The organism is Campylobacter sp. BCW_4332, from assembly GCF_001763175.1.
Taxonomy (GTDB): Bacteria; Campylobacterota; Campylobacteria; order Campylobacterales; family Campylobacteraceae; genus Campylobacter_D; species Campylobacter_D jejuni.
The window spans coordinates 57,672-115,342 of record NZ_MJYF01000036.1 but is presented as its reverse complement, the minus strand read 5'-3'; the positions used below and the strand labels follow the sequence as shown (position 1 = coordinate 115,342).

Sequence of the window (57,671 nt, the reverse complement as noted above, 5' to 3'; positions counted from 1 at the left end):
AAAGTTCTTCTTTTTGACAATAAAATTCAGGAAAAAGCAAAATAGGATATAAATGTCTCGAGCTTTTTTTATAATCTTTGATTTTTATCGTGGAGAAATACGGATTTTTTTCAAATTCTTTATCGTAAAATTTTGCGATTTCTTCTCTTTTTTCAAGATTGTGATCGAGTTTTTTAAGCTGATTTATCCCTAAAGCACAAGCAACATCACTTAAGCGGTAATTATAGCCAAGTTCTACCATATCGCTATCCCAAAGCCTTTTTTTAATTATGCCATGGCTTCTTAAAAGCTTGATTTTAGCGACAAGCTCTTCATTATCACTCACCACAGCCCCACCTTCAAAGGTGGTAATAGGCTTAACAGGGTGAAAAGAAAAGATAGAAAGATCAGCTTTTTTTCCTACTTTTTCACTTTTATACAAAGCGCCTAAAGCATGACTTGCATCATCGATTAAAGGGATATTGTATTTTTTAGCAAGGTTTGAAATTTCATCCATTTCAACGCTATTACCCGCAAAATCCACTACGCTAATAGCTCCTATATTTTCGCTATCTTTTAAAAGTCTTGCTTCTAGTTTTTTTTCATCGATATTGCCATCGTTTTTAATGTCGATAAACTCTACCTTAGCCCCAGCCATTAAGGCTGCATTAGCCGTAGCAGCGAAGGTTAAAGGAGTGGTTAAAACGATTTTTTCTTTGACGTCTAGTGCTGTGTAGGCAAGATGAAGAGCTGAAGTAGCTGAGTTTAATACACAAGCGTGTTTTACGCCCACATATTCGCAAAGGGCTTCTTCAAATTCATCTACCTTTTTACCTCCCGTTAAAATTTCATCTTTTAAAGCTTCTGTAAGCGTATCTATATCGCTTTGATCGATGTTTTGATGAGAATAAGTAAGCATTTTAAAAACCCTCGGTGTGATTGATGATTTCTAAAAGTTCTTTTTCGCTTGCCCATAAAGGATTATTATCCGAGCTATAAGAAAAACCATCTTTTACCTTTTGCCCTTTTTCGCCTAGGGCATTGATACTAAAGTCATTATCTTTATCTACAAATTTAATACTCGGGCTTATAGCATAGTAGTTTTCAAATTCATAGGTTAAATGGCTATCATCGCTTGAAATCATGATTTCATGTAGTTTTTCTCCTGCTCTTATGCCTATGATTTTATGGCTTAAATTAGGAGCTAGAGCATGGGCTAGATCGGTGATTTTCATCGAAGGAATTTTAGGGATAAAGATTTCTCCTCCATGCATTCTTTCAAAATTACTCAGCACAAATTTTACTCCATCTTCAAGGCTGATCCAAAAACGAGTCATTCTCGTATCGGTGATAGGAAGTTCTTTAGCTCCTTCACTGATGAGTTTTTTAAAGAAAGGCACCACTGAACCTCTTGAACCTACAACATTGCCATATCTTGTAACACCAAAGCGTGTTTGCTTGTTACCTGCTATGTTGTTTGCAGCGACAAAAAGCTTATCGCTTGCAAGTTTGGTTGCACCGTATAAATTTACAGGATTGCAAGCCTTATCCGTACTAAGAGCAATACATTTTTTAACCCCATTTTCAAAACAAGCATCTATGACATTTTGCGCGCCGTGGATGTTTGTTTTTATACATTCCATAGGGTTATATTCAGCAATAGGCACATGCTTCATCGCAGCAGCATGTATAACAAAATCCACATCACGCATAGCAGTGCTTAAACGCTCTTTGTCTCTTACATCTCCTATGAAATAACGCATGCAAGGAGCGTTAAAAACGCTTGCCATTTCAAATTGTTTAAGCTCATCACGAGAATAAATGATGATTTTATTAGGTTTATAATTTTCTAGCAAAACCTTAGTATAGGTTTTTCCAAAAGAGCCTGTTCCGCCTGTGATTAAGATATTTTTTCCGTTAAACATTTTGCCTTCCTTTGCTTAAGTTTTTTAAAATTAAAGCAACAAGTGTTCCTATTTTAAAATTCTTGGCAAGGTTATGCCCGTTTGAGCTTGATACTTGCCTTTTTTATCTTTGTAAGTGGTGTCGCATTTTTCATCGCCTTGTAAAAACAACACTTGTGCTATGCCTTCATTAGCATAAATTTTTGCAGGTAAAGGTGTAGTGTTTGAAATTTCTATAGTGATATGTCCTTCAAAACCTGGTTCAAAAGGAGTAACATTGACGATGATGCCACATCTTGCATAAGTGCTTTTGCCAAGGCAAATAGCTAAAACATCATCAGGCATTTTAAAATACTCTATAGTTCTAGCTAGGGCAAAAGAATTTGCAGGAACTATACATACATCGCCTTCAAAATCTACTACATTTTCTTCTACGAAATTTTTTGGATCCACTACAGTTGAATTAACATTGGTAAAAATTTTAAACTCACGCCCTACGCGTATATCATAACCATAGCTTGAAAGTCCATAGCTTACCACACCTTTTCCTATATTTGCTTCGCAAAATGGTTCGATCATCTTGTGTTCTAATGCCATTTTTCTTATCCAATTATCCGCTTTTAAGCCCATTTTTAACCTTTTAATATTTGTAATTTTTTATAAGATTATAACCTAAAAAATCTATATTTTTTATGATTTTTTTCTTTTTTAAAGTTAAATTTTAAGTTTTTTTATATAATACAAGATTAAGTTCTTAAATTTTAGGAGAATTTTATGACAAAAGAAGAAATTAAAGAGTTAGTAAACCTTTTTGCTGAAGCAAATATTAGTAAAATTAAGATCAAAGAACAAGATGGTTTTGAAATAGAACTTGAAAGAGATATGTGTTGCGACGTTCCAGCTCCTGTTTGTCCTCCAGTTCCAGCTCCACAACCTATCAATGTAAGTGTTGTAAATGAAGCTCAACCTAGCCAAAATGCAAAATCAAACAAGCCAAGTATAAACAGCCCTATGGTAGGAACTTTCTATCAAGCTCCAAGCCCAGGTGCAGCACCTTTTGTAAAAGTAGGTAGCACGGTTAAAAAAGGCGATACTATAGCTATTATCGAAGCGATGAAAATCATGAATGAAATTGAAGCGGAATTTGATTGCAGGATCGCTGAAATTTTAGTTGCTGATGGTCAGCCTGTAGAATTTGGAATGCCTTTATTTGCGGTGGAGAAATTATAAAATGGAAATTAAAAGCATATTAATTGCTAATCGTGGAGAAATAGCATTACGCGCTTTAAGAACGATTAAAGAAATGGGTAAGAAAGCAATTTGTGTGTATTCTGAAGCAGATAAAGATGCTTTATATTTAAAATACGCTGATGCAAGTATTTGCATAGGCAAAGCAAGAAGTTCTGAAAGTTATTTAAATATCCCAGCTATTATTACAGCAGCTGAAATTGCTGAAGCAGATGCGATTTTTCCAGGATATGGATTTTTAAGTGAAAATCAAAATTTTGTTGAAATTTGTGCTAAACATAACATCAAATTCATAGGTCCTTCTGTGGAAGCTATGAATTTAATGAGTGATAAATCAAAAGCAAAACAAGTTATGCAAAGAGCAGGTGTACCCGTAATCCCAGGAAGTGATGGAGCTTTAGCAGGAGCTGAAGCAGCTAAAAAACTTGCCAAAGAAATAGGCTACCCTGTGATTTTAAAAGCAGCTGCAGGTGGTGGTGGCCGTGGTATGCGTGTGGTTGAACAAGAAAAAGATCTTGAAAAAGCGTATTGGTCGGCTGAAAGCGAGGCTATGACAGCATTTGGCGATGGAACTATGTATATGGAAAAATACATACAAAATCCACGCCATATAGAAGTGCAGGTTATAGGAGATAGTTTTGGTAATGTGATTCATGTGGGCGAAAGAGATTGTTCTATGCAAAGACGCCATCAAAAACTCATCGAAGAATCTCCTGCGATTTTGCTTGATGAAAAAACACGCACTAGGCTTCATGAAACTGCTATTAAGGCGGCCAAAGCTATAGGATATGAAGGTGCGGGAACTTTTGAGTTTTTGGTAGATAAAAATTTAGACTTTTATTTTATAGAAATGAATACGCGTTTGCAAGTTGAACACTGTGTAAGTGAAATGGTAAGTGGGATTGATATCATAGAACAAATGATTAAGGTAGCAGAAGGTTATGCCTTACCATCTCAAGAAAGTATTAAGCTAAATGGACATTCTATAGAGTGTAGAATCACGGCAGAAGATTCTAAAACTTTTTTACCAAGTCCAGGTAAGATTACTAAATACATTCCACCAGCAGGACGCAATGTAAGAATGGAAAGTCATTGTTATCAAGATTACAGTGTGCCTCCTTATTATGATTCTATGATAGGCAAACTTGTGGTTTGGGCAGAAGATCGCAATAAAGCTATTGCAAAAATGAAAGTAGCTTTAGATGAGTTGCTTATAAGTGGGATAAAAACAACCAAAGATTTTCATCTTTCTGTGATGGAAAATCCTGATTTTATTAACAATAACTATGATACAAATTATCTTGCAAGACATTAAAATTTCCCTATTAAAGGGAAATTTTAATTGTAATTTTTATCTTAAATATTCTATATTGATTTTAGAGCGGAGTTTATCAAAATAATCTTGTATAAAATTTTGTCTTTGTTCACTTACGTAAGCGTTTAAAACTTCATTTTTAACTTGTTCGTATTCAGGAGTTTGCGCCCCATCTTTGCTTTTAACTTCATAGAGTTCATAGCCATTTTTTCCATTTAAAACAGGGGAAAAGCCTCCAACAGGAATTTGCGATAAAAGCCCTAAAAGTCTTGGATCGGCATTGCTTGTGTTTAAAGATGCATTTTGTGGTTTAAGGATTGTTTTTTTTGTATTTTTGATATTTTCTAAAGTTTGAGGATTGTTTGATAAATAAATATTTGCATTAATTTGTGTATAAAAAGTGAATTTATCTTTATTTTGTTCGAAAAATTTTTTTGCTCCATCATCACTAAAATCAGTTTTTGCCATACTTGCGATTTTTTCATAAAGCTTTCTTTTTTCTAAATCTTTTTTTAAATTTGCACGAAATTGTTCATAGCTTTGATTTTTGGATTTTAAATTTGCTTTGAAAGCATTTAAAGTAGTTTTGTTTTGAGCAAGCATTTTATTTATAGCATCATCAAGCTCTAGATCATTGACTACAATACCCAGTTGTTTCATTTGTGAAATTTCCATTTTTTCATTGATGAGTACGCCTAAAGCTTGATTTCTATCAATTTTAAGTACTTTCATAGTTTGATCTATATCATAAGTCGTGATAGGCTCTTTGTCTACAACTACAGCTATAGCATTAATGGTATTTGCACTAGCTAAACTTGCAAAAAATGCAAAACTTAATAAAATTTTTTTCATTTCAAACCTTTATTTAAGTATAAATATCGCATTATATCAATAAAAATTTAAGAAAAGGCAAAAAATGCACGAAAAACTTACAACGCGTTTTGCTCCAAGCCCAACAGGATATTTGCACATAGGTGGACTTAGAACAGCTCTTTATAATTATTTATACGCTAGAAAAAATGGTGGAAATTTTTTACTTCGTATTGAAGATACGGATTTAAAAAGAAATTCCAAAGAAGCTACTAAAGCAATTATCGAAGCTTTTAAATGGTGCGGTTTAGAACATGATGGAGAAGTAACTTACCAATCAGAGCGTTTTGATCTTTATAAAGAATATGTCAAAAAGCTTTTAGATGAAGGCAAAGCATATTATTGTTATATGAGTAAAGAAGACTTAGAAGAATTGCGCGCCAAGCAAGAAGCTGCCAAAGAGCGCCCAAGATATGATGGAAGATATAGAGAATTTAAAGGCACGCCACCTCAGGGTATAGAACCTGTTGTGCGTATTAAAGCACCTCAAAGCGGTGAGATTGTTTTTGAAGATGGGGTTAAAGGCGAGGTGAAATTTAAAGCAGAGGATATAATGGATGATTTTATCATTGCAAGAAGTGATGGAACTCCAACTTATAATTTTACTGTTGTTATTGATGATGCTTTAATGGGAGTAAGTGATGTGATTCGTGGGGATGATCATCTTTCAAATACTCCTAAACAAATTGTACTTTATGAAGCATTGGGTTTTAAAATTCCTAAATTTTTTCATGTGGCTATGATACATGGAGAAGATGGTAAAAAGCTTTCAAAAAGACATGGGGCAACTGATGTTATGGAATACAAAGAAATGGGAATTTTACCTCAAGCTTTGCTTAATTTTCTTGTGCGTTTAGGTTGGAGTCATGGTGATGATGAGGTTTTTTCACTAGAAGATTTGAAAAAACTTTTTGATCCTTATCATATCAATAAAAGCGCATCTTGTTATAATGCTAAAAAGCTTGAATGGTTGAATGCTCATTATATTAAAACTTTGCCTTTTGAAGAGATTAACCGTCAGCTTAAAGATCTTGGCTTTGATTTATCTGTTTATGAAAAGGCAGGATTTTTACTTGATTTATTAAGAGAGCGTGCAAAAACCTTGCATGATATTATCAATAGTGCAAAAAGCATAGTTAATGCACCGCAAAATTATGATGAAAATGCAGTGCAAAAATTTATTAACGAAAATAATTTAGAATTGCTCCAAGCATTTGCTAATACACTTAAAGATCAAAAAACAGGTAAAGATTTTGAAGATTTTACAAATGATTTTTTAGAAAAAAAAGAAGCAAAGTTAAAAGATTTGGCTCAGCCTATACGCATAGCTTTAACAGGGAGTGCGGTAAGTCCTAGTATTTTTGAAGTATTAGAATTTTTAGGGCTTGATGAGTGTAAAAAAAGAATAGAAAATTTTTTAAAAGTTAGAGGAAAATAAAATGAATTTAAAAGAAGAAGCTTTAAAATACCATTTAGGTGGGAAAATTGATATTGTCCCAAGTAAGCCGATGGCTACAAGTTATGATCTATCTTTGGCGTATAGCCCAGGAGTTGCAGAACCTTGCCTTGAAATCGCTAAAGATAATGAGCTTGCTTATACTTATACAAATAAGGCTAATTTGGTAGCTATAGTTAGCGATGGTTCTGCTGTTTTAGGACTTGGAAACATAGGAGCACAGGCTTCAAAACCTGTTATGGAAGGTAAGGCTTGTTTGTTTAAAAAATTTGCAAATGTAAATGCTTATGATATAGAAATTAATGTTCATAGTATAGAAGAGATTGTAAATTTTTGCAAGGCTTTGGCTCCGACTGTGGGTGGGATAAATTTAGAAGATATAGCTGCTCCAAAATGTTTTGAAATTGAAGCGGCTTTGCAAGATTTAGGAATTCCTGTAATGCATGATGATCAGCATGGAACGGCTATTATTTCAACTGCGGGACTTATGAATGCTATGGAGATAAGCGGTAAAAAATTTAAAGACATTAAGGTGGTTGTAAGTGGCGCAGGTGCCGCAGGTATAGCAAGTGCTAAGATGTATAGAAATTTAGGGGTCGAAAATATTATTTTAGTAGATAGCAAAGGTGTTGTTTCTAAGGATAGAAATGATTTAACTCCTCAAAAGCTTGAATTTGCTGTTGATTCTAAGGAAAAGACTTTAAAAGAAGTTTTAAAAGGAGCTGATGTTTTCCTAGGACTTAGTGCGCCAAAAATTCTTGATGATGAAATGGTTTTAAGTATGGCAAAAGATCCTGTAATTTTTGCTTTGGCAAATCCTATCCCTGAAGTGATGCCTGAAGATGTGGCTAGACTTAGAAAAGATGCCATTGTAGGAACAGGAAGAAGTGATTATCCAAATCAAATCAATAATGTTTTAGGTTTTCCTTTTATTTTCCGTGGGGCTTTAGATGTGCGTGCAAGTAAAATCACTGAAAATATGAAAGTAGCTGCTGCTAAAGCATTAGCAGATCTTGCAAAACTTCCTGTAAGTGATGCGGTTAAAAAGGCTTACAATCTAAGTACTTTAGAATTTGGAAGAGATTATATTATACCAAAACCTTTTGATGAAAGAGTAAAAGCTGCAGTAAGTACAGCTGTAGCAGCAGCTGCGGTAAAAGATGGTGTGGCTAAGGTGAAAAATTTTGATGAGAAAGCTTATTTTGAAAGCTTAAAATGAAAAATATTCATTGTATCAATCATCCATTGATCGAACATAAATTAGGAATTTTAAGGGCTAAAGAGACAAAGCCCTTTCAATTTCGCATGTTAATCGATGAAATTTCATCTTTTTTACTTTTTGAAGCGAGTAAAGATTTTTCTTTAAAAGAAATTGAAATTTCAACACCTATACAAAAAACTACAGTAAAAAAACTTGATGAAAAAATTATGATTTGCCCTATTTTAAGAGCTGCATTAGGAATGCTTGAAAGTGTTTTTAAGATGATTCCTGATGCAAGTGTTGGATTTTTGGGATTTGTAAGAAATGAAGAAACTTTAAAGGCGGATTTTTATTTTCAAAAACTTCCCAAAGATGCAAAAAAACGCACCGTTATTGTCATAGATCCTATGTTTGCTACAGGTGGAACTGCTATAGAGGCTTGTAATTTTTTAAAAAGCCAAGGAGTTAAAAAAATAAAATTTATATCCATACTTGCTACTCCACAAGGTTTACAAAAATTTAGCCAAATGCATGATGATGTGGAAGTTTTTGTGGCTTGTATTGATGAAGGTTTAAATGAAAAAGGTTATATTATCCCAGGGCTTGGAGATGCAGGAGATAGAGTGTTTAACACTCTTTAAAAGAGATGATTTTTGGAAAAATTGATTATATTAATCTTTTGCCTTTACATATATATCTTAAGAAATATCCCTTACCTAATGGTTATAAAGCAAGCATGGAGTATAAAAAAGGAGTTCCAAGTAAGCTAAATAAAGATTTATTTTATAGAAGAATTGATGCAGCTATCATTTCAAGCATAGAAAGTGCTAGAAAAAAATATAAAAATTTAGATTTGGGTATTTGTGCTAATAAAAGAGTTTTAAGTGTTTTAGTAGAAAAAAATACATCAAATGCTAAAGATCCAAGCTCAGCAACTTCAAATGCTTTAGCTAAAGTATTAAAACAAGATGGAAAAGTAATTATAGGTGATAAGGCTTTAAAGCTTTATCTAAAAGATTCTTCTAAATATATCGATTTATGTGCAAAATGGCACGAAAAAACAGGATTGCCTTTTGTTTTTGCTAGATTTTCTTGTGTGCAAAAAAAAGCTTTATATAAACAAATTTTGAAAAAATTTTCAAAAACAAAGATTAAAATTCCTTATTATATACTGCAAAATTATGCCAAAACAAGGGATTTGGATGTAAAAGATGTTAGATATTATTTAGATGAAGTTATATATCATAAAATTTCTACTAAAGAAAAAACAGCCTTAAAGCGTTTTGTAAAGGCTTGCAAGGCTTTAAATCTTGATTAGTATTCAAATTCTCTAAGTTCTTTAACTGTTCCAAGAAGTATTACAACATCTCCACTATAAACTGTTGTGGTTTCTAAATCAGGTAGTATTTCCCAGTCGCTATTTAATTTTTTATAAGAAATCACTTTCATATTTTGTGCTACATGTTTTAAAGAATTTCCTGCTAATTTTTCATCTATATTGATCTTAATAGCTCGTATAGTATTTGCTGAAAGATCAAAAACTTCATAATCGGCATCTTTGGTTAAAAATTCTTTTACTAGTCTTTTAGCGCTTTCTTTTTCAGGATAAATAACCTTTGTTGCACCTAACTTAGAAAGAATTTGACCATGGATATTAGAGGTTGCTTTAGCAATGATGTTTTTAACACCTATATCTTTAAGCGCCATAAGGGTAAGGATTGATTTTTCAACATTTTCTCCTATGCTAACAATAACAACTTCAACATCATGAAAGCCTGCTTCTTTTAGAGCTGAAATATTTGTAGAATCTAAAATATAAGCATAGCTTGGAGGATTTTGTATACTTTTTAAAGTTTCCTCATCTTTATCCGCAACGATAACAGTATGACCTCCAGCAATGAGTTCATCTGCTACAACTGAGCCAAATTTTCCAAGTCCTATAATTCCATAATTAAGATTTTTCACGATTTTACCTTTATAAATTAACCTTTCCTTCAGGGAATTTTAAATGAATAGCTTTGTCTTGTTTGAATACCGAGAGTAAAAAAGCAAAAACACCTATCCTGCCACTTAGCATCATAATGATGATAATCACCTTGCTGGGATCGCTAAACAAAGCGCATAAAGATAAAGTTCCACCATTTCCTACCGAAATTCCTACGGTTGCAAAAGCTGAAGAAGTTTCAAAAAGTAAGGCTATAAAATCAAAATTTGACTCTAGCAAGGAAAGCAAAATAACAGCTATTACTATATAAACAGCTGAACCTACAGCTATAATAAAAGCTTTAGATATGGTTTCTCTTGGAATTTCATGTCCAAAAATTCTAACTCTTCCATCTCGGATACTCCAATAAGCATAGAGTAATAAAACCATTACAGTTGTTACTTTCATACCCCCAGCTGTCCCTCCTGGTGCACCACCAATAACCATAAACAATGATCCAAAAAATAAGCTCGCATCATGCAAATGTCCCATATCTAAGGTGTTAAATCCTGCTGTGCGGTAATTAATAGCGATAAAATATGAGCTTAAAATTTTATCAAAAAATGAAAAATGTCCTATAGTCTGAGGATTTGAGTATTCAAAAGCAAAAATAATAAGCGTTGAAGAGAAAATAAGAAAAATACTTGCAACAACAACCATTTTTGTATGTAGGCTTAAATTTTGCAATTTTTTTCTTTGAAAAAAGTATAATTCAACCAAAACAAAATATCCAAGCCCTCCAATAATAATCAAAGAAGTGATAATAAGATTAATTGCTATATCATGTTTGTAAGCTATAAGTCCATGTTCAAATATGGTAAACCCAGAATTATTAAAAGCGCTAATAGAATGAAAAATTCCAAACCATAAAGCTTTCTTGAAATTCATTTCAAGGGCAAAACGCATGGTAAGAAGTATAGCACCTACCAATTCTATAGTAAAAATGAACAGTAAAACCTTTTTAAAAAATTTAAATAAACCATCCATTGATGGATAAAATAAAGACTCTTTTAGTAAATTTCTTGCACTAAAACCAACTTTTTTGCGTATGAGTATATAAACAAATAAACCTATACCCATATATCCCAAGCCTCCAATTTGCACCAAAGCTAAGATAATAATTTGTCCTGCTAAGGTAAAATCAACCGCAGTGTTCTTAACTGCTAATCCTGTCATACTAACAGCAGATGTGCTTGTAAAAAAGGCATCTAAAAAATCAACAGGAGTTGTATGTGCCCAGCTTGAATGTAGCAATAAAGCCCCAAACAATGCAATAATAATATAACCAGCTAGTAAAATTTTAAAAGTTCGTCTATCTAATCCAAATTGTTTCAAAAAATTTCCATTTGATAATGATCTAAAGCGGGTATTCTATCTTATTAAAACTTTAAGGGAAATAAAATTTTATTTTTGTATTTAAACTTAAATTAAAGAAAAAAAGATACAATTACATTTTTACTTTATCAAACTAAGTGGTTGGATAGCTCAGTCGGTAGAGCAGCAGACTGAAAATCTGCGTGTCGGCAGTTCGATTCTGCCTCTAACCACCACTTTATCTTTCAAAAAATCACATCACATATTTTTTTACACAAGACCGAAATATTTAAAGGACTAAAAATTATTATTTTAAAGAGAGAGTCTATAACTTATAATAGAATGGTGGATTTAGCAGGACTCGAACCTGCGACCAACCGGTTATGAGCCGGTTGCTCTAACCAACTGAGCTATAAATCCGCCTAAGTTGAATTAAAAGATAAAATTATATCTTATTAATGCTTAAAAATATTTTATTTAGCCTTTATATCCATCCAAAAATATCTAAAAGTGATTAAATGCTGTAAAATTCCAAAAAAAATCATAAAAATAGTAAAAGAACTTCCACCATAACTAAAAAAAGGCAAAGGGATCCCAACTACTGGTGCAAAACCTATAGTCATTGAGATATTTACTGCCGCATAAATAAAAATAAATAATGCAACACAATTAATAGCAACTCTAGTAAAATAATCATCTTTAAGTTTATAATTTAAACTAAGTAGATGAAAAATAAGTAAAATATAAAATATAATTAATGTCAATCCCCCAATAAATCCAAATCTTTCTATCATATAAGCGAAAATAAAATCACTAGTTGAAATAGGTAAAAATTTAAAATGAGTTTGCGTAGCTTCATCTTGAGATTTTCCAGTTAAACCACCATTTCCAATAGCTATCATTGATTGGGCTACTTGATAGCTTGGTTTTTCTGAAATAAAATCATGAATTCTTTGCTTTTGGTAGGGCTTTAAAAGATGTGTATAAATAATAGGAGAACTAACACTTATAGCTATAACAATACTTAACCAAATTTTATAATGAACTCCCATGATAAAAAGCACTCCAAAACCAACAAGTAGTAAAACCATAGCACTTCCTAAATCAGGTTCTTTTGCAATTAGCAAAAAAGGTAAGATGATGTAAAAGCTAAGTTTGATGAATTGTTTAAGTTTGTATCCATTTTTTGGAGGAGGATTTTGATAAATAAGATAAGCAAGCATTAAAATAAAACTAGGTTTAAAAATTTCAGAAGGTTGTATAGTAAAGTGAGTAAAAGGAATTTCAAGCCATCTTTTAGCACCTAATTTTTCAACCCCAAAAATATCTACGCTTAGCAATAAAAAAATATTAATCCAATAAGCAACTGGAATAATCCAAATAAATTTCCTTATGGGAAAGAAGAAAAAAACCATAAAAGCAAACAATCCCACACAGGCATAAACAAACTGTTTTTCTGCTAAAAAAGGATTAGCTTCAAAGATCAAGAAAAATGAAATAAGAATTATGGGTAAAAATAAAATGGGTTGCATATAGTCAAAATGAGTTAAAATTCTTCTATCTAATCTAAACAAAATTTGCCTTCAGTTAGTAATATAAAGCTATAATTATAAACTAAAATTTTAAATTTATCAAAACCTCCAAGGAAAAAATGCAAACTTTTTTAGTAGATGAAAATTCAAGGCTTGATGTGTTTTTGGCTAAAAAATTAAACCAAAGTCGCAATCAAGTTGCTTTACTTATAGAAAAAGATTGCGTACAGGTTAATGATAAAATTCAAGATAAAAATTCATTTAAGCTTAAAAATGGTGATATTATTTCTATTGTAAGTTTAAAGCTTTACGATGAGATAAAACCTCAGTTTGAAGTGGATTTTGATATTGATGTGTTATACGAAGATGAAGATTTGCTTGTTTTAAATAAACCTTCAAATTTAGTCGTTCATGGAGCAAGTAGTGTTAAAAATGCCACTTTGGTGGATTGGTTGATAGAAAAAAAATATACTTTATCAAATTTAGGAGGAGAGATAAGAGCTGGTCTTGTTCATAGATTAGATAAAGATACAAGTGGGGCTATACTAATAGCGAAAAATAATTTCACCCACCAAAGATTAAGCGAACAGCTTGCAGATAAAAGCATGGGAAGAATTTATCTTGCGTTAATTGATTTGCCACTAAAAGAAGATAAAATTATAGTAGAAAAATTTTTAATGCGTTCGCCTTCTAATGCTATTAAAAAAATAGCCATAGATAAGGAAAATAAATTCAGTAAAAATGCAAAATCAGCTTTTATAAATGTAGTAAAAACTGAAAATTTAACTCTGATGGCTGCTAAGCTTTTTACAGGAAGAACTCATCAAATTAGAGCGCATTTGGCTAGTTTAAATCGCCATATTTTGGGCGATAGTTTGTATGGTTATAAGGGTAAGTATGATTGTAGGATAATGTTGCATGCCTATTTTTTGTATTTTATCCATCCAAAAACTAAAGAGCAAATTTTTGTTAAAGCACCTTTGATGGAAGATTTTAAAAACATTATGTTTGAACAAATTAATTTAGGAGAGAATGATGAAAAGATTTCGCTTGAGTTTTTACTTGAGTTTTTTAACTCTTTTGCTTAGCGCTTGTAGTGTTTCGCAAATGAATTCGCTAGCTTCAAGTAAAGAGCCTGCCGTAAATGAAAGCTTACCAAAGGTTGAAAGTTTAAAAAGTCTTAGTGATATGAGTAATATTGCTTTTGAATGGGAGCCTTTATATAATGAAAATATCAAAGGATTTTATTTGTATCGTTCTAGTGATGAAAATCCTGATTTTAAACTTGTAGGCACTATTAAAGATAAGTTTCAAACTCATTATGTAGATACTAAATTAGAGCCTGGTACTAAGTATCGTTATATGATGAAAAGCTTTAATGAGCAAGGACAAATTTCAGAAGATGGCAAGGTTATAGAAGTGAGCACAGCTCCAAGACTTGAAGCTGTTCCTTTTATTCAAGCTGTGACCAATTTGCCTAATCGTATTAAACTTATTTGGCGTCCGCATCCTGATTTTAGGGTTGATTCTTATATTATTGAAAGAACTAAAGGTGATGATAAAGAATTTAAAAAAATTGCAGAAGTAAAAAATCGCTTAAACGCTGAATACATCGATAGTGATTTAAAACCTAATGAAAATTCAAGTTATAGAATTATTGCTGTGAGTTTTAATGGGATAAAGAGTGAGCCAAGTCAAGTTGTAAGTTCTACAAGCAAGGCTTTACCCCCTCAAGTTGAGCATTTAAGTGCTAGCACAGATGGTTCTAATAAAATCATTTTAACTTGGGATGCTCCTACATATGAAGATTTTTCTTATTATAAAGTTTATTCTACGAGCTCAAGCTTCCTTCCTTTTAGTGTTTTGGCAAAGACTGATAAAAATTCTTATGAGGATATAGTAGAAGGAGCAGGTAAAAGCAAGTATTATAAAGTAACAATAGTGGATAAAGATGGTCTTGAAAGTCCTATGCCAAAAGATGGTGTAGAGGGTAGAACTTTAGATAATCCTTTGGCTCCTAGTATTATTTTGGCTCAAAGCACAAGCGAAGGGATAAATTTAGAATGGAGTGATAATGATACTAGAGCTGTTGAATATGAAGTAAGACGCTATGGTGGAGAGCAAAATGCAGTTTTTAAAGGCATTAAAGAAAAGCGATTAAAAGATGTAAAAGCTTTACCAGGGGTGGAATATAGTTATGAAGTTATTGCTATTGATTCGGCTGGGCTTCGTTCAGAACCTTCAAGCAAAGTTAAGGCGGCTCAGTAGTGCCAAATTTTAGAAGCAAAAAGATCAAAGAAATGAATCTGCCTTATAGCAAGGATGATGTTGAATTTCTTTGGCTTGCTAAGAATGATAATGTTAGTCTTATTTATACAAAGGTTCAAGAAGAGAGTTTTTTTCTGCAGATTAAAAAAGCACAAAATGGTTTTGTGATTAAAGGCGATAAACATACAAAACCTTCTAAAATAGGTTATCTACAAAAGGCTTTAAAAATCTTTAAAGAAGGTTTTTGTGAGGATATTATCAATGAAGCTTTTGGACTTAAAAACAATGCTTTAATTGAAAAAACACCATTTATCGTTGATAACTTTGATGAACTTTTATCTAGACTTCAAGGTAAAATTTATATAGAAATAGGCTTTGGATCAGGAAGACATTTGCTTTATCAAGCAAAAGAAAATCCAAATGTTTTAATTTTAGGGGTGGAAATTTACAATCCAGCTTTAACTCAAGTAGCTAAACTTGCTAAGGCACAAAATGTAAATAATATTTTGCTAATCCAAAGCGATGCGAGATTGTTATTGAGTGTATTAAAATCAAAATCAGTTGAAAAGATTTTTTTACATTTTCCTGTTCCTTGGGACAAAAAGCCTCATAGGCGAGTTATTGGGAAGGATTTTTGCAAAGAATGTGCTAGGGTTTTAGTTCAAAATGGTCGTTTTGAGCTTAGAACAGATAGCTTTGAGTATTTTAATTTTACTTTAGAGCAATTTTTGACTTTTCCTGCGCCAAAATTTAGTCTTAGAAAAAATGAAAATTTAGAAATTTCAAGCAAATATGAAGATAGATGGAAAAAGCAAGAAAAAAATATATATGATCTTTGGGTGTGGAATTTTAACCAAGAGTGTAAAAACTATGAGTTAAATGAATTTAATCTCTCATCGGTTGAATTTTCTAAAGAGGATTTGAAAAAAATAGAGCAGAACTTTAAAAATATTACTATAAAAAAAGATGATTTTTTCTTGCATTTTGAAAGCATCTATAAACAAGATGAGAATTTGCTTTTAAAGGTTGCTTTTGGAGCTTTTAATAAGCCTGAACATTGTTATTTGCATCTTGATAAAACGATTGATTTTGCTTTTAAAGAGCCATTTAAAATTCAAGAAAATATTAAAGCGATAAATGAATTAAAAGAAATTTTAAAAGTTCAGTTTAAAATATAATTTTTCTTGAAAATTAAGCAAAAATAAAGCATAATTTAAAAATTTAAAAAGGGAAATTAAGGAAAAAGGATGCCTAATTTAATCCAAGCAAATAAACTTACTTTAGGTTATGATGAACTAGTTATTAAAGAAGCGAGTTTTGCTTTTAAGGATGATGATTTTGTTTTTATTACTGGTAAAAGTGGGAGTGGCAAGAGTACGCTTTTAAAGTCTTTTTATGGGGATTTAGAACCTATTTCTGGCAAGCTTGAAGTATGTGGATCTTTGATGAATAAAATTGGAAATTTAGAACTTTTAAAATTGCGTCAAAGAATAGGGATTATTTTTCAAGATTATAAACTTGTACAAGAATATAGTGTTGAAAAAAATGTTATGTTGCCTTTAATGATTAAAGGTTATAGTAAAAAAGTATGCCATGATCAAGCTGCTAAGCTTTTAAAGCATGTAAATTTAACTTTTAAAGCAGATAAATTGCCTAATCAACTTAGTGGTGGTGAGCAACAACGCGTCGCTATGGCTAGGGCTTTAGCTCATAATCCAAAGCTTTTGCTTTGCGATGAGCCAACGGGAAATTTGGACGAGTATTCTTCTGATATTATATGGACTCTTTTAAAGTCTGCTAGAGAACTTTTAGGAACTTGTGTTATAGTGGTAACACATAGAATTCCTAGCAATTTAAGAGTGGATTATCGTCGTTTTAATATAGAAAATGGAAAAATGAATGAAATTTTTTAAAACACATTTATCTTTAATTTTATCTTTATTGTTTATGATGTTTGCTTTTGAGTTTATTTTGATTACAAATGCAACTTTAAAGCATTATGAAGAACTTGTTAATAAAGATTATAATATTATAGTTGTCAGCAAAACTGAACTTGATCAGAATGTGGTAAAAACAAAAGTGCCATTTTTTGCTGGACTTGAATCTTTAGATCCTAAGGATTTAATCGATCGTTTGAAAAATGATGTTTCTGAAAAGAATTTGAAAGTTTTAAAAGATTCTCTGCCAAAATTTTATACTTTAAAATTAAATTCTTTACCTGATCAAAATGAACTAAATTCAATTAAAAATCAACTTTTAAATATTGTAGGCATTAGCAAGGTTGAAACTTTTTCCAAAACCCATGATAAGATATACTCTTTGCTTATTTTGATGAAATTTGTTTTTTGGTTATTTTTGTTTATCATTATTTTACTTGCCTTTGTTTTGTTTTTAAAACAGATGAGAATTTGGCTTTATGAACATACCGATCGTATTGAAATTATGTGTTTATTTGGAGCTCCGTTTTGGTTTAGATCTTTTATGCTTTATAAGGTGGTTGTGGTTGATTGTTTTATTGCTTTTGTTATTTTACTTGCCTTTTTTACCCAAATTTTTGATCTTTCTATTATCCAAGAAAGCTTAAAGGCTGTAGATATTATTTTTCCACCTATTAATTTTATTTTACATTTGACTTTAATTTTTTTAGCTACTTTGTTTATTTGCTTGTTGTGTGTAAATACAGTTATGTTTAAGGTTAAAAGATGAGAAAAAATATTCTTATCTTTTTTTGTTTTTTTTTATTTGTTGATATAAGTTTAGCAAATGCTATAAATGAAAAAACAAAAAGTTTAGAAGAAAATAAACGTATACAAGAACAGCTAAACAAAAAACTTGAAGATTTGGCTAGTGATATTTTAAATGGTGAAAAAAGTTTGAAAGACTTAAGCTTACAAATTGAAGGCTTAAATTCACAAACTTCTAAGCTTGAAGCAAGCGCTAAGACTCAAAATCAAGAGTTAAACACCCTTACAAGCCAAAATGAAGATTTGCTTAAAAGTAAATCAAATATGGAAAGTAAGCTTATATCTTTAATGGCTAAAGATTTTGCTTATGATTTACCTATCCCTCAAGGCTATATTGAAAGTGAAGAAAGTTTTATGGCTTTTGAAATTTTAGGAAGTTTAAACAAAGTTTTAAATGAAGAAATTTTAAAAATTTCTAAAGATTATGAGGGAATAAATAGGCTTATTGATGATAAACAAGCTCAGATTAAGAAAATCAATGATAGTCTTAAGGATTACAACGCTCAATTAGCTAAACTTCAAAGTTTAAAACAAAAACAAATTAGCGAAATCAACAAACAAAAAACAGATCGAACCATATATGCAAAAAAACTTGATGACTTACAAGCTCAGCAAGAAGAGCTTAGAAAAACATTAAATCAATTAAAAATTATTAATGATAAAGAAAATGTAAATTCAAGCAAAAATGACACTAAAATAGTAAAAAATAATCAACAAATAAGGCAATTAGGTTCAAGCTATCAAGGAGGTTCAGTCAAGCGTTACACAGGAAAAAAAACCATAGCTCCATTAGATTCTTTTACTGTGAAGCAAAAATTTGGAAATTATGTTGATCCTGTTTATAATCTTAAAATTTTTAACGAGAATGTAGTTTTAAGAAGTAATAAAAGCGATGCAGTTGTTAAAAATGTGCTAGATGGAAAAATAGTTTTTGCCAAAGATACTAGCATGCTAGCTCGAGTTGTTATTGTTGAACATGATAATGGCATACATACAATATATGCACATTTAGATAAGATTGCTCCTAATATTAAAGTTGGTAAGAATATTAAAAAAGGTGCCGTAGTGGGTAGAATAAAAAATGATCTTACTTTTGAAGTAACTCAAAAAAATTTTCATATCAATCCTTTGGAGCTCATTAGCTTAAATTAGCTAAATTTAATGGAATTTAAAATATAATTTCAAGTTAAATAAGGAGAAATAATGCAAGAGAGAAAAAGAGTTTTAGTAAAATTTTCAGGAGAGGCTTTAGCAGGTGAAAATGGCTTTGGCATAGAAAATTCTATTTTAAAATTCATAGCTTCAGAGATTAAAGAACTTGTAAAAAATCAAATAGAAGTAGGCATAGTTATAGGTGGTGGCAATATTATTCGTGGAGTAAGTGCTGCTAAGGGCGGATTGATTAAAAGGACAAGTGGCGATCATATGGGAATGCTTGCTACGGTTATCAATGCTATTGCCATTCAAGAAGCCTTGGAAAGCTCTGGGCTTGAAGTGAGGGTTCAAAGTGCTATTCAGATGGAAGCATTTTGTGAAACTTATATTATGAGAAGAGCACAAAGACACTTAGAAAAGGGTCGTGTTGTGGTTTTTGCTGCAGGCACTGGAAATCCTTATTTTACTACAGATACAACAGCTATTTTAAGAGCTGTAGAAATTGATGCAGATATGGTAATAAAAGCTACAAAAGTTAACGGAGTTTATGATAAAGATCCAAAAAAATTTGATGATGCAGTATTTTTAAATACTTTAAGTTATGATGAGGCTATGCAAGATAATATTAAAGTGATGGATGATACAGCGATAGCTTTAGCTAAAGACAACAAACTTCCTATAGTGGTTTGTAATATGTTTGAAGAGGGTAATTTGCTTAAAATTATACAAGGTGATACTAGCCTTTGTTCAATCGTTAAAAATAATTAAGGAGAAAATTATGGATAAAAGAATAGAAGAAGTAGCGGCAAAAGCTTTGGAAAAAATGGGCAATGATAGATATCGTCTTTCTTTAGTGGTGGCAAAAAGAGCAGAGCAATTAGCAAATGGTGCGACTCCTTTAGTGGATTTTGATAAAAATAAAAATAAACTTGCAGATATAGCTTTATATGAAATTGCAGAAAATAAAATCACTTTAGAGGGTTTAGTTGAAACCAATCGATGAAGAATTATTACTTGAACAATTAATCGATAATGTAAAAAATTGTAAAGATTTAGAAGCTGCTAAGGTTTTACTTTTCGAAATTTGTGGCCACGATGCCATTCTTGAAAAAGCAGTAGATTACTGTATATTTTGCCATGAAGGGCAGTTTAGAAAAAGTGGAGAGCCTTATGCGGTACATCCTATTTTAGTAGCAACACTGGTTGGATTTTTAAGTGAAAATAAAAGCAATATTTTAGCTGCTTTATTGCATGATGTGATCGAAGATACAAACTGCACCGAAGAAGAACTTAGAGAGCAGTTTGGTTCTGAGGTTTTAAAACTTGTTTTAGGGCTTACTAAAATTATAGAAATTAGAGAAGATAATCTCATTTCATCAAAATCTAAAAAAAGTTTAACTAAATCAGCCTTGACTTTCAGAAATATGCTTTTAGCAAGCATTGAAGATGTTGGGGTTTTGATTGTGAAGTTATGTGATAGGCTGCATAATATGCTTACTCTTGATATTCTAAGAGAAGATAAGCAAAAAAGAATCAGCGAAGAAACTTTAGTTGTATATGCCCCAATAGCCCATAGACTTGGTATTTCAAGCATAAAAAATTATTTGGAAGACCTTAGTTTTAAATATCTTATGCCAGATGAGTACAAGCTTATTGACAATTATATCAATTCCAATAATCAAGAAATGCAATTAGGTTTAAATGAATTTATTTCTAAAATCGAACTTTTATTTTTGAGCAATGGCTTTAGACAAGGTAGTTTTGAAATTCAAAAACGCATTAAACATAGCTATTCTATTTATCTTAAAATGCAAAGAAAAGGCATTGGTATTGAAGAAGTTCTTGATTTACTTGGGGTAAGAATTTTGGTTGAAAAAGTAAGCGATTGTTATTTAGCTTTGGGAATTTTACATACACATTTTAATCCCTTGGTTTCGCGTTTTAAGGATTATATAGCCTTGCCTAAACAAAATGGTTATCAAACCATACATACCACACTTTTTGATGCTAAAAGTATTATAGAAGCACAAATTCGAACTTTTGATATGCATAAAATTGCGGAATTTGGTATAGCAGCGCATTGGAAATATAAAGAAGATGGTAGCGTGGTTGCGCCTCGTCTTGATTGGCTTACAGATATTTCAATGCAAAGTATAAACAATCTTGAAAATGCAGAAGATTATAATGCTATTGAACTTTATGAATATGCTAAAGATAGTCTTTATGTTGAAGATGTTGCAGTTTATTCTCCTAAGGGAGAAATTTTCACTTTGCCTCGTGGTGCAACGGTTCTTGATTTTGCTTATGAAGTGCATACCAAAGTAGGGCTTCATGCAAAAAGTGCTTATGTAAATCGTATTAAAGTACCTTTGTTAACTGAGCTTAAAAATGGCGATATTGTGCGAGTGGTTACTAGCAATGATAAATTTTATCGCTGTTCTTGGATAGATAGTGTTAAAACAGGAAAAGCAAAAGCAAGTATAAGGGAATTTTGTAAGCAAAAAATCAGAGAGATTAATCTAGCAAGTTCTATTAATATGTTAAGTTTTATTTTTGGAGTTGATAAAAATAGAATTGAAACTTGGATAGAAAAAGAAAATTTAGCCAGACGTATTAGACAAGTGGCAACAGATAGTGCTTATTTGAAAGATATAGTCAATAGTCTTAAAAAATACGCTAAGAAGTCATATTGGTTTGATAAATATGAGATTAAAGAGCAAAAAATAGGAAATTTTACTCTATATTGTAACCATAAAATCGCTAATGTGGATTTTGATTTTTGTTGCCATCCAAAAAGAGGTGATGCTGTTTTAGCTTTTGTTAAAGGTGGTAACGCTATTGTCCATCATAAGCTTTGCGATAGAGCTGATAAAATGATAGATAATAATCAAGATATGGTATTTATAAAATGGGATTCTAATATCTCTAAATCTTATAAATTGATTTTTTCTTTGGAAAATAAAAAAGGTGTTTTAGCGGAATTTTTGACATTTTTAGCTAAAATGCAGATAAATTTATTAACAATTAATTTATCAAGTGATTTAAATTCGGCGGTAGATTATTTTGAGATTACAATGGAAATTCCTGATAATATCAACCCAGATAGTGTCAAGGATAGATTAAAATCTCGTTGTAAGATTTTAGATTTTACATCTTTAAATGATGCTTATAAAGAAGGTTAAAAAGGTTTATTATGGATATAAAAAAAATATTGGCAGAAGTTAAGCGTGGCTGTGCAGAGCTTATTGATGAAGAAAGAATAGAAAAATTAATTAAAAATTATTATGAAAAGGGTGAAAATTTCTTTATAAAGGCAGGATTTGATCCTACAGCACCTGATTTACATTTAGGCCATAGCGTGGTTTTAACAAAAATGGCTTTTTTGCAAAAACATGGAGCTATTGTGCAGTTTTTGATTGGAGATTTTACAGGACAAATTGGTGATCCAAGTGGAAAAAGTGCAACGCGTAAAAAGCTGGATAAAGAGCAAGTTTTAATCAATGCTAAAACTTATGAAACACAGGTTTTTAAGGTTTTGGATAAAGAAAAAACACAGATTAAGTTTAATTCTACTTGGCTTAATGAACTTGGAGCCGCGGGTATAGTAGAGCTTACTTCAACTTTTAGTGTAGCTAGAATGCTTGAGCGTGACGATTTTACCAAGAGATTTAAAGAACAAAGCCCTATTTCGATTTGCGAGTTTTTATATCCTTTGCTTCAAGGATATGATAGCGTGGCTTTAAAAAGCGATATTGAAATGGGCGGAACGGATCAAAAATTTAATCTTTTAATGGGAAGACAGCTTCAAAGAGTTTATAATTTAGGGAAAGAACAAGCTGTGATTATGATGCCTTTACTCGAAGGTTTAGATGGTGTAAACAAAATGAGTAAGAGTTTAAATAATTACATTGGTGTTACAGAAAAAGCTAATGATATGTATGCTAAAATTTTAAGTATTAGCGATGAATTGATGTTTAGATATTATGAACTTTTAAGTCAAAAAAGCCTAGAAGAAATCGCGCAAATAAAAAAAGATATAGAACAAGGCAATTTACATCCTAAAAAAGCTAAAGAAAATTTAGCTTTAGAGATTACGGAGCGTTTTCACTCCAAAGAAGAGGCTAATAATGCTAAATCTGAATTTGATAGAATTCATTCTCAAAATGCTTTACCAAGTGATATGGCTGAGTTTGAAATACAAGGAAAAATTTGGCTTGCTAAGGCTTTGGTTGAATGTGGTTTGGAAAGCTCTACTTCTGCGGCAAGAAGAAGCATCAGTGCTAATGCAGTAAGTGTAAATTCTCAAAAAGTTAGCGACGAGCAAATGCATTTAGAACAAGGAGAATACATCTTACAAATAGGTAAAAGAAAATTTGCAAAATTAAAGGTAAAAGAATGAATTTACAACCCTTACAAATAGGAAAACATACTATAAAATATCCCATTTTTCAAGGGGGAATGGGACTAGGCATAAGCTGGGATAGATTAGCTTCTGCAGTTTCTTTAAATGGTGGACTTGGGATCATTTCTTCTGTGGGAACAGGATATTATGAAGAAAGAAAGCATGCGAGTAAAGAATTAAACGCTAAGCCTTATGGAAGTGAAAATTTTTACTCACGCAAGGGTTTGCAAGCTTTAATTAATAATGCAAGAAAAGTTTGCGGCGATGCACCTTTGGGGTGTAATATCTTATGTGCAAGTAATGATTATGCAAGAATAGCACGCGATGCTTGTGAGGTTGGTTTTAATGTGATTGTTTCTGGCGCTGGACTTCCTACAAATTTGCCTGAATTTACTGTAGATTTTCCTGATGTGGCTTTAGTGCCTATTATTTCATCTGCAAAGGCTTTAAAAATTATTTGCAAAAGATGGCAAAGCCGTTACAACCGCCTACCTGATGCAGTGGTTTTAGAAGGGCCAAAAAGTGGAGGTCATCAAGGTTTTACTTATGAGCAGTGCTTAGATCCAAATTATCAGCTAGAAAAATTAATCGCTCCTGTGGTAGAAGAGGCTAAAAATTGGGGATCTTTTCCTGTGATTGCCGCAGGTGGAATTTGGGATAAAAAAGATATAGAAAACGCTATTTCTTTAGGAGCTAGTGGTGTTCAAATGGGAACGCGTTTCATAGGAACTTTTGAATGTGATGCAAGTGAAGAGTTTAAAAGCGTTTTGCTAGCTTCTAAAGAAGAAGATATAGAGCTTATTAAATCTCCTGTGGGCTATCCTGCTCGTGGAGTTAGAACCAATCTTTTAAATTTGGTAGATAAAAGAATGGGTCCAAAGATCAATTGTATAAGCAATTGTGTAGCACCTTGTGGACGCGGAAAAGAGGCGACTAAAGTAGGGTATTGTATAGCAGATAGGCTTTTTGATGCGTGGTCAGGTAAAAAAGAAACGGGGCTTTTCTTTACAGGTGCAAATGGATATCGTTTAGATAAACTTATCAGTGTTAAAGAACTTATGGAAAAATTGGTTAATGGTGAATAATGGCTAAAATTTTTGTATTTTTAGTATTTATTTTCACAACTCTTTTTGGAGCTTATGAAAATGAACTTGCAAATTTCGATAAAAATTTTATCAGTTCTAAAAGCGAAGTGCAAGTAAAATTTCATCATCAGCTAAAAAGCCTTTATATACAAAGTGTTATCAATGAAGATGAAAAAACTAAAATTGAAATCTTAAAAAGATTGATCATCAGTTCAAATACTTTAAATTTAGACGACAAGTCATATGCTAATGAGTTAAAAGAAAGTGGTATAAGTGAAGCAAGTATCAATGCTTTAAGAAAGGCTGTTATTAAAGATATTAAGGTTCAAAATATTTCTCAAGATACTGAAAAGTCAACTTTTAAACCTGTAAAAACAGTTCAAAAAAGTGAAAAAAAATCACCTAATGAACAAATAAAAAATATAGAAAAAATAGATTCTAAAACTTCACAAGAGCCAAAGAGTAGTATCGTTTCTAAAACAAAAAGTGATGATAAAATTTATGTTTTAAAGTCAAGTAAAACAAGCCAAGGTGTAGAGCTTGAATTAAATACAAATTTAGATAAGAATCAATTAAAAAGTTTTGCTTTAGATGAAAAAGGAAACTATCGTTTTATTAGTGATTTTGATGGGGTTTTAGAAGGAGGTAAAAAAGAGTTTAAATTTGATGACTATCGTTTAGTGATTTCACAATTTAATCCCAAAACCATACGCATAGTGGTTTATGCTAAAGAAAAAATTCCTATTGATATATCTTTTAAAGAAGAAAAAATAATTTTTTCAAAAGAAATTACTAGCCAAAAAAAGACTGAGCAAGTTAGTAAAATTTCAGAGAAAAAGCAAGATCAAAAAACAGAAATTAAAACCAAAGTTTTAGAAATAAAAAAACAAGATAAAAAAACCAATAACGAAAAAGAAGATCAAGGACCTTTATATGTTTTAGATGTGGATAAAATTTCTAACGCTGTGGTGTTAAATTTGAGCGATGATTTGGATGAAAAAGAAATAGCAATATTTGAAACCAAAGATCAAAAATTCCGATATGTTGTAAGTTTTAAAGGTGTGTTAGAAGGTAATAGAAAAAGCTTTATCTTTGGACAAAATACAATTGTCGTTACGCAATATAATCCAAAAATTGTTCGTGTGGTTTTGAGTGCTCCTAAAGAATTTAAACTTTTAAAAAAGTTGGATAATAAAAATCTCACTTTAGGTTTTCATGCGCAAACTTCAAGTCAAAGTGTAGATAAAAAAGCAACTCAAAGCTTTAATAAAACCTTAAGTACGAGATACAAATCAGGAAAACTTATAGTTATCGATGCGGGGCATGGTGGAAAAGATAGCGGTGCTCTAAGTGATAAAAAAGGAAGTTTAAAAGAAAAAGATATAGTTTTAAGCGCGGCTTTAAAACTTGGAAATGAACTTAAAAAACGCGGTTATAAAGTGCTTTATACTAGAAGTTCGGATAAATTTATCAATCTTCGCGATAGAACTAAATATGCTAATGATAAAAGAGCGGATTTGTTTATTTCTATACATGCTAATGCAGCACCCAATGCTGCCAAGGCCAAAAGTAGCGAAGGCGTGGAAACTTTCTTTTTAAGTCCTGCAAGAAGCGAAAGAAGTAAAAAAGCAGCAGAAAAAGAAAATCAAGGAGATTTTGAAGAGATTAATTATTTCTCAAAACAAAGTATTTTAAATTTCTTAAATCGTGAAAAAATCGTTGCTTCAAATAAACTAGCCATTGATGTACAAAAAAATATACTCATTCAAACACGCAAAAAGTATAAAATTGTAGACGGCGGTGTAAGAGAAGCACCTTTTTGGGTTTTAGTGGGTGCGCAAATGCCTGCAATTTTGATTGAAATTGGCTATATTACACATCCAAATGAAGGTAAAAGAATCGCCAATAAAGCTTTTCAAGATTTATTGGTTAAGGGTATTGCTGATGGAGTTGAGAGTTATTTTTATAACAACCGATGAAAAAAGCTAAGCTAATTTTTAAGGATAATACTCCTTTTTCTTTGGATTTTGATGATTTTTATTTTAATTCCAAAGATGGCTTAAATGAAAGCAAATTTGTTTATACTCATTCTTTTGAATGGAAAAATCAAGAAAATTTTATTATCGCAGAGAGTGGTTTTGGTATAGGTTTAAATTTTTTTCTTACTTTGAAACGCTTTTTAGAAACCACTCCTTTTAAGCGTCCCAAAAAACTTTTTTATATCAGTATAGAAGCTTTTTATATCGAAAAAGAACAATTAAGAGAAATTTACCAAAAACTAGGATTTTATGAAGAGTTTAAAGAGCTTTTAGAGCAATTTTTAAAATTTTATCCTAAGGCTAAAGAAGGGATTTATCGTTTTTATTTTGAAGATTGTTTTTTAGACCTTGTTTTTGAAGATATTGCTATTTTAAAAGAATTGGATTTTAAAGCTGATATTTGGTATTTAGATGGATTTTCTCCAAATAAAAACTCGCAAATGTTTGATGAAAATTTAATTTTTGAAGTGGCAAGACTTTCTAAAAAAAATACACAAATTTGCACCTTTTCTTCGGCAAGTTTTTTGCAAAAAAATTTAAAAAAATATGGCTTTAGAGTAGAAAAAACCAAAGGTTTTAGAAAAAGAGAAATGATTAAAGCTTATTTGGAAAATGAGCTTGAGTTTAAAGATAAAGAAGCGTATTTTTCAAGAACATTTTCATTTTTAAAAAATAAAAAAGTAGCTATTATTGGTGCGGGTATATCAAGTGCTGTTCTAGCTTATGAGCTTAGTTTAAGGGGTTTTGAAATAGATGTTTTTGAAAAACATTTAGAACTAGGCAAGGGTGCAAGTGGAAATGAAAGTGGAATTTTAAGCTCTTTAATCTTAAAGCCTAAGGTAAATTTAGGGGAATTTTCAGAGCTTTCTTTTATAGAAGCAAGCCGTTTTTATAGACAAATTTTAGATTTAGAATTTAAGGGTGTGGTGGAGTTTGCACATAATGATTTGATGCAAGAAAGATTTGACACACAAAGAGAAAATGTTTTGTTTAAAATTTCAAAAAATCAAGCTTTTTTAGAAGAGGGTGGAGTGATTTTTCCAAAAAATTTGGTTAAAAATCTTTTTGAAAAAAGTAAAGCTTGTATATATTTTAATCATGAATTTCAAGCTTATAAATTTGAAAATGAGTGTTTTACTTTAAAATTTAAAAATGATATTGTTAAAAGTGATTATGCGGTTTTGATTTATGCTATGGGTGCAGATACAAAAGATTTTGTTTTTTATGATGAGATGAAATTAAGCAAAGTAAGAGGTCAAGTTACACATCTAAAACCTTTTTTAGACTCTCCATTTCCTTTATCTTCCAAGGCTTATATTTGTCCTATAAAAGATGATTTGCAAGTGATTGGAGCAAGTTATGATAGACTTGATACAAGTTTAGAATCAAAAGAAGAAGATGATAAACAAAATATAGAAAATATAGCCGAATTTATAGATAAAAATACAAAATTAGAAATCATAGGTTCTAAGGTAGGTTTTAGATCTTATTCGAGTGATCGCTTTATGATAGTTGGAAATGCTTATGATGAAGTGTTTTATAAAGAAGAATATAAAGCTTTATTATGGACAAAAAACAAGGAGCAAAAACCAGCTAAAATGTCTTGTAATTTGTATTTTAATTTTGCTCATGGATCAAGGGGTTTTAGCACAAGTGTTTTAGCGGCAAGGTATTTGTGTGCATTGATAAATAATGAACCCTTGTGTTTAGAAAAAAAATACATCCACGCTATTCACCCTGCAAGATTTTTGATTCGCAAACTCAAAAAAGGCTTATGATTAAACTTTAATTAAGATTGATACTAATATTTGCTTATGAGAGTAAGTTTTTAATTTTATTTTAACTTCCTTTATTTTATTATTATAGAGAATAAATTTCATGTTATAAAGGAAATATAATGATTGATTATCATCAAATAGAGTTGCGTTTATCGGCTCTTGAAAAGCTTCCTTCTTTAAAAGACAATGATAGCATTGCAAAAGCATTAGAAAAGTCAGGTTTTTCTAGAAGGGATTTTATGAAATGGGCAGGTGCTATGACGGCATTTTTGGCTTTACCAGCGAGTTTTACTCCTATGGTAGCAAAAGCTGCTGAGCTTGCTGATAGACTTCCTGTTGTGTGGCTTCATATGGCTGAGTGTACAGGCTGTAGTGAGAGTTTGTTAAGAAGTGATACTCCAACGATTGATAGTTTGATTTTTGATTATATTTCTTTAGAATATCACGAAACAGTGATGGCTGCAGCAGGTTGGCAAGCTGAAGAAAATTTAGAAAGTGCCATTCAAAAGCATAAAAATAAATACATTTTAATGGTTGAAGGTGGTATCCCTATGGGTGATACAGAGCATTTTTTAACCATAGGTGCACATGGAAAAACAGGCTATGAGCTTTCAAAAATGGCAAGTGAAAATGCTTTGGCTATTTTTGCTATAGGAACCTGTTCTAGCTTTGGAGGAATCCAAGCAGCAAGACCAAATCCTAGTAATGCGCAGCCTTTAAGCAAAGTAACAAGCAAAACTGTGATCAATGTTCCCGGCTGTCCTCCAAGTGAAAAAAATATAGTGGGTAATGTGCTTCATTATTTATTATTTGGTGAGTTACCAGCACTTGATGTATATAATAGGCCAAAATGGGCTTATGGCTTAAGAATTCATGATCTTTGTGAAAGACGCGGACATTTTGATGCGGGTGAATTTGTGCATGCCTTTGGAGATGAAGGAGCAAAACAAGGTTTTTGTCTTTATAAAGTAGGCTGTAAAGGGCCTTATACTTTCAATAACTGTTCAAGAGAGAGATTTAACCAGCACACTTCTTGGCCTATTCAAGCAGGGCATGGTTGTATAGGTTGTTCTGAGCCCGATTTTTGGGATACTATGGGACCTTTTGAAGAGCCTATGGCTAGTCGTAAATTTGATACTGTTTTTGGTTTGGGCGCGGATAGTGTTTCAGATAAAATCGGCATAGGCGTGCTTACGCTCACAGGTGTTGCTATAGGAGCGCACGCAGTTATATCTTCCATGCAAAAAGATAAGGAATAAAAATGAGTCAAAAAATAATCGTAGATCCTATTACAAGAATTGAAGGGCATTTAAGAGTTGAAGTTGTTGTTGATGATAACAATGTGGTAAAAGAAGCTTATGCTGGCTCTACTTTGTGGCGTGGTATTGAAACCATAGTAAAAGGGCGTGATCCAAGAGATGCGGGTTTTATGACACAAAGAATTTGTGGAGTTTGTACTTTTTCACATTATAAAGCAGGTATAGTTGCTGTTGAAAATGCTTTAGGTATTACTCCGCCTTTAAATGCCCTTTTAACAAGAACTTTAATGAATGCGGCTTTATTCTTACACGATCATATTGTACATTTTTATCAACTTCATGGGCTTGATTGGGCTGATGTGGTAAGTGCTTTAAGTGCTGATGTTAAAAAAGCAAGCGATGAAGCTTTTAAATACACTCCAAATCCTTATGCAACAGGTGCGGATAAACTTCTTGAAGTGCAACAAAGACTTAAAACTTTCGTAGATAAAGGAAATTTAGGACCTTTTGCTAATGCGTACTATGGTCACCCAACTTATCGTTTAAGTCCTGAGCAAAATTTAATCGTTCTTTCTCACTATTTAGAATGTTTAAGAATCCAAAGAATCATTGCTCAATGTATGGCGATTTTTGGAGCTAAAAATCCACATCCACAAAGCTTAACTGTTGGTGGTGTAACTTGCGTTATGGATTTACTTGATCCTGCAAGAATGGGTGAATATATGGTTAAATTCCAAGAAGTACAAGACTTTGTTAATCGTGCGTATTATCCTGATCTTGTGATGGCAGGAAAAGCTTATGCGCATGAAGCAAGTGTTTTAAACGATATAGGGGTAAATAATCTTTACACCTTTAAAGAATTCCAAATCGGAAGAGATGAATGGCTTTTTGAAAGTGGTATTATCAAAAATGGAGATTTAAGCAAGGTTTATGAAGTAGAAGAAGATAAGATTACTGAAGAGGCAACTCATTCTTGGTATGCAGACAATGAACCTTTACATCCTTATGATGGCAAAACAAATCCAAATTATACAGGACTTGTAGATGGAGAAAGCGTAGATCATCATGGAAATAATGTTCATTCTAAAGTGTTTGATACTAAGGGTAAATATAGCTGGATTAAAGCTCCACGCTATGAAGGAAACCCTATGCAAGTAGGACCTTTAGCAAATATCGTTGTAAATTATGCCAAAGATAATCAAAATGTTGTTCCTGTGGTAGATGAGTTCTTAAAAGAAGCAGGACTTCCTTTAAATGCTGTATTTAGTACACTTGGAAGAACAGCTGCTCGTTGTATTGAAGCAAAAATCGTTGCAAATAATGCTTTAAAAGCGTTTAATAATTTAGTTGAAAATTTAAAAGTAGATCAGAGTACTTGCGCGCCTTATGTGATCGATAATTCTAAAGAATACAAAGGACGCTATATGGGGCATGTGCCACGCGGAACATTAAGTCATTGGTGTAGAATTAAAAATGGCGTCATTGAAAACTGGCAAGCTGTGGTGCCTTCTACTTGGAATGCAAGTCCAAAAGACGCAAATGGCGTAGGTGGAAGTTATGAGCAATGTTTGATAGGACTTAAAATCGCTGATGTAAAACAACCGCTTGAAATCATTAGAAAAATTCACTCTTATGATCCTTGTATTGCTTGTGCGGTGCATGTAATGGATACTAAGGGCAATAATCTAAGCGAATATAAAGTGAATGTCAATTTATAAGGAGGCTTTCATGCAAAACAAAGAAGAAAAATTGCAAAGAAAAGCTGAATATGAATTTAGCATAGGTTTGCGTTTAACGCACTGGATAAGAGCTATTGCTATAGTGATTCTTATTGGCACAGGGTATTATCTTTCTTATGTGTTTCAAAGTCCTATTAGTAATGGCGAACCTGTAAATTTTATGCAAGCAAAATACCGTTTAGTACATCAAGCGGTGGGTTTTGTTTTAATCGCTTGTATTATTTTTAAAGTATATTTGTTTTTTTGTGACAAGGTAAGTGCAAAAGAACGCAGAAGTGTATGGGATATTTTTAATATCAAATTATGGATAGAACAAGTAAAATTTTACATTTTTTTAGGAAAACACCCGCATTTAAAAGGGGTTTATAATCCTTTGCAATTTGTAACTTATTTTTTCTTTTATCTTGTGATGCTAGGTATCATTCTTACAGGGCTTATTCTTTATACTCATACTTACCATGAGGGTTTAGGTGGGCTTTTATATCATATTTTAAGACCGCTTGAAGCTGCAATGGGCGGTTTGGCTGATGTAAGAACTTATCATAGAATTTTGATGTGGGTGATTATGATTTTTGTACCAGTACATATTTACATGGCGATTTTTAACGCAGTAAAAGGTAAAGATGGTGCTATGGATGCTATTATTAGCGGATATAAATTTGTAAAAGAAGAAAAGCATTGAAATTCTTAGTCCTTGGAATAGGCAATATCATGTTTGCAGATGAAGGCTTAGGCGTTCATCTTTGCAAACAACTTGAAAAAAACTACAAATTCAATCATTCTGAATTTACTTTAGATTTTATTGATGGTGGAACTTTAGCTTTGCAACTTAGCTATATCATCGCTAGGTACGATAGACTTATCGTTTTAGACTGCATAGAAGCGCAAGATGCGAGTATAGGAGATGTATTTTTCTTTCCTTATGATGCTATGCCTAATAAAATTAGCTGGAGTGGAAGTGCTCATGAAATAGAAATGCTTCAAACCTTACAATACATGGAACTTGCAGGAGATTTGCCTAAAACACACATCTTAGCTTGTGTGCCAAAGCGTATTGAAGCGATGAGTTTTAAGCTCTCAGATGAGCTTATACAAGGGGCTAAAATCATGGAAAAAACTTTACTTGATTTTTTAAGCAAGGAAGGTTTTATTTATGAAAAGATTGCAGATTTTTCCTTGCAAGAATTAGCCGATATTTCTTATAAAAATTTCTAAATTTTTGTTCTAAAATTCATAGCTTTATTTAAAGAGATTAAATCCACATTTTCTAAATTTACACCACTTGGAATTCCTTGAGCGATTTTACTAAAAGTTAGGTTTAAATCTTTAAATTTATCTTCTATAAAAAAGATAGTTGCATCAGAATTAATGCTATGTGTCAATGCAAAAATGAGCTCAGAGATATTTAGCTTAAGTATGATTTGCTTTAGTTTTTCAAGTTTTTCTTCATTTAACTCATCTAAAACAAAATATAGCCCATTGTAGCTTTGACTCTCTTCGAGTGTTAGTATATCTTTTGGGCTTTCAACTATACATAAAATGTTTTTATTTCTTTCTTCATCGCTGCAAATTTCGCAAAGCTCATTTTCACTTAAAGCACCGCATTGCTCACAAGGTTTTATAAAGCGGATAGCATTTTCTATATTGTGTGCGAGTTTCATACCATCGATTTGATTATTTATGCAAAGGTGATAAGCAAGCCTTATGGCGGTTTTTTTCCCTATGGTAGGTAAATTTGCAAAACTTTCAACAAGTTCGTTGAATTTTTCTAGGCCTTTTGCCATTATTTTTCTTTATCTCCAAAGAAAATTTTAAAGCAATGCTTTCCATCATCATAAAAATAAATCAAATCAAAATTATGCAGTTTACATACCTCTGAAACTATATAAAGTCCTAGTCCCATACCTTTGACCTGATTGTGTTTTTCTCTTGCGAAAGCTTCAAGATAATGTTCTATAGGCTCTGCTAAAGGCTTGCCTGGATTTTTAATGGTAAAACATTCTTTACAACAAAAAAGCTCACAAGTGCCATTGTTTGAGTATTTTAAGGCATTATCGATAAGATTTTTTAAAATTACAGAGAAAATTTCCATATCAACATTGATTAAAGCATCATCTCTGATATCGACTTTTACAACTTTATTAAAATCATCTCTCATAAGGTGTTCTTTAGCTTCCTCAAGTATAGTGCTAAAACGACTAGGTTTAAAGTGTAAGTTGTAGTTTTTTGAAAATAAATTTTCGATTTTGGCAAATTCATTGATCAAAGAATCCATACGTAAAAATATAGCGATAAGTCTTTCTTTTTGTCTGTCTTCTTTGATCATTTCAGAAATAATTCTCCCTTTTCCTATAGGGGTTTTTAACTCATGCATAATTGTTCTTAGGAAAAGTTGTCTTGATTGGATTAATTCTTGATTTTTTTTAAAAGCTTTTTGAAATTCAAAGGCGATTTTTCCTACTTCATCTTCTTGATAATCTAAAAAATCAGGTTGCTCCCCATTTGCAACTTTAGCAACTTGCCTTCTTAATTTTTTTAAAGGTTCTAAAGATTTTAATACCGAAAAATACATAAAAACAACCAACAAAGAAAAAGAAAAAAATCCTATTAATAAAAGATTATAAACTCTATCGCTAGTATTTTCTTCATATAAGCCATCAAAATCTTTACATTGAACATCAAAATAAAGATTGCTATGATATTTTAAAGAAGAAAGGGTGCAAAATTCTCCATTTGCTTTAAAAAGTGATTGTCCATTATTTCTTATGCTTTTTACAAGATAGGGATTTTGTATAGTATTAAAACCGCTATTTTCAAGATAGGATCCTATTTTAGCACCTGAAGTGTTTTCATAGGAGATGAGTAAATTTTTTATAAGATTTTCTTGTTTTAAACTTTCTTCTTCGTTGTAAGCACTTCCTTCTATTTTCAAAAGAACGATAAAAAGCACACAAACTAAGAAAAAAGTAACAACAAATAAAATAATTAGCTTGGTATAAATAGAATAATTTTTTGTCATCCTATTAGTTTATATCCTATACCTCTAACAGAAAAAATATGTTTTGGAGATTTTGAACTATCTCCTATTTTTACTCTTAATCGACCAATGATAACATCAAGACTTTTAGAATCTTTATCTTTTAGATTTTTACAGCGACTTACAAGCTGTTCTCTTGAAACGCTATATCCGTGCTGCTGGATAAGGTATTCTAAAATTTCAAACTCAGCAGGAGTAAGTGTTAAAACCTTATCTTCATAGGTGATCTCATGCCTTCTCTCATCGATTTTGAAAGCAGAATTAATATTTTCATTATTTGCGTGTTCAACTCTTTTTGTGCGACGAATAAGACTCATAATCCTTGCATACATTTCTTTTGGATCGTAAGGCTTTGGTAGGTAATCATCAGCACCAATTTGAAGCCCTACAACCTTATCGCTTAAGTCGCCTCTAGCTGATGAGATAATAATGGGAATATTGCTTTTTTGTCTGATTTCTCTACAAACTTCAAGACCATCAATTCCTGGTAAAGTTAAATCCAAGATTAGACAATCATAGCCTTGGATGCCTACATTTAAAGCACTTTTAGGATTTTCAAAATTTGTGATTTTAATATTAAATTGCGCTAAATATTCAGATAATAATTGCGCAAAATCAGGATCATCTTCTATCATCAACACGTTAATCATTTTGGCATCCTTTAAATTTTTATCTAAGATTTATAATATTTGCATAATTTTATTTAAAATTTGATAAATTATTGATTTTATTTTTGCTAAAATTAGATTTTTGAATTTTTAAGATTAAAATTCTAGCAAAATTTTAAATTTTTTAAAGGAATAATGTGGAAATAAGTTATTATGAAATTCTTGAAATCACGCAAAGTGCTGATAAAGAAACCATAAAAAAAGCCTATAGAAAAATGGCTTTAAAATACCATCCCGATAGAAATCAAGGCGATAAAGAAGCAGAAGATAAATTCAAGCTTGTTAATGAAGCCTATGAAGTTTTAAGTAATGATGAAAAGCGAGCTATTTATGATAGATATGGAAAAGATGCTTTAAAAGGCGGTGGATTTGGTTCTAGTAGCTCAGGTTTTGGTGGTTTTGAAGATTTAGGAGATATATTTTCTAGTTTTTTTGGAGAAGGCTTTGGCTCATCATCGCGTCGTAGAAAAAGTTCAAATGATGAGAAAATCCCTTCAGATTTTATCGTTAATTTAAAATTAAGTTTTAAAGAAGCGGTTTTTGGTTGTAAGAAAAATATAGACTTTACTTATAAATGCTCTTGTAAAACTTGTAATGGAACAGGGGCTAAAGATGGAAAACTTCAAACTTGTCCAAAGTGTCAAGGTAGGGGACAGGTTGGAATTTCTCAAGGTTTTATTACTTTTGCACAAACTTGTCCTGATTGTCAAGGAAGTGGAGAAAAAGCTAGTGAAAAATGTAGCGATTGTAAAGGTTTAGGTTATAATGAAAGCAAAGATAGTGTCGAGCTTAATATCCCAGAAGGTGTAGATACAGGTATGAAACTTCGTGTCAATGCTAAAGGCAATATCTTAAAAAATGGCACTAGAGGGGATATGTATGTTAAGATCATCGCTGCTGAAGATGATACTTTTATAAGAGATGATGATGATATATATATAGAATTTCCAGTGTTTTTTACTCAAGCTATCTTAGGAGAGAGTATAAAAGTACCTACCATACGCGGTGAAGCAAGTTTAAATTTACCAAAGGGTGCTAAAGATGGGCAAAGATTTGTTCTTGAAAAAGAAGGAGTAAAAGATGTTCATAGTTCTCGCATAGGAAATCAAATCGTTCAAATTTCTATCAAATTCCCAACTTCTTTAAACGATGAACAAAAAGAACTTTTAGAAAAACTAAGTGAAAGTTTTGGTATCAAAGATGGTATGCATCAAGAGCAAAAAGGGCTTTTTGAAAAAATCGCTAATTGGTTTAAGTCCTAATTTTCCTAAAGCTTTTTAGCTTGGGAAAATTTTATATAAATTTAAGTTTTAAAAATCAGGCATAAAAAAAGGCGGAGTTTTACTCCGCCTTGAAGTTAGACTTGAAAGCTTCTTAGAATTTGTAAAGAGCTTGAAGTCTTACAGCATCGTGATGAGTGCTTTCAGGATCTGTATCAACATTTACATAAGAGTAGAATGCTGAGAAGTTAAGTTTTGGAGAGTATTTGTAATCTACTCTTGCAACTGCTTCAAGTTTTTTACCACCGTTGCCAATTTCACCTGTTTTTGTTCCACCGTATACGAAGTCAGCACCAACGCGAACAGCTTCGTTGAAAGTATATCCAGCAGTTACATAACCAAAGATATTTCTACCAATATCGCCATTTAAATTAGAACCATTAGTATAGAAAATTTCTTCACCTGCAAGCAAAGAGCCAAGATTACCTTGATCTTCAATTGTGGTTAAAGTAACTTTATCTTTTTTACCATAGTATAAACCACCAAGGCTAGCATCCCAACCATTTAATTCAACACTACCTCTTAAAGCGAAGAAATTACCGTTAGCTGCATGATTTGAAAGTGCATTTTTAAGTTTGCTATCCAAGGAATTTCCTAGGTAAGCTCCTTCAAGAGTCCAGTTGATTCCATCAAAGATAGTTGTGCTATAAGCTGCATCTACAGCATATAAGAATGCATTATCACTCATATAAGCTAACCATAATTGAGGATTAAATTGTCCACCTAAGAATTCATAAGAACCTATGGCAGCAGCACCATAAAGATTTTTATCCCAGTTTAAAGCACCGCTTGTATCGCTATCACCTTGAGGATTTCCACGATTAAATTGAACTCCTGTAATTTTATTATTAGGATTTTGAGTGATTATTACAGTAGAGTCTGAAGCTTCGTTGAAACTATCTACTGCAAAAGCAGCTAGAGTTAAACCATCGATGCTGTTGTTTACTACTTTAATACCTGTTCCAACTAAACCATCAACTCCATTATCAGTCCAGATAGTGTTTAGTTGTTGTTTACCAGCGATTACGCTTGTTGCAACATCTTCATTTGTATAAGTTAAATATAATTGGCGAACACTTAAGGTATCACTTGTGTTGCTGATGCTATTTTCACCATAACCACCATCTTTCGAATTATAGTCAAATTGAACAAAAGCTTTGAAGTTATCAGCTATAGCGGCATTAAAGTTAACTTGTGCTCTGTATTTATGATCTTGTTTACCAGAAATACCAGAACCAAAATTATCATTGCTCCATGGATTGCTACTTTCATATCTGTATCTTAATACTCCAGATACATCGATATCTTTGATCGCTTCTTCAAGTGGAGTAGCGTTAGCTGCTGAAAAAGCACCTGCAGCAAGAGCTGCAACTAAACTAAGTTTAACTAGTTTCATGAGAATTCTCCTTGTCAAAAATTAATAAAACATCGTAATTGTAGCACATAAATTTGGAGTTTTTTCTTAAGAAGCACTTAAAATAGTAAAAATTTTAAATCTGAAGGATAAAAACATCTAAAGAAAAGCCTAGCTAAAGGGATTTAAGCTAGGCGTGTAATTTTAAGGAGTTTTTCTTATGAATGTTTTTCGGTTCGTTTAGAAGTATAAGTCTAAAAAGTAAACGAGAAGTAATATATAGTTGTTTTAAATTATTTTGATAAAAAAACAAGTAAATTTTTACAAGCTAGGGATAAAATTTTATAAGTTTCATCAAAATTCCCACTATACCAAGGATCAGGGACTTCATTATAGTTTAGACTAGGACTAAAATCAGTGATTTTTAAAACTTTGTTTTGGGTGTTGGTGAAGTTTTTTAAAACATTTTTGAAGTTAGAATTGTCCATGGTGATTAAAAAATCGCTTTCATCGCAAAGCTTTTGAGTGAGTTTTTTGCTTATGAAATTTTTGTGTTCTATGTTAAGTTGGGCAAGTTTGTTTTTGGTACCATAGTGCATACCTTCTCCATCGTGTTCTCCTGAAGTTCCAGCACTGCTTATAAAAAATTCTTTTTCTAAATTTGCTTTTTTGACAAGATCTTTCATGATAAATTCTGCCATAGGCGAACGGCATATATTGCCTAAGCATATAAAGAGTATTTTTTTCATTTTTATCCTTGAGTTTTAATTAAAAATTATAAAAAATATCATACAATAAATCCATGGAAAATTTCAATAGAACTTTGCTTGTGTGTTGGTTTGGTGTTTTTACCACAAGCATGGGGCTTAGTCAAATCGCTCCGATTTTGCCTTTTTATATCAAAGAACTAGGACATGTTGATACGAGTGAAATAGCGTTTTACTCAGGACTTGCTTTTGGGATCACTCCGCTTTTTATGGCTGTTTTTTCACCTTTATGGGCTTTTTTGGGTGCAAAGTATGGTTATAAAAATATGCTTCTTCGTGCAAGTTTTGGAATGTCGGTTTTAACCTTATGGCTTAGCTTTGCTCATAGTGCTTTAGAAGTGGTTTTTGTGCGGGGTTTAACAGGGATAATTTCAGGTTTTACTTCTGCTGCTGTTGTGTTTATCGCTGTGATAGCGCCTAAAGAAAAAGTGGCTTATGCTTTAGGAACTCTTTCTACGGCTTCTATAAGTGGAAGTTTGCTTGGGCCTTTGTTTGGTGGCTTTGTGGCTGAATTTTTTAGCATTAGTGCGGTTTTTGATGTGGTGGCTTTTTTGATCGCTTGTTCTTTTGTGACGATTTATTTTTTTATCCATGAGAGAAAAATTCAAAAAGAGGCGAAGAAAAATACTCAAAAAGTAAAAGAAAACAAAACCCTTATCATCGTTCTTTTTATCACTACTTTTGTGATACAATTTGGCACTTTTGGAGTGATGCCAATTTTAAGTATCTATGTTGAGCAAATTCATCAAGGTGGAAATTTGGCTCTTTGGGCAGGTATAGTAGTGGCTGCAAGTGGGATTAGTAATCTTTTTTTTGCACCAAAACTTGGAAAAATCGCCGATAAGATAGGGCCTAGTAAGATTATTTTGATAGCTTTGATATTTTGTGGAATTTGCTTTTACTTGCAGGCTGTAGCAAGTAATGTTTATATGCTTATTTTCGTGCGTTTACTTATAGGTGTAGGACTTGGAGGGCTTTTGCCTTGTGTGAATGCCTTGCTTAAAAAAAGCGTGAGTGCTAAAAATTTAAGTGTGATTTTTGGTTTTAATCAAACTTGTCAATTTTTGGGAAATTTTTGCGGTGCTTTTGGTGGAGGGCTTATGGCTTCTCATTTTAGCGTGGAATTTGTTTTTACTTTTGTGTGTTTGATTTTTATCATTAATGCTTTTATTTTCTTAGCGTTTGAGAAAAAATATATCTTTTCAAATCAAGGTTTATAAATTTAGAAAGGTTTAAAATGGAAATGATTTTATTTGTTTTAGTGATGATTTTACTTGTACTTTTGTTTGTAGTGCTTTTTAGGCAGTATAAAAGCCCTAAAATAGAAGAAAAAAGCACGCAAAGTTTTAGCGATATCATGCAGCTTAAATCCATAGGAGAATTAAGTGTTTTTCAAGTTTTTAGTAAAGAGATTGTCACTAAAAAAGATAGCGCTTTTAATGGAATTTGGAAAAATCTTTTAGGATGGTCTTTGAGTGAAAGACAGATTGCTTTGATTTTTGAATTTGAGATCACTTTCTTGTATGATTTAAGGGATAAAAACTTTGATATTTTGCCTTTAGGGGACGATGCTTATAAGATCATCATGCCAGAGTGTAGATATAAACACAGCATCATAGATATGAAATTTTATGATGAAAAAAATGCTAAATTTTTACCTTTTTTACTACCTGATTCTATCAATAGTACGGGGATTAGTTTTAGCGAAAGTGATAAAAACAAACTCATAAAAGAAGCCAAAGATGAGGTTAAAGACTTGTCTTTAAATCTTATCCAAAATTTAGAAAGCAAAATTCATAAAAGCGCTAAGGATACTTTAGAAGCTATTGCTAAAGGTTTTGGGGCTAAGAGAGTGGAATTTGAATTTAAAGATAACACACAAAAGTTAGATGTAAACTAGCCTTTTTTCTTTTCTTGCTTGGGTAATGCTTAGTTTGCTATTTTGTAAATTTTTTGATTATTTCATAGTTTTGTAAAAGCTGTTCAAAAGAAAAATTTAAATTTGCAGGAGAAGTTGAGGGTAGGGCTACGGCTTTTAAATGAGAGTGAAATTTAGTAAAAAATTTATAAGCACTTTGTCCGGTGGTAAAAATGGCTTGGATTTTAGCTTGAGAAAGGATTAGGTTTAAATCATTGGCTTTTGCATAGCTTATGGTTTTATCATCTGAATTTTTTATCTTGCAACTTTGAAGTACATCCCAAAGAGCGATATGTTTTTTTCTTAAAAAGGCTTGTTGTTCTGTGATATTTTCTAATTTTACATCAAAAAGTGTTTCTAGTATAGGCCAAAAACGATTTCTTGGGTGTTGATAATAAAAGCCGTCTTGTCTTGATTTGATAGAAGGAAAAGAGCCCAAAATTAAGATTCTAGAATCCTTGTCAAAAAAAGGCTCAAAAGGGTGAGTTAGAAATTCACTCACTCGCACAAATCCACAGAAATTTTTCCATTTTTAATTTCGCTGATTTTAACTTTTAAGCTTTGGTTTTCGCTTAAATTAAGATGCTTGCTTTTTGAACTATGCAATAAACCATCAACACCATTTTTAAGTTCCACAAAGGCTCCAAAAGGAGCGATTTTTTTAATAATACCTTGAAATTCTTGCCCAAGTTCAAAGTCTGATATATCTTTGTCTTTAGAGCCTTTTTTAGTTCCTTTTTGAGAGCTTGTGATATTTATGATGTAGTCTTTTGCGGCTTTGATTTGCTCGTTTTGATTACCTGCTATTTTTACTTCACCTTTTTCGCGATCTAAGTCTATAGAAACGCCAAATTTTTCTATGATTTCTTTGATGGTTTTTCCAGCTTGCCCTATGATATCAACGATTTTTGAAGGATCAACGCTAAAAAGCTCAAGTTTAGGTAAAACTTCTTCATTGACTACGATTTCTTTGGCAGCTTCTTCCATGATATTTAGGATGTGAATTCTTCCTTCTTTGGCTTGGTATAAAGCTTGTTTTAGTGTTTCTTGATCGATTCCGCCTAGTTTTATATCCATTTGAAGAGCAGTAACGCCGTCTTTGCTTCCTGCTACTTTAAAGTCCATATCCCCATCATGATCTTCAAGCCCCATGATATCTGTTAAAACAGCAAATTTGCTATCTTCAAAGATAAGCCCCATGGCTACTCCTGCAACAAGTTTTAAGCTTGGCACTCCTGCTGCTTTTAGGGCTAAAGATCCGCCACAAACCGTTGCCATAGAACTTGAGCCATTGCTTTCTAAAATTTCACTGACTAAGCGGATTACATAAGGATAGTTTTCATCTATGCTTGGATAAAGTGCTCTTTTGGCTAAATTTCCATGTCCTAGCTCTCTTCTTCCTGGAGCTTTGATAGGACTTGCTTCGCCTACTGAAAAACCTGGAAAATTATAATTTACCATAAAGCGTTCGCTTATAGGATTTTTTTCTGTAAGCAAGTCTATCATTTGAGCATCGTTTTCTCCGCCTAAGGTTGCAACCACTAGAGCTTGAGTTTGTCCACGAGTGAAAAGACAAGAGCCATGAGCGTTTGGCAAGAGATTGGTTTCTATACTGATAGGACGCACCTCGTTTAAACTTCTACCATCAGCTCTTTTGCCTTCATTTAAAATTTGCTCACGAATAAGTTTGCGTTTGACTTTAGCTAAGGTATTTAAGATACTTTCTTCGCTCCAGTCTTTAGCGATTTCAAGATTTAAAATTTCTTTAGCAATTTTATTTAGTGCGCTTGCTCTTTCGCTTTTTGCCATTTGGTTGATGGCTTCTTTGATTTGTTTTTGGAAATTATTTTCTATAAAAGCTAAAATTTCAGGATGTTCAATCTCATTTTTTAGTTCGATTTGAGAATTTTTTTTGTGTTTGCTAAAGGCTTCTTCATAAGCATTTGAGCCATTTAATATAGCTTTTTGAGCTAAATTTAGAGCTTCTAAAATTTCATCTTCGCTAAGTTCATTCATATTTTGTGAAGTGGTTTGAGTTAAAACATCAGCATAAGGAGCTTCGATAAAAATTTCATTTTCTTTTTGATCAGGTAAGGCTCTCATTTCTATCATCAAAAGCTCATCTTTTACACCTGCTACATAGAGATCTAGAGTGCTATTTTGAAGCTCTTCATTGTTTGGATTGAGTATGAAATTTCCATCTATCTTTCCTATGCGAACACCACATACTGGAGCTTTCATAGGTATATCACTAAGATAAAGTGCCACGCTTGCGGCATTTAAACTCATTACTTGCAAATCTACTTTAGGATCGGCTGAGAGAACCATCACAACGATTTGAGTTGGATAAGCATAGCCTTTTGGAAAAAGAGGGCGTAAGCTTCTATCAATGATGCGTGCTGTTAAGGTTTCTGCATCACTTGGCTTGGTTTCTCTTTTGACATAACCACCAGGGATTTTGCCCGAGGCATAAGCTTTTTCGATGTATTGGACGGTTAGAGGTAAAAAATCTTCTTCAACTTGTTTTTCTTCTCTTGCAACTGTAGCTAGAACAACGCTTTTGCCTTGTCTCATTAAAACAGCACCAGCAGCTTGTTTGGCGACTTTATCTATATCAAATATTTCTGTATTTTTGTTAATTTCTATGCTGTATTGCATTATTTTTCCTTTTTTACCAGATAATAAATTCGTAAAATTTTTTAAAATATTTAGCAAATTTCATCCTTTTTAAATTTTGTTTTCACTTTCTGCTAAAGAGAAATCGTATTTTACTCCTCCTAAAGGATAGAAGTTGAAAATAAAATAAACTCCGCTTTGATTTTTAGCTGTGATACCACCACTTGTGAGTTGTGGATCGATTCTTTCTCTATACATTAAAGAATAGTTCCAACATTTTCTTTGATAGGTATAGCCAAGTTCCCACATGTTTGCATGAGCTCTTTGAGTATCAAACCAAATTCCACCAAATAAATTGTAATTAGGTGTGGCAATATAATTTGCTCTTGTGCCAATAAAGCTATATTTTCCATACTCATCGTTTTGATAAGCATGAGAAAACATCCAATTAAATTTTGAATTTGTATTGACTTCTATTTGGCTGATGACATTGGTAAAGCGACTTTGCTCATAAGAGTAAAGCACTTCGCTGTTGAGATTGATGTTTTCATTAAAATAATAAGTTAAAAGATTTTCAAGTTCATAGAATTTATTTTGTTTATTGAGATAGTCAAGTGAAAATCTGTGTTTGAGTTTTTTTTGTCCTTCGTTGTTATAGAAATATTGTACAGCATAAAGACTTGTATGTTCGTTTTCTTTGTCGTATTCTTCAAGATAATCTTGCGTGATTTTACCTGATTTTGCTCCTGGTAAAATGTAATTCACTCCTAAATTTAAAGTATGAAAGAAATTTTCATAAGCTTTTGAAAGATCGGTGTAGAGATTAAAATCATGAGTGTTTCTAAAATAATGCTCATGGTTTCTTTCGGGATCGTTGCTATAATTTACAAAAGAAGCATAAAATCTTTCTGTAAAAGTAAAGTGTAAAAAGTTTCCAAAAAAAGCATTGTGATACGAGATAGGCAAGTCTAAATTTAACTCATTTGCATAAGAACCAGCAGGTCGGTAAAAATTATGAAATGAAGCATCAAATGAATAACGTAAGCGTTCATCAAAAAGGTTATTTAAAAATCTATGATATTGAAAGCTTGGATATTCTTGCAAGGTTGTATTGTTGCTAAGTTTAGATGTGTCGATATAATATCTTGCATAAGCTCCATAAAAATTGTTTTCATCAGCTAAAAAATAATTGATTTTGGAGGTTACAAGCGAGTTAAGATCTCGATAATCTCTACTTCCTAAATTTAAATAATCCACATCGTTGAGATAGGTTGCATCTATCCATAGACCTTCTTGAAAATTATCACTGAGCAAAGATTTGATTAAATCATCTCTTGAGTATTTTAGTTCTATTCCATAGTGGGTTTGGTTTTTCAAATTTTCATCGTGAAAATAGGAGCTATTTTCTCTAAAAGCACCAAAATTTAATTCTCCTGTTGAATATGGAGAATCAAGAAATCTTAAAGTAGAATAAAGTCCAAAACCACGGTTTGTTCGAATTTGTGGATCAAGTTCTAAATCCCAATTTTCTTGAGTGGCAATATAAATAGGTTGTTCATAGTATAAGCCTTCGCTACTTTTTAAAACGATTTTTGGGATTAAAAGTCCGCTTTGTCTATGAGTATCAGCACTAAATCCAAAATAAGGTAGATAAAAAACCGGGGTATTTTTAACATATAATCTTGCATTGTAAAGATGAACAAAATTGGTTTCCCGGTTAAGCCAGCCTTTTGAAAAACGAATTTCCCAATCAGGATCTTCAACATTGCAGCTTGAAACTGCTGAAATTTTACTTTCAAAGACTTTATCATTTAGATGGCTTGTTTTGCTTTGAAACCATACTTCAAGATTGTTATTGGAAAAGAAAAAATTACTAAAATCGGCTTGATTGGAATTTAGGTTGATTTTAGCATAATCAGAATGTGATCTTTCGTTTTGTCCCCTTAGGATGTTAACATCGCCAAAAAGCTCAACATCTCCGGTTTTTTCATTGTAAATTGCTTTATTGGCAGTGATGAAATAAAAATCAGAAAAAATAATAACATCATTGTTTGCAGTAAGAATATCACCTTCTTTTTTTGCATCAAGAGCGTAAATATCAACTTGTGCTGCACTTAAAGCTATGCTAGTTCCTAGCAATAAGGAAAATTTACGCCACATCGACTACTATTGTCCTTGCTAGATAATCCTCCCAAGCTTTGCGTAAATCATTGCTTAAAGCCCAAGCAAATCCAAGCATAAATGCCATAGCACTAACCTGTCTTATGGCAGATCTGATGCAACTTTGGATGAGATTGGGTTTGTCAAGAAGATTTTCATCCAAGATGATAATTTTGCATAATATTTTTCCCAAACTTGCCCCATAAAGATAAGTAAAAATTGCTTGATAACTAAAATGAAGCAAGATGAAGCCAAGATAAAAATTTCCTATAATTTGAGTTGTTTCAAATAAATCTTTTGCTTGGATTAGACGATCATAAAAAATGATAAACACAATCAAAGAAATAATCATATCATCGATTAAAAAAGCTAGAACTCTTTTTCCAAAACTTGCTATTTTTAGATTTTCACGCTCTAAGCGGTCTTGTAAATTTTCTTTCATTTAAGAACCTGATGAGCGATGTCTTTTCTGTATTGCTTTCCTTTGAAATTTACATTATCACAAAGTTTATAAGCATTTTTTTGCGCTTCTTCTATACTTTTTCCTGTGCCAACGCAAACCAAAACTCTTCCACCATCAGCCATTAATTTGCCATCTTCTAGGCTTACTCCAGCATAAGAGATATGAGAGTTTTCAGGAATGTTATTTACAGTAATTTCACTTTTTGGTGAACTTTTGTAAGGATAGTTTTCACTCGCGCATACAACCCCTACTGCAAATTCTTTTTTGATTTTGATTTTTGTGTGTCTTAAGCGTCTTTGAGTAGCAGCTAAAATAAGCTCCAAAGGATTTTCGATTAAAGGCATTAAAACTTCACATTCAGGATCGCCAAAGCGAACATTAAATTCTAATACATAAGGTTTATTTCCAACGATCATAGCACCTATAAATAAAACACCACAAAATTCCGCTCCTTCTTTTTTCATGCCTGCTAAAGTCGGTAAAATAATATCTTTTTGAACTTTTCTAAGCAAGCTTTCATTCGCTAAAGAGCTAGGAGCGTAAGCACCCATTCCGCCAGTATTTGGCCCTTGATCATTATCGAGTAATTTTTTGTGATCTTGTGCTGCAGGAAGTAAAACAAAATCATTGCCATCACATACTGCAAAAATGCTTAATTCATAACCATCTAAAAATTCTTCAATTACAACGAGTTTTCCAGCATCTCCAAAGCTTTCTCCGCTCAGCATTTTAGCTGTTTCTTCTATAGCTTCTTCATGAGTCTTAGCTATGATAACACCTTTTCCTGCACAAAGTCCATCGGCTTTTACTACTATAGGAGGGGTTAAACTATGTATAAAATTTTTTGCTTTTTCAATATCATTTGTGTTTAAAAATTTGGCTGTTTTGATACGGTATTTTTTAAGAAAGCTTTTCATAAAAGATTTTGAGGTTTCAAGCATTGCAGCAGCTTTACTTGGCCCAAAAATAGCAAGTCCTTGTTGTTTAAAAATATCTACAACACCTTCAGCTAAAAAACTTTCACTTCCTACTATACAAAGATCAAAACCTTTTTCTTTCGCATAGGTTGCTAAAACTACTGGATCTTTTAGGTTTAAATTTGTTCCAAGACTTTCGGTAGCGCCATTTCCAGGAGCAAAATAAAACTCTAAATTTTTGTCTACTCTTCTTAAGGCTAAAGCAATAGAATATTCTCTTGCACCACTACCCAAAATCATTATTTTCATTTATATCTCCTTTTAAACCCAAACAGCCGTTTAACAAAGATTGACCCCAAAAAGTCAAAGAAAACCGCTAGGTAATTTTTAAAGGCTGCAACTTCTCGCTTTTTTCAAAGCTCAAACGATGCCACAGAACACGGTAAATCACACAATCGCAGTTAATAAAAATGTGTTGGATCACTTTAAATACCACAAACTGTTTAGGCAAGGAAATTATAACTTAATTTAGCTTAAATTTCTATGTCTTAAATCAGTTTAAATTTGGTTTTTCCTGATTTGTCAAAATGCTTTCCTTGTAAAATAATATCGGCAACATTTTCCCAAACATGTTTTTCATCAATATAGACTATATCAAAGGTGTTATCACGCATTAAAGACTGATAATTCACTTTTTTAGGTGCGTATTTTACTAAATAATATGGATTTTGTGAAAAGTTTTCAATTTTTAATTTACATAATAAATCTAAATCCGATGTGACAACTAAAAATTTTTTTCTTTGTTCTTTTGTAATTTTTTGAATATACACTAAAAGTTTTTGGTCAAAAGGATTTAGAGCGGATTTATTTAAGCGACTTAAGTAATGTTCTGCAAAAGAAAGAGAACAGAAAGAATTTTCTATATTGCTCATAGTAAAATAAGAATTTTTAACCCCTGATGATTTTAAAGATAAGTGCCAAATTTTAACATCCATTATGGTTGCACATAGATTTAAACCTGTGACAATTTTTTTAAAGAGCTTTTCTCGTGAAAGCTTAAAAGCATTTTCGAAAATATTGTAATTTTTCTTATAAAAATCCTCCCTTATAGCATCAAGTCTTTTTAGTGTTGTTCTGTAGTATTCTGCTTCTTTTTGTAGCTTAGCCAATCTTTCTTGTCGTGCTTTAAGTTTTTCAGGGTCTGTATTGGCCGCATTGCTTTTAAGATTTATTTCAGATTGTAAAGTTTTCATTTGTGCTTCAAGTGAGGCTAGACGATTTTTTCTTGTATCTATGGTGGCTACTAAAGCTTGGTAATGACACTGCAAAGATAAAAAAGTTTCGTTAAAAATTTTAGTGATATTTGGTTTTTGATCAGCTATCATTTGCTTATGTGAATTCTCTAAATGCATCATGATGCTTTTTAACGCGCTAAATTGGGTTTGGTCTATGCTATTATCCATAAAAATTAAAGTATCATAAGCTTTAAATAAAAATCTTTTAAGTATAAGATAATCAAGTATGCAAGGAATTTCCTTTTCATCTTGTAGATTGGCTTGAAGTGTTTCTACGGATAAAATTTCATGGGCAAAATATTTTTGTATAGCTTGAGGTATAGTAAAAGAAAGAGGAATTTTTTCTATACTGTCAAAGTCTGTTGTTCTATAGAGTTCTGTTATATAAGCACTTCTTCTTGAGTTTTGCAAGTCTTCTAATTCATCATCATTATCAGTTTTCCAAAAATCATGCTCAGTGATAAAATCCCCTTCTTTAAATTCTTGAAATTTTGAAGGTTTTATACCCGTTATGGTTTTGCTTGTTTGAACGGGCTTGCCGTCTTCTGCTTTTTTTTCGCTAGAAAGAGTTCTAAATTCCACAAGCATACCAACACTTGGCATACTTTTTTTATCATTCCAAATTTGGCGATTGAAGTCAAAAAAGGTATTTGCTGAGTTTGTAACGGTTCCACGTCCTGTAGAATCCATATAAATAGCTATTTTTCCATGCATATTTCTTCCTTGAAATTTCTTAAATAAATTCTAGCCTTATTTTTATAAAAATTTTATAATAAAAATAAGAGCTAGAAAAAATGGATCATTCCCATTCTATGGTTGCAGGTGGTTTGCTTGAGATATCATAAACAACGCGGTTTATACCTTCTACTTCATTGATGATACGGCGACTTATGTTTTCTAAAACTTCGTAAGGTAAATGCGAGAAAGTAGCTGTCATACCATCACTTGCATCTACAACGCGTATGCAAACTGCATTATCATAAGTGCGGTTATCCCCCATAACCCCAACACTTTTAACATTTAAAAGCACACAAAATGCTTGCCAAGTTTTATCATACCAACCTGTGCTTTTAAGTTCTTCAAGTAAAATTACATCAGCCTTACGCAATAGTTCTAAGCTAGCGCGATTTACTTCCCCCATAATGCGTATAGCAAGACCTGGCCCAGGGAAAGGATGGCGATAAACTACTTCTTTGTTAAGTCCAAGCTCAAGTCCTAGGGCACGCACTTCATCTTTAAAAATTTCTTTTAAAGGCTCTATGAGTTTAAGATTCATTTTTTCAGGCAAGCCCCCTACATTATGATGGCTTTTAATGGTTTTGCTTGCACCCACAACAGAACTTTCTATGATATCAGTATAAAGTGTTCCTTGAGCGAGATATTTTACATCTTTATGTTTTTTTGCTTCTTCTTCAAAAACTTCTATAAAGGTATTTCCTATGATTTTTCTTTTTTGCTCCGGATCTCTAACATTAGCCAAGCGACTTAAGAAAATTTCACTTGCATCAATGCTGATAAGATCGATACCTAAGGTATTTTTAAACATAAATTCAACTTGTTCTTTTTCTCCGCTCCTTAAAAGTCCATTGTCTACAAAAACTACTATAACTTGCTCTTTTATAGCACTGGCTAAAAGTGCAGCAACTACACTACTATCTACTCCGCCACTTACAGCACAAAGCACTTTATCACTGCCTACTTCTTCACGGATTTTTTCTGCTTGAGTTTTTGCAAAAGAACCCATATTCCAAACGCTTTCACAATTACAAGCGTATTTAGCAAAATTTTTTAAGATATTTTTGCCAAATTCACTGTGTTGCACTTCTGGGTGAAATTGCAGAGCAAAAAATTTCTTATCTTCGTTGCCAAAAACACAAAAAGGACTATTTTCACTTGTGGCTAAAACTTCAAAACCTTGAGGTAAATTTTCTACTTTATCAGAATGACTCATCCAAACGGTTTGTTTTTTTGGAAGATTTTTAAATAAAGCACTATCTTTTTCAACTTCTATGTTTGCTTTACCGTATTCTTTATGTCCTGCAGGTGCAACTGTAGCTTTGTAATGATGTGCCATAAGCTGCATACCATAACAAATTCCAAGAACAGGTAAACCTAAGTCAAATATGCCTTTATCGCAAAAATACGCATCAGTTGCATATACGCTTGCTGGACCTCCGCTTAAAATAATACCTTTTGGTTCTTTTGCCTTAATATCAGCTAAACTTACATTAAAAGGTAAAATTTCTGCATAAACTCCTTGTTCCCTTAGGCGTCTTGCTATAAGCTGAGTGTATTGAGAGCCAAAGTCTAAAACTAAAATATCTGCTTTTTTCATTATTTACCACCTATGTAATTGTTCGTATTTTTTAATGGTTTTTACCGAACCATTTTGTTCATAGCTTGTGTATTGAGGGTTGCCTTTATATCCGCAAGCACAGAAGAAAATTAAGAAAAGAAATGCTAAAATCATCTTATGAGAAAAAGAAATAATATTAAGATGACTAAAAACGCTAGTGCTGTTATTAATGAATTGATGGATAAACCTCATTATAAGCCTTTAAAAACCTTATTTTTTTGCAAAGATTTTTTAAGTTCTTTTCCGCTTGCCAAGCAACGTTTGATTGCTAAAATTTATGTAAAAAATCATATTTTAAATATAATAACCTTACATCCAGCAGCTTATCAAGAATTAAATCATGATGATAGCAAAATTTATATTAAATTTCTCATAAAAGCATATGGACAAAAATATCCTTTAAGCGGATTTGTTGATATAAAAGATATAAAAATTTTTTCCCAAAAATACACTTATGCAGTAAATAAAAACAAAAATGATGAAAAACTCTCTAAAAATTCTTATTTGGAGCTTTCTAAGGGTGAATTTAAAAATTGCTTTAAAGATGAAAAATTATTTAAGAAATTTGAAGATTTAAGAGAACTTATAAAAAAAGGTTCTAATCTTGACTAAAGAGAATTTAGAAAATGAGCTAAAAACTCTTCCCAATAGTGCTGGAGTTTATCAATACTTCAATCAAGAAGGAAAGCTTTTATATGTAGGTAAGGCTAAAAATCTTAAAAATCGTGTCAAATCTTATTTTGCTTTTGCTCCAAATTTACATGCAAGTCCAAGAAATTCTTTAAGAATTCAAAAAATGATTGAAGAAACAGTGCATTTGGAATTTATCTCTACTAATTCAGAGGCTGATGCTTTGATTTTAGAAAATTCTTTTATCAAGCAACTGCATCCAAAATATAATATTTTACTAAGAGATGATAAAACTTATCCTTATATTTATGTGGATTTTGAAGAAGAATTCCCACGCTTTGAGATCACTAGAAAATTGGTAAAAAAAAGCAAAATCAAATATTTTGGTCCTTTTTTTAAAGGCGCTAGAGAGCTTTTAGATGCGCTTTATTTATACTATCCTTTAAAGCAAAAAGCAAGTTGTAAATCCCCTTGTATTTTTTATCAAATTTCTCGTTGTCTTGCGCCTTGCGATAAACGCATCAGCAGGGAAAAATACCTTGAAATTTTAGATGAGGCTATGCACGCACTTTTAAATCCTAGTATTTTAATAAAAAATTTAGAAAAACAAATGCTTGTTTTAGCGCAAAATGAAAATTACGAAGAAGCAGCTAAAGTAAGGGATCAGATTGCAACGATTAAAGATTTGGAAGTTAAGGTTGAAATAGATATTGCAAAATTAGAAGATTTTGAAGTATTTGCTTTAGCCTTTGAAAATTCCATGCTTTCAACCTTACGTTTTGTGGTGCAAAATGGAAAAATTATCAGTGCAAATTCTAAGATTACTCCTATAAAAAATGATATACAAGAGGATAAAAATGAAATTTATAAGCAATTGATTTTAGAAAAATTTAGCATGGATGTTCCTTTGCTTGCCAATGTTATTTATGTTTATGAAGAATTTGAAGATAGAATACTTTTAGAAAAAATTTTAAGCCAAAGGTTTGATAAAAAAATCAGTATTAAAATTCCTAAAATAGGAGAAAAAAGAAAAATTTGTGATTTGGCTTTTCAAAATGCCCTTTTAAATATAGAAAAAGAGCAAAAAAATCATGATTTTACTATACAAAAAGAATTAAAGTCTTATTTTGAGCTTGAAAATTTACCAAATGATATAGAAATTTTTGATAATTCTCATTTGCAAGGTGTGGCAAATGTTGGAGCTATGGTAGCTTATAGAATAAATTCTTGGGATAAGTCAAAATATCGAAAATTTCATTTAAAACATAAAAATGACTACAAACAAATGCGTGAAGTCTTAACGCGTAGGGCTTTGGACTTTGATAAAATACCCCCTCCTGATTTATGGCTTATAGATGGAGGAAAGGCTTTGCTTGATTTGGCTAAAGAAATCATTGTAAGTAGTGGAGCTAATGTCGATATTTTAGCTATTTCAAAAGAAAAAATCGATGCAAAAGCACATAGGGCTAAAGGAGGTGCTAAGGATAAAATTCATTCCTTAAAAGGAGAATTTAGCTTAAGTATTAACGATAAAAAACTACAATTCTTACAGAAATTAAGAGATGAAGCACACCGTTTTGCTATCAGCTTTCATCAAGATACTAAGAAAAAACAGGACTTGAAAAGTTCCAAGCTTGTAAATTTAGGACTTAGTTCAGGGGTTATACAAAAACTTTTAGCGCATTATGGAAATTTTGAATCTATATATAAGGCTGATTTTAAAGATCTTGCAATGCTTGTGGGCAAGAAAGCGTCGCAAAAGATAAAGGAAAATTGATTTGATATTAGCAGGGGTAATTTTTATTTTTAATCTAATTTTAGCGTATTTAAGTATTGATATCTTAAAGCTTGATAGTGTTACTGAACAACTGAAAATAGGTATGTTTTCTAGCATTTTTGTTTTATCTTTAACACTTTTTATTTTTGCTTTTAGACAAAATAGAAATATAAACAAAATATATCAAAAAATTTTTTGCATGCAAAATGATTTTTTAAATTTTCAAAAAAAGATTGATGTTGATAGTGCATTTGATTTGTTAAAGGAAAAATTTGAAACTACGGGACAAAATTTAACTAAAATATCCCATGAAAAAGACAGATATTTGCATTTATTAGAAGAAAATTTATATCAGCTTGGAAATATATCCAATGCAATGCGTTACTTAAATGAAGGGTATAATAAAGAAATTAATTCTTTGATTTTAAATGCCTTAAATTCTCAAAAAGATCAAATTAGATTAGAATTAAATGAGGCTTTAGAGCATCATAAAAGCATTATAAGGACATCTCATGGAAAGGTTTTGCAGTTTGAAGCAAGTGTGGCTATAGTTAATAATGATGAGCTTGAAAATTTTTTACTTGCAAATTTACTTTCGTATTTTGGCATAGAAAGTACTTGTTTTAAAAATTTAAGTTTTGATGTTAATGACTTTCATTTGATTTTTATCAAGGATAAAATTTTAAATGAAAATGTAAAGAAAAACTATGATTTTATAGTGATGGGTCGGCATAAAAATACACATTATGAGTATTTTTTAACTTTACCTTTTGAAAAAAAAGATCTTGAAAATATTTTGCAAAACAAGCTTGATAAGGTTTGCACTTTAAAATTTAAAACCCCTTATCAAAATAATGTATTGCTTTTTAAACAAAATGATTTTGATGCAACCTTATTTTTCAATATAATAGAAAAACAATGCGATAAAAATATATGTATAAATTCTTTTAGTCAATTAAAACAAGAATTAAGCAAGGAGACTTATCGTTTGATTTTGCTTGATTATGAATTAATTAAATTTGATCTTGAGCAAATGAGAAATTTGCTAAGTGCTTATAAAAAACAGCATCCACAAAGCCATATCATCTTTTTTTCAAAGGAAAAAGCTAGGGATTTTGATTGTGTGAGTGAAGTTTTAAGTGATGTAAGTAGAAATGATCTTATAACTTTACTTAGAAAGTATTTACCAAAGGTCTAAACTTTATAAAATTTAACTCCAGCTAAATCGAGAATTTTTACCTTTTTTTCTTTGATAAGTTGATTTAAGAGAGTTTTGGATTGTTTATCAAATTTCGCTTCTATGTCTATTTCGCTTTGTGAGCGTAAATGAAGCATTTTTAATAATTCTTCTTCATTGAAGCTTAGTTTTTCACCTTCATAATGCCTTTTGGCTAAGAGTACAGGAGTAGAATCTATAAGTTTGGAAAGTTCTAAAAGTTTTTCTTCGCTTACTTTTTTAACGGCATAAGCAGGAGGTCTATCTATGGTACTTAGATCAACTCTTAAAGGCATGATTTTTTTTAAAGCTTGATTGAGCGCTTTAAATTCTTCTTCGTTGTCATTAAGATCTTTAACAACTAGAATTTCCATAATCAAATCTCCATTAAACCTAGCTCTAAAATCTGCCATTTTTTCTATCATTTTTTCTAAGTCAATGTTTTTTAAAGCTCTATCAATACGATAAAAAGTTTTAGCAACTGCACTATCTAGGCTAAATTTGACCACATCTAGTTTTAGCAAAGCATTAAATTTGTCTTCATCTAATACAGCTGTACCATTGCTTAAAATAAGCAATTTTTTATCTTTAGCAATGCTGCGTAAAGACAAAATAAGCTCATTTAAATAAGGATAAAGACTAGGCTCTCCGTTGGCAGTAAGGGTAAGAAAATCAAATTCAACATTTTTTTCAAGCATGGCTTTAACTTCGGAGATAATTTTGTCTATGCTGATAATTTCATCCTGTTTTTCTTGGGTTTTTTTTGGATCAAGCTCGCAATAAACACAATCAAAATTGCATTGTTTTTTGCTAGGGCTTAAATCTATACCCAAAGATCTTCCAAAACGCCTTGAGCTAACAGGACCAAAGAGTATTTTCATTTAGCTGAACTTTCTTGTACAAGCTTGATAAAATATTTTGCATTTTCAACAGGAATATCAGGCAAGATCCCATGTCCTAAGTTGAAAATATGAGCTTTATTTTGCATGGTTTTTAGTATTTTTTCCACTCCTTCTTTGATGGCATTTTTATCATAAAGTCTGCAAGGCTCCATGTTGCCTTGAAGAGTGTATTTGTGTGATAGTTTATCACGTGCTAAATCAAGCGGAGTGCTCCAATCAACCCCAAAAACATCAAAATTACCATCGATTCTATCCAAATAACCGCTAATGCCTTTAGGGAATAAAATTACAGGTATATTTGAGTATTTGCTTTTAATAAAATTTGAAATTTCAAGCATATAATTAAAAGAGAATTCAAAAAACTTATCGTATTCTAAAGCACTTGCCCAGCTATCAAAAATTTGTATAGCATTAGCACCTGCTTTAATTTGCTCTTCTAAATAAAGTTTTAAAACTTGAGTTAGTTTGTTTAGAATTTTATGTAAAAGTTCTGGGTTTTGATAAAGCATTTTTTTACACTTTGCATAATTTTTACTTCCACTTCCTTCTATCATATAGGTAGCTATAGTCCAAGGGCTTCCGCAAAATCCTATTAAAGTCTTGTTTTGAGATAATTTTTCTCTTGTAAGCTTTAAGGCATCATAGACATAATTTAATTTTTTATGCGCATTTTGATCGTCAAGTTTTTCTAAATCTTCTAGGGTTGAAATAGGATTATCAAAAATAGGCCCTTCTCCTTTTTCAAAGCGTAAATTCATACCCATTTCAAGAGGAACAACTAAGATATCTGAAAAAATGATTGCTGCATCTACATCTAAAATATCAATAGGCTGCAAAGAAACTTCAGAAGCTTTTTTATAGTCTTTGCATAAAGAGAGAAAATCACCCGCTTGTTTTCTTACTTCCATATATTCTGGCAAATATCTTCCTGCTTGACGCATCATCCAAATAGGGGTGTAGGGTGTAGGTTTTTTAAAACAAGCATCAATAAAAATCATTATTTTCCTTTGTTTTTAGCAAAATTATAACAGAATTTGATAAATTAAATTGGTCAATTTTTCTATATTTTCTTCATATGGAGGAAATAATAAATTTTTTTCATTTTATCCAGAGTTATGAGAAATTTTACGAGAATTATTGGAATTCTCGTTTGTGTAGTTTGAGTTTTGATTTGTATATTAAGCCTTTGTATTGTTTGTGGCATTTCCTGTGTCAATTGTAGCAAAAAGCTTATTTAGCAAAGTCTCCTCATTTTTTTTGTATTGATCTTCTCTCATTTTTTGCCAAGCATAAGATCTAAAGTCTTCTCTAACAGCACTAAGATCAATATCTTCGTTGGTAAATTTGCTTGAGCTTGTTTTTTCTTCTTCCTTTTCTTCTTTGTTTTTTACTTCATTTAATGTGGCTTGAAATTCATCTGCTGAAGTATTTTTCTCTTTAACCTTTGTTGTGGTGCTAAAAATAGCATTTGATGTTTTTTGAGTATTATCTACTACCATTTTCTCCTCCTTTATTTAACTTTACATTAAACAAACAAGCAATTTCTATTCCAATTTATATCTTTTTTAAACTTTTTCTTTGAAATTTTTTATAATTTAATTTATCTTTGGCAAAAAGTAAGGCAAAAATCAAAGCAGGGCTTACAAAAAGTGCCGAAAATAAAGCATTAAATTCTATGCCCAATCCTGCTAAAACAATCCCACCTAAAAAACTTGCTAAAGCTATGCCTACATTAAAAGCTGCTTCATTTACACTTACTGTGCTGTCTATGACTTTATAAGTATGGCGTTTAGCTTTAGCAATGCTAAGCATTTTTAGCGCAGGTATAGTGGAAAAGGCAAAAAATCCTATCAAAGCTACGTTAAAAATGATTAAAATTTTAGAATGCATGGTGAGAAATACGCTTAAAAATACTAGAACTTGTATGCTTAAAATAAGACGCAGGGAAAAAATAGCGCCTTTTTTATCTACTATTTTTCCGCCCCATAAATTCCCGCAAATTGCACAAATTCCATATAAGAGCAAGATATAAGCTGTATCTTGGACTTTAAAACCGCTTATTTCTACGAGTAATTTTTGCAAATAAGTATAAAGAACAAATTGAGCCCCACAGCTACAAATGGTTATAGTATAAGTTTTTAACAAATTTTGATGTGAAAAAGCAGGGATTAAATTTTTAAGACTTGTTGGGCTAGGATGTAAATTTTTGGGCATCATATGCCATACTCCAAAAAATGCTAGGCTTGTAATGATAAAAATAAGTAAAAAGATAAATTTAAAGCCAAAATAATGCCCTATGAAAGTTCCAAGTGGCACTCCAGTAACCAAGGCTACAGTAAGTCCTGTGACCATTATAGCTAGAGCGCTTGATTTTTTATCATCTGGGGTTATAGCACTTACAGCTAAGGTAGCAATGACAAAAAATACTCCATGTTGTGTTCCTGCTACAAAACGCGCAAACGCTGTAAGATAGAAATTTTGGCTAAAAAAGATAATGAAATTTGCTAAAGCAAAAATTCCAAGATTGATTAAAAGTTGTGTATGTCTGTGAAAACGACTTAAAGGTATAGTAATAAGAGGAGCGCCTATAACAACACCTATGGCATATAAGGTTGTAAGATAGCCCGCGGTTTTTGCATCTACGCTAAAATACGCTTCAACATCAACCAAAACTCCTGCCATAACAAATTCGGTTACGCCCATACAAAAAGCACTAAGAGCTAGTGCAAAAAGAGCTTTTTTGTAATTTTGCATTTTAATTTCCTTATAAAAATAAAAACGCATTATAATAAAATAAAGGCTTAATTTCCTTAAAAAATTCAAAATATTTTTGTTAAAATAAAATAAAAATTTTAAAGGTAAATAATGAAAAAAATTATTTTATTGCTTGGTTTAAGTTTGGTGAGTTTAGGGGCTTTGAGTTTTGATGAGCTTATTTATAAAGATGAAGTAAAACCCAGTTTTGATTGTTCTAAAATCAAAGATGATGGTAAAAGTGATGATGAGCTTATGATATGTAATGAAATTGGTGTGCGTAATGAAT

At 31.7% G+C, this 57,671-nt stretch carries 53 protein-coding genes and 2 tRNA genes (2 of these 55 cut by a window edge); 31 read left to right on the top strand and 24 right to left on the bottom strand.

Annotated features, from left to right (window positions below; all coding sequences use genetic code 11):
• The 3 genes in view from pseC to dcd are tightly spaced (at most 48 nt apart) and all read right to left on the bottom strand, a layout consistent with a single transcriptional unit that may run on beyond the window.
• Positions 1–898: the 5' portion of a UDP-4-amino-4,6-dideoxy-N-acetyl-beta-L-altrosamine transaminase gene (gene pseC, locus AJN64_RS03085; RefSeq protein WP_070292651.1), read on the bottom strand. Its footprint begins 233 nt before the window's first position; only the first 898 of its 1,131 coding nucleotides appear in the window; it begins with the start codon at positions 896–898; its stop codon lies off the left edge, out of view.
• Position 899: 1 nt separating this feature from the next.
• Positions 900–1,904: a UDP-N-acetylglucosamine 4,6-dehydratase (inverting) gene (gene pseB, locus AJN64_RS03080; RefSeq protein WP_002845077.1), complete on the bottom strand. Its 1,005-nt coding sequence runs from the start codon at positions 1,902–1,904 to the stop codon at positions 900–902.
• A 48-nt stretch (positions 1,905–1,952) separates the two neighbouring features.
• Entirely contained in the window at positions 1,953–2,513 is a 561-nt protein-coding gene (gene dcd, locus AJN64_RS03075) for a dCTP deaminase (RefSeq protein ID WP_002869981.1), read from the bottom strand.
• Between the two features lie 144 nt (positions 2,514–2,657).
• On the opposite strand from dcd, the gene accB reads away from it, so the two are divergent.
• Both accB and AJN64_RS03065 read left to right on the top strand, forming a co-directional pair.
• Positions 2,658–3,113: an acetyl-CoA carboxylase biotin carboxyl carrier protein gene (accB, locus tag AJN64_RS03070; protein ID WP_002861982.1), complete on the top strand. Its 456-nt coding sequence runs from the start codon at positions 2,658–2,660 to the stop codon at positions 3,111–3,113.
• 1 nt (position 3,114) lies between these two features.
• Positions 3,115–4,446 (top strand): acetyl-CoA carboxylase biotin carboxylase subunit, encoded by a 1,332-nt coding sequence (locus tag AJN64_RS03065; protein ID WP_053872725.1) that lies wholly within the window; start codon positions 3,115–3,117, stop codon positions 4,444–4,446.
• Positions 4,447–4,482: 36 nt separating this feature from the next.
• Here the strand turns inward: AJN64_RS03065 and salC are convergent, their stop codons facing one another.
• Complete coding sequence (salC, locus tag AJN64_RS03060) at positions 4,483–5,298, bottom strand: peptidylprolyl isomerase SalC (protein WP_002861980.1); 816 nt, start codon at positions 5,296–5,298, stop codon at positions 4,483–4,485.
• A gap of 64 nt (positions 5,299–5,362) precedes the next feature.
• Between salC and gltX the strand changes: the two genes are divergently transcribed.
• From gltX to AJN64_RS03040, 4 genes are read left to right on the top strand one after another with little or no spacing between them, the layout of a single operon-like run.
• Positions 5,363–6,754, top strand: a complete 1,392-nt coding sequence (gene gltX / locus AJN64_RS03055; protein WP_053872726.1) for a glutamate--tRNA ligase — start codon at positions 5,363–5,365, stop codon at positions 6,752–6,754.
• 1 nt (position 6,755) lies between these two features.
• On the top strand, positions 6,756–7,991 hold the full coding sequence (locus AJN64_RS03050; protein ID WP_070292650.1) for a malic enzyme-like NAD(P)-binding protein: 1,236 nt from the start codon (positions 6,756–6,758) through the stop codon (positions 7,989–7,991).
• Positions 7,988–8,614 (top strand): uracil phosphoribosyltransferase, encoded by a 627-nt coding sequence (gene upp / locus AJN64_RS03045; RefSeq protein WP_070292649.1) that lies wholly within the window; start codon positions 7,988–7,990, stop codon positions 8,612–8,614. Before AJN64_RS03050 ends, upp begins: the two co-directional genes overlap by 4 nt.
• A 5-nt stretch (positions 8,615–8,619) precedes the next feature.
• Positions 8,620–9,291 (top strand): MqnA/MqnD/SBP family protein, encoded by a 672-nt coding sequence (locus AJN64_RS03040; RefSeq protein WP_053872706.1) that lies wholly within the window; start codon positions 8,620–8,622, stop codon positions 9,289–9,291.
• Here AJN64_RS03040 and AJN64_RS03035 read toward each other — a convergent pair.
• Both AJN64_RS03035 and AJN64_RS03030 read right to left on the bottom strand, forming a co-directional pair.
• Complete coding sequence (locus AJN64_RS03035; protein ID WP_002861975.1) at positions 9,288–9,938, bottom strand: potassium channel family protein; 651 nt, start codon at positions 9,936–9,938, stop codon at positions 9,288–9,290. The two genes, AJN64_RS03040 and AJN64_RS03035, sit on opposite strands and share 4 nt — an antisense overlap.
• 10 nt (positions 9,939–9,948) lie before the next feature.
• Complete coding sequence (locus AJN64_RS03030; protein ID WP_053872705.1) at positions 9,949–11,292, bottom strand: TrkH family potassium uptake protein; 1,344 nt, start codon at positions 11,290–11,292, stop codon at positions 9,949–9,951.
• A 139-nt stretch (positions 11,293–11,431) separates the two neighbouring features.
• Here AJN64_RS03030 and AJN64_RS03025 point away from each other — a divergent pair.
• Positions 11,432–11,507: transfer RNA gene (locus AJN64_RS03025), tRNA-Phe, on the top strand.
• Between the two features lie 107 nt (positions 11,508–11,614).
• On the opposite strand, the gene AJN64_RS03020 is transcribed toward AJN64_RS03025, so the two are convergent.
• Positions 11,615–11,691 (bottom strand) — tRNA-Ile (locus AJN64_RS03020).
• Between the two features lie 53 nt (positions 11,692–11,744).
• Positions 11,745–12,845, bottom strand: coding sequence for an FtsW/RodA/SpoVE family cell cycle protein (locus AJN64_RS03015; RefSeq protein ID WP_044780131.1), 1,101 nt, complete (start codon positions 12,843–12,845; stop codon positions 11,745–11,747).
• 77 nt (positions 12,846–12,922) lie between these two features.
• On the opposite strand from AJN64_RS03015, the gene AJN64_RS03010 reads away from it, so the two are divergent.
• From AJN64_RS03010 to AJN64_RS02930, 17 genes are all read left to right on the top strand, one after another.
• The gene (locus AJN64_RS03010) at positions 12,923–13,891 is read left to right on the top strand and encodes an RluA family pseudouridine synthase (RefSeq protein ID WP_044780130.1); all 969 of its coding nucleotides are present in this window, start codon (positions 12,923–12,925) and stop codon (positions 13,889–13,891) included.
• Positions 13,836–15,071: a fibronectin type III domain-containing protein gene (locus tag AJN64_RS03005; RefSeq protein WP_074470159.1), complete on the top strand. Its 1,236-nt coding sequence runs from the start codon at positions 13,836–13,838 to the stop codon at positions 15,069–15,071. Before AJN64_RS03010 ends, AJN64_RS03005 begins: the two co-directional genes overlap by 56 nt.
• Entirely contained in the window at positions 15,071–16,249 is a 1,179-nt protein-coding gene (trmB, locus tag AJN64_RS03000) for a tRNA (guanosine(46)-N7)-methyltransferase TrmB (RefSeq protein WP_053872704.1), read from the top strand. The genes AJN64_RS03005 and trmB overlap by 1 nt, the downstream gene beginning before the upstream one ends.
• Before the next feature lie 69 nt (positions 16,250–16,318).
• Positions 16,319–16,984 (top strand): cell division ATP-binding protein FtsE, encoded by a 666-nt coding sequence (locus AJN64_RS02995; protein ID WP_002856386.1) that lies wholly within the window; start codon positions 16,319–16,321, stop codon positions 16,982–16,984.
• The gene (locus AJN64_RS02990; RefSeq protein ID WP_053872703.1) at positions 16,971–17,777 is read left to right on the top strand and encodes an FtsX-like permease family protein; all 807 of its coding nucleotides are present in this window, start codon (positions 16,971–16,973) and stop codon (positions 17,775–17,777) included. The genes AJN64_RS02995 and AJN64_RS02990 overlap by 14 nt, the downstream gene beginning before the upstream one ends.
• Positions 17,774–18,967 (top strand): murein hydrolase activator EnvC family protein, encoded by a 1,194-nt coding sequence (locus AJN64_RS02985; protein WP_044779024.1) that lies wholly within the window; start codon positions 17,774–17,776, stop codon positions 18,965–18,967. The genes AJN64_RS02990 and AJN64_RS02985 overlap by 4 nt, the downstream gene beginning before the upstream one ends.
• A gap of 51 nt (positions 18,968–19,018) precedes the next feature.
• Positions 19,019–19,738, top strand: coding sequence for a UMP kinase (gene pyrH / locus AJN64_RS02980; RefSeq protein ID WP_002871033.1), 720 nt, complete (start codon positions 19,019–19,021; stop codon positions 19,736–19,738).
• A 10-nt stretch (positions 19,739–19,748) separates the two neighbouring features.
• Positions 19,749–19,973: a DNA-directed RNA polymerase subunit omega gene (locus AJN64_RS02975; RefSeq protein WP_002853464.1), complete on the top strand. Its 225-nt coding sequence runs from the start codon at positions 19,749–19,751 to the stop codon at positions 19,971–19,973.
• Positions 19,957–22,152: a RelA/SpoT family protein gene (locus AJN64_RS02970; protein WP_070292648.1), complete on the top strand. Its 2,196-nt coding sequence runs from the start codon at positions 19,957–19,959 to the stop codon at positions 22,150–22,152. The genes AJN64_RS02975 and AJN64_RS02970 overlap by 17 nt, the downstream gene beginning before the upstream one ends.
• A gap of 11 nt (positions 22,153–22,163) precedes the next feature.
• Complete coding sequence (gene tyrS, locus AJN64_RS02965; protein WP_053872701.1) at positions 22,164–23,369, top strand: tyrosine--tRNA ligase; 1,206 nt, start codon at positions 22,164–22,166, stop codon at positions 23,367–23,369.
• Positions 23,366–24,457, top strand: coding sequence for a nitronate monooxygenase (locus AJN64_RS02960; RefSeq protein ID WP_053872700.1), 1,092 nt, complete (start codon positions 23,366–23,368; stop codon positions 24,455–24,457). Before tyrS ends, AJN64_RS02960 begins: the two co-directional genes overlap by 4 nt.
• A complete protein-coding gene (locus AJN64_RS02955) occupies positions 24,457–26,436 on the top strand; it encodes an N-acetylmuramoyl-L-alanine amidase (protein ID WP_070292647.1) in 1,980 nt (659 codons plus the stop codon). The genes AJN64_RS02960 and AJN64_RS02955 overlap by 1 nt, the downstream gene beginning before the upstream one ends.
• The gene (gene mnmC, locus AJN64_RS02950) at positions 26,433–28,274 is read left to right on the top strand and encodes a bifunctional tRNA (5-methylaminomethyl-2-thiouridine)(34)-methyltransferase MnmD/FAD-dependent 5-carboxymethylaminomethyl-2-thiouridine(34) oxidoreductase MnmC (RefSeq protein ID WP_070252802.1); all 1,842 of its coding nucleotides are present in this window, start codon (positions 26,433–26,435) and stop codon (positions 28,272–28,274) included. The genes AJN64_RS02955 and mnmC overlap by 4 nt, the downstream gene beginning before the upstream one ends.
• A 119-nt stretch (positions 28,275–28,393) precedes the next feature.
• Positions 28,394–29,533, top strand: coding sequence for a hydrogenase small subunit (locus AJN64_RS02945; RefSeq protein WP_070292646.1), 1,140 nt, complete (start codon positions 28,394–28,396; stop codon positions 29,531–29,533).
• A 2-nt stretch (positions 29,534–29,535) separates the two neighbouring features.
• A complete protein-coding gene (locus tag AJN64_RS02940) occupies positions 29,536–31,251 on the top strand; it encodes a nickel-dependent hydrogenase large subunit (protein WP_070281165.1) in 1,716 nt (571 codons plus the stop codon).
• Positions 31,252–31,261: 10 nt separating this feature from the next.
• Positions 31,262–31,954: a Ni/Fe-hydrogenase, b-type cytochrome subunit gene (gene cybH, locus AJN64_RS02935; protein WP_052794882.1), complete on the top strand. Its 693-nt coding sequence runs from the start codon at positions 31,262–31,264 to the stop codon at positions 31,952–31,954.
• Positions 31,951–32,487 (top strand): HyaD/HybD family hydrogenase maturation endopeptidase, encoded by a 537-nt coding sequence (locus tag AJN64_RS02930; protein ID WP_052794881.1) that lies wholly within the window; start codon positions 31,951–31,953, stop codon positions 32,485–32,487. The genes cybH and AJN64_RS02930 overlap by 4 nt, the downstream gene beginning before the upstream one ends.
• Here the strand turns inward: AJN64_RS02930 and recR are convergent.
• The 3 genes from recR to AJN64_RS02915 are packed head-to-tail and all read right to left on the bottom strand — an operon-like array spanning position 32,484 to position 34,959.
• The gene (gene recR, locus AJN64_RS02925; protein WP_002861957.1) at positions 32,484–33,056 is read right to left on the bottom strand and encodes a recombination mediator RecR; all 573 of its coding nucleotides are present in this window, start codon (positions 33,054–33,056) and stop codon (positions 32,484–32,486) included. The genes AJN64_RS02930 and recR overlap by 4 nt on opposite strands.
• Positions 33,056–34,291, bottom strand: coding sequence for an ArsS family sensor histidine kinase (locus AJN64_RS02920; protein WP_002861956.1), 1,236 nt, complete (start codon positions 34,289–34,291; stop codon positions 33,056–33,058). Before AJN64_RS02920 ends, recR begins: the two co-directional genes overlap by 1 nt.
• Positions 34,288–34,959, bottom strand: a complete 672-nt coding sequence (locus AJN64_RS02915) for a response regulator transcription factor (protein WP_044779034.1) — start codon at positions 34,957–34,959, stop codon at positions 34,288–34,290. The genes AJN64_RS02920 and AJN64_RS02915 overlap by 4 nt, the downstream gene beginning before the upstream one ends.
• Positions 34,960–35,114: 155 nt before the next feature.
• Here AJN64_RS02915 and dnaJ point away from each other — a divergent pair, with 155 nt between their 5' ends.
• Positions 35,115–36,239, top strand: coding sequence for a molecular chaperone DnaJ (gene dnaJ, locus AJN64_RS02910; protein ID WP_070233574.1), 1,125 nt, complete (start codon positions 35,115–35,117; stop codon positions 36,237–36,239).
• Between the two features lie 112 nt (positions 36,240–36,351).
• Here dnaJ and AJN64_RS02905 read toward each other — a convergent pair whose 3' ends face one another.
• Both AJN64_RS02905 and AJN64_RS02900 read right to left on the bottom strand, forming a co-directional pair.
• Positions 36,352–37,653, bottom strand: coding sequence for a major outer membrane protein (locus AJN64_RS02905; protein WP_070292645.1), 1,302 nt, complete (start codon positions 37,651–37,653; stop codon positions 36,352–36,354).
• 251 nt (positions 37,654–37,904) lie between these two features.
• Positions 37,905–38,360 carry a low molecular weight protein-tyrosine-phosphatase gene (locus AJN64_RS02900; protein WP_002861952.1) on the bottom strand — a complete coding sequence of 152 codons (456 nt, stop codon included), beginning with the start codon at positions 38,358–38,360 and terminating at the stop codon, positions 37,905–37,907.
• A gap of 53 nt (positions 38,361–38,413) precedes the next feature.
• On the opposite strand from AJN64_RS02900, the gene AJN64_RS02895 reads away from it, so the two are divergent.
• Together AJN64_RS02895 and AJN64_RS02890 are read left to right on the top strand one after the other, a co-directional pair.
• A complete protein-coding gene (locus tag AJN64_RS02895; protein WP_044779037.1) occupies positions 38,414–39,598 on the top strand; it encodes an MFS transporter in 1,185 nt (394 codons plus the stop codon).
• Positions 39,599–39,615: 17 nt separating this feature from the next.
• Positions 39,616–40,278: a DUF4230 domain-containing protein gene (locus tag AJN64_RS02890; RefSeq protein WP_002853958.1), complete on the top strand. Its 663-nt coding sequence runs from the start codon at positions 39,616–39,618 to the stop codon at positions 40,276–40,278.
• A gap of 37 nt (positions 40,279–40,315) precedes the next feature.
• Here AJN64_RS02890 and AJN64_RS02885 read toward each other — a convergent pair whose 3' ends face one another.
• The 7 genes from AJN64_RS02885 to guaA form a co-directional block, all read right to left on the bottom strand.
• A complete protein-coding gene (locus tag AJN64_RS02885) occupies positions 40,316–40,798 on the bottom strand; it encodes a DNA-deoxyinosine glycosylase (protein ID WP_053872627.1) in 483 nt (160 codons plus the stop codon).
• The gene (locus tag AJN64_RS02880; RefSeq protein WP_070292659.1) at positions 40,795–42,954 is read right to left on the bottom strand and encodes a polyribonucleotide nucleotidyltransferase; all 2,160 of its coding nucleotides are present in this window, start codon (positions 42,952–42,954) and stop codon (positions 40,795–40,797) included. The genes AJN64_RS02885 and AJN64_RS02880 overlap by 4 nt, the downstream gene beginning before the upstream one ends.
• Before the next feature lie 69 nt (positions 42,955–43,023).
• Positions 43,024–45,072: an LPS-assembly protein LptD gene (locus AJN64_RS02875; protein ID WP_044780114.1), complete on the bottom strand. Its 2,049-nt coding sequence runs from the start codon at positions 45,070–45,072 to the stop codon at positions 43,024–43,026.
• Positions 45,062–45,514 carry an RDD family protein gene (locus AJN64_RS02870; protein ID WP_002871012.1) on the bottom strand — a complete coding sequence of 151 codons (453 nt, stop codon included), beginning with the start codon at positions 45,512–45,514 and terminating at the stop codon, positions 45,062–45,064. The genes AJN64_RS02875 and AJN64_RS02870 overlap by 11 nt, the downstream gene beginning before the upstream one ends.
• A complete protein-coding gene (purD, locus tag AJN64_RS02865; RefSeq protein ID WP_052857438.1) occupies positions 45,511–46,761 on the bottom strand; it encodes a phosphoribosylamine--glycine ligase in 1,251 nt (416 codons plus the stop codon). The genes AJN64_RS02870 and purD overlap by 4 nt, the downstream gene beginning before the upstream one ends.
• A gap of 239 nt (positions 46,762–47,000) precedes the next feature.
• Positions 47,001–48,461 (bottom strand): hypothetical protein, encoded by a 1,461-nt coding sequence (locus tag AJN64_RS02860; RefSeq protein ID WP_052857440.1) that lies wholly within the window; start codon positions 48,459–48,461, stop codon positions 47,001–47,003.
• Between the two features lie 85 nt (positions 48,462–48,546).
• Positions 48,547–50,082 carry a glutamine-hydrolyzing GMP synthase gene (gene guaA, locus AJN64_RS02855; protein ID WP_070292644.1) on the bottom strand — a complete coding sequence of 512 codons (1,536 nt, stop codon included), beginning with the start codon at positions 50,080–50,082 and terminating at the stop codon, positions 48,547–48,549.
• A 138-nt stretch (positions 50,083–50,220) separates the two neighbouring features.
• Between guaA and AJN64_RS02850 the strand changes: the two genes are divergently transcribed.
• Genes AJN64_RS02850 through AJN64_RS02840 form a run of 3 tightly spaced genes read left to right on the top strand, consistent with a single transcriptional unit; the run spans position 50,221 to position 53,708 of the window.
• Positions 50,221–50,715 (top strand): hypothetical protein, encoded by a 495-nt coding sequence (locus AJN64_RS02850; protein WP_004305626.1) that lies wholly within the window; start codon positions 50,221–50,223, stop codon positions 50,713–50,715.
• On the top strand, positions 50,708–52,510 hold the full coding sequence (gene uvrC, locus AJN64_RS02845; protein WP_070292643.1) for an excinuclease ABC subunit UvrC: 1,803 nt from the start codon (positions 50,708–50,710) through the stop codon (positions 52,508–52,510). The genes AJN64_RS02850 and uvrC overlap by 8 nt, the downstream gene beginning before the upstream one ends.
• Position 52,511: 1 nt before the next feature.
• Positions 52,512–53,708, top strand: coding sequence for a hypothetical protein (locus AJN64_RS02840; RefSeq protein ID WP_070292642.1), 1,197 nt, complete (start codon positions 52,512–52,514; stop codon positions 53,706–53,708).
• Here the strand turns inward: AJN64_RS02840 and AJN64_RS02835 are convergent.
• The 4 genes from AJN64_RS02835 to AJN64_RS02820 form a co-directional block, all read right to left on the bottom strand.
• On the bottom strand, positions 53,705–54,607 hold the full coding sequence (locus tag AJN64_RS02835) for a radical SAM protein (protein WP_070292641.1): 903 nt from the start codon (positions 54,605–54,607) through the stop codon (positions 53,705–53,707). The two genes, AJN64_RS02840 and AJN64_RS02835, sit on opposite strands and share 4 nt — an antisense overlap.
• Positions 54,604–55,626: a uroporphyrinogen decarboxylase gene (gene hemE, locus AJN64_RS02830; RefSeq protein WP_070292640.1), complete on the bottom strand. Its 1,023-nt coding sequence runs from the start codon at positions 55,624–55,626 to the stop codon at positions 54,604–54,606. The genes AJN64_RS02835 and hemE overlap by 4 nt, the downstream gene beginning before the upstream one ends.
• A 180-nt stretch (positions 55,627–55,806) precedes the next feature.
• Positions 55,807–56,127, bottom strand: coding sequence for an invasion antigen CiaC (ciaC, locus tag AJN64_RS02825; protein ID WP_070292639.1), 321 nt, complete (start codon positions 56,125–56,127; stop codon positions 55,807–55,809).
• Between the two features lie 55 nt (positions 56,128–56,182).
• On the bottom strand, positions 56,183–57,382 hold the full coding sequence (locus AJN64_RS02820) for an MFS transporter (protein WP_070292638.1): 1,200 nt from the start codon (positions 57,380–57,382) through the stop codon (positions 56,183–56,185).
• Between the two features lie 111 nt (positions 57,383–57,493).
• Here AJN64_RS02820 and AJN64_RS02815 point away from each other — a divergent pair, with 111 nt between their 5' ends.
• Positions 57,494–57,671 carry the start of a hypothetical protein gene (locus tag AJN64_RS02815; RefSeq protein ID WP_044779048.1) on the top strand. It continues 425 nt past the right edge of the window, so 178 of the gene's 603 nt are visible here — the first part of the coding sequence; it begins with the start codon at positions 57,494–57,496; its stop codon lies beyond the right edge, outside the window.

Bases quoted from the DNA above. Each gene is read 5' to 3' on its own strand.
- mnmC (WP_070252802.1), top strand. From the start codon at position 26,433: ATGAAAAAAGCTAAGCTAATTTTTAAGGATAATACTCCTTTTTCTTTG.
- ciaC (WP_070292639.1), bottom strand. From the start codon at position 56,127: ATGGTAGTAGATAATACTCAAAAAACATCAAATGCTATTTTTAGCACC.
- pseB (WP_002845077.1), bottom strand. From the start codon at position 1,904: ATGTTTAACGGAAAAAATATCTTAATCACAGGCGGAACAGGCTCTTTT.
- AJN64_RS02875 (WP_044780114.1), bottom strand. From the start codon at position 45,072: ATGTGGCGTAAATTTTCCTTATTGCTAGGAACTAGCATAGCTTTAAGT.
- AJN64_RS03065 (WP_053872725.1), top strand. From the start codon at position 3,115: ATGGAAATTAAAAGCATATTAATTGCTAATCGTGGAGAAATAGCATTA.
- purD (WP_052857438.1), bottom strand. From the start codon at position 46,761: ATGAAAATAATGATTTTGGGTAGTGGTGCAAGAGAATATTCTATTGCT.
- AJN64_RS02995 (WP_002856386.1), top strand. From the start codon at position 16,319: ATGCCTAATTTAATCCAAGCAAATAAACTTACTTTAGGTTATGATGAA.
- AJN64_RS02960 (WP_053872700.1), top strand. From the start codon at position 23,366: ATGAATTTACAACCCTTACAAATAGGAAAACATACTATAAAATATCCC.
- hemE (WP_070292640.1), bottom strand. From the start codon at position 55,626: ATGATTTTTATTGATGCTTGTTTTAAAAAACCTACACCCTACACCCCT.
- AJN64_RS02945 (WP_070292646.1), top strand. From the start codon at position 28,394: ATGATTGATTATCATCAAATAGAGTTGCGTTTATCGGCTCTTGAAAAG.
- AJN64_RS02985 (WP_044779024.1), top strand. From the start codon at position 17,774: ATGAGAAAAAATATTCTTATCTTTTTTTGTTTTTTTTTATTTGTTGAT.
- AJN64_RS03040 (WP_053872706.1), top strand. From the start codon at position 8,620: ATGATTTTTGGAAAAATTGATTATATTAATCTTTTGCCTTTACATATA.
- tyrS (WP_053872701.1), top strand. From the start codon at position 22,164: ATGGATATAAAAAAAATATTGGCAGAAGTTAAGCGTGGCTGTGCAGAG.
- AJN64_RS02835 (WP_070292641.1), bottom strand. From the start codon at position 54,607: ATGAAAATACTCTTTGGTCCTGTTAGCTCAAGGCGTTTTGGAAGATCT.
- AJN64_RS03005 (WP_074470159.1), top strand. From the start codon at position 13,836: ATGATGAAAAGATTTCGCTTGAGTTTTTACTTGAGTTTTTTAACTCTT.
- AJN64_RS02900 (WP_002861952.1), bottom strand. From the start codon at position 38,360: ATGAAAAAAATACTCTTTATATGCTTAGGCAATATATGCCGTTCGCCT.
- AJN64_RS02905 (WP_070292645.1), bottom strand. From the start codon at position 37,653: ATGAAACTAGTTAAACTTAGTTTAGTTGCAGCTCTTGCTGCAGGTGCT.
- AJN64_RS02895 (WP_044779037.1), top strand. From the start codon at position 38,414: ATGGAAAATTTCAATAGAACTTTGCTTGTGTGTTGGTTTGGTGTTTTT.
- AJN64_RS02870 (WP_002871012.1), bottom strand. From the start codon at position 45,514: ATGAAAGAAAATTTACAAGACCGCTTAGAGCGTGAAAATCTAAAAATA.
- AJN64_RS02955 (WP_070292647.1), top strand. From the start codon at position 24,457: ATGGCTAAAATTTTTGTATTTTTAGTATTTATTTTCACAACTCTTTTT.
- pyrH (WP_002871033.1), top strand. From the start codon at position 19,019: ATGCAAGAGAGAAAAAGAGTTTTAGTAAAATTTTCAGGAGAGGCTTTA.
- AJN64_RS02880 (WP_070292659.1), bottom strand. From the start codon at position 42,954: ATGCAATACAGCATAGAAATTAACAAAAATACAGAAATATTTGATATA.
- AJN64_RS02850 (WP_004305626.1), top strand. From the start codon at position 50,221: ATGAGAAAAAGAAATAATATTAAGATGACTAAAAACGCTAGTGCTGTT.
- gltX (WP_053872726.1), top strand. From the start codon at position 5,363: ATGCACGAAAAACTTACAACGCGTTTTGCTCCAAGCCCAACAGGATAT.
- AJN64_RS02940 (WP_070281165.1), top strand. From the start codon at position 29,536: ATGAGTCAAAAAATAATCGTAGATCCTATTACAAGAATTGAAGGGCAT.
- AJN64_RS02990 (WP_053872703.1), top strand. From the start codon at position 16,971: ATGAAATTTTTTAAAACACATTTATCTTTAATTTTATCTTTATTGTTT.
- AJN64_RS02975 (WP_002853464.1), top strand. From the start codon at position 19,749: ATGGATAAAAGAATAGAAGAAGTAGCGGCAAAAGCTTTGGAAAAAATG.
- guaA (WP_070292644.1), bottom strand. From the start codon at position 50,082: ATGAAAAAAGCAGATATTTTAGTTTTAGACTTTGGCTCTCAATACACT.
- AJN64_RS02920 (WP_002861956.1), bottom strand. From the start codon at position 34,291: ATGACAAAAAATTATTCTATTTATACCAAGCTAATTATTTTATTTGTT.
- AJN64_RS02820 (WP_070292638.1), bottom strand. From the start codon at position 57,382: ATGCAAAATTACAAAAAAGCTCTTTTTGCACTAGCTCTTAGTGCTTTT.
- AJN64_RS03050 (WP_070292650.1), top strand. From the start codon at position 6,756: ATGAATTTAAAAGAAGAAGCTTTAAAATACCATTTAGGTGGGAAAATT.
- accB (WP_002861982.1), top strand. From the start codon at position 2,658: ATGACAAAAGAAGAAATTAAAGAGTTAGTAAACCTTTTTGCTGAAGCA.
- dcd (WP_002869981.1), bottom strand. From the start codon at position 2,513: ATGGGCTTAAAAGCGGATAATTGGATAAGAAAAATGGCATTAGAACAC.
- AJN64_RS03010 (WP_044780130.1), top strand. From the start codon at position 12,923: ATGCAAACTTTTTTAGTAGATGAAAATTCAAGGCTTGATGTGTTTTTG.
- salC (WP_002861980.1), bottom strand. From the start codon at position 5,298: ATGAAAAAAATTTTATTAAGTTTTGCATTTTTTGCAAGTTTAGCTAGT.
- AJN64_RS02890 (WP_002853958.1), top strand. From the start codon at position 39,616: ATGGAAATGATTTTATTTGTTTTAGTGATGATTTTACTTGTACTTTTG.
- recR (WP_002861957.1), bottom strand. From the start codon at position 33,056: ATGGCAAAAGGCCTAGAAAAATTCAACGAACTTGTTGAAAGTTTTGCA.
- AJN64_RS02860 (WP_052857440.1), bottom strand. From the start codon at position 48,461: ATGCATGGAAAAATAGCTATTTATATGGATTCTACAGGACGTGGAACC.
- AJN64_RS02915 (WP_044779034.1), bottom strand. From the start codon at position 34,959: ATGATTAACGTGTTGATGATAGAAGATGATCCTGATTTTGCGCAATTA.
- cybH (WP_052794882.1), top strand. From the start codon at position 31,262: ATGCAAAACAAAGAAGAAAAATTGCAAAGAAAAGCTGAATATGAATTT.
- upp (WP_070292649.1), top strand. From the start codon at position 7,988: ATGAAAAATATTCATTGTATCAATCATCCATTGATCGAACATAAATTA.